General features: G+C 71.6%; 52 protein-coding genes and 1 pseudogene (1 of these 53 cut by a window edge). 28 read left to right on the forward strand and 25 right to left on the reverse strand.

The features are described from left to right. Positions 1–317 precede the first annotated feature (317 nt). The gene (locus ABD901_RS50050) at positions 318–980 is read right to left on the reverse strand and encodes a hypothetical protein (protein WP_345140447.1); all 663 of its coding nucleotides are present in this window, start codon (positions 978–980) and stop codon (positions 318–320) included. A gap of 195 nt (positions 981–1,175) precedes the next feature. On the opposite strand from ABD901_RS50050, the gene ABD901_RS50055 reads away from it, so the two are divergent. From ABD901_RS50055 to ABD901_RS50070, 4 genes are read left to right on the forward strand one after another with little or no spacing between them, the layout of a single operon-like run. After that, entirely contained in the window at positions 1,176–1,913 is a 738-nt protein-coding gene (locus ABD901_RS50055) for a class II aldolase/adducin family protein (protein WP_345140450.1), read from the forward strand. Between the two features lie 15 nt (positions 1,914–1,928). After that, on the forward strand, positions 1,929–3,179 hold the full coding sequence (locus ABD901_RS50060; RefSeq protein WP_345140453.1) for an amidohydrolase family protein: 1,251 nt from the start codon (positions 1,929–1,931) through the stop codon (positions 3,177–3,179). Positions 3,180–3,201: 22 nt separating this feature from the next. Further along, on the forward strand, positions 3,202–3,972 hold the full coding sequence (locus ABD901_RS50065; protein WP_345140456.1) for a FadR/GntR family transcriptional regulator: 771 nt from the start codon (positions 3,202–3,204) through the stop codon (positions 3,970–3,972). Between the two features lie 30 nt (positions 3,973–4,002). Further along, a complete protein-coding gene (locus ABD901_RS50070) occupies positions 4,003–5,493 on the forward strand; it encodes a dolichyl-phosphate-mannose--protein mannosyltransferase (protein WP_345140461.1) in 1,491 nt (496 codons plus the stop codon). Here ABD901_RS50070 and ABD901_RS50075 read toward each other — a convergent pair whose 3' ends face one another. Both ABD901_RS50075 and ABD901_RS50080 read right to left on the reverse strand, forming a co-directional pair. Further along, positions 5,494–5,979 (reverse strand): YbaK/EbsC family protein, encoded by a 486-nt coding sequence (locus ABD901_RS50075; protein WP_345140464.1) that lies wholly within the window; start codon positions 5,977–5,979, stop codon positions 5,494–5,496. Between the two features lie 3 nt (positions 5,980–5,982). Beyond that, positions 5,983–6,285 (reverse strand): ArsR/SmtB family transcription factor, encoded by a 303-nt coding sequence (locus ABD901_RS50080; protein WP_345140475.1) that lies wholly within the window; start codon positions 6,283–6,285, stop codon positions 5,983–5,985. Between the two features lie 122 nt (positions 6,286–6,407). Between ABD901_RS50080 and ABD901_RS50085 the strand changes: the two genes are divergently transcribed. Next, positions 6,408–7,454 (forward strand): hypothetical protein, encoded by a 1,047-nt coding sequence (locus ABD901_RS50085; protein WP_345140478.1) that lies wholly within the window; start codon positions 6,408–6,410, stop codon positions 7,452–7,454. 175 nt (positions 7,455–7,629) lie between these two features. Beyond that, positions 7,630–8,919, forward strand: coding sequence for an NsdA family TPR-like regulatory protein (locus tag ABD901_RS50090; RefSeq protein ID WP_345140481.1), 1,290 nt, complete (start codon positions 7,630–7,632; stop codon positions 8,917–8,919). Here ABD901_RS50090 and ABD901_RS50095 read toward each other — a convergent pair. Then, positions 8,904–9,455, reverse strand: coding sequence for a hypothetical protein (locus ABD901_RS50095; RefSeq protein WP_345140483.1), 552 nt, complete (start codon positions 9,453–9,455; stop codon positions 8,904–8,906). The genes ABD901_RS50090 and ABD901_RS50095 overlap by 16 nt on opposite strands. Positions 9,456–9,542: 87 nt before the next feature. Here ABD901_RS50095 and ABD901_RS50100 point away from each other — a divergent pair, with 87 nt between their 5' ends. From ABD901_RS50100 to ABD901_RS50120, 5 genes are all read left to right on the forward strand, one after another. Then, on the forward strand, positions 9,543–10,445 hold the full coding sequence (locus ABD901_RS50100; RefSeq protein ID WP_345140486.1) for a pyridoxal-phosphate dependent enzyme: 903 nt from the start codon (positions 9,543–9,545) through the stop codon (positions 10,443–10,445). Positions 10,446–10,608: 163 nt separating this feature from the next. After that, positions 10,609–12,072, forward strand: coding sequence for a lipase/acyltransferase domain-containing protein (locus tag ABD901_RS50105; RefSeq protein WP_345140489.1), 1,464 nt, complete (start codon positions 10,609–10,611; stop codon positions 12,070–12,072). Further along, entirely contained in the window at positions 12,065–16,306 is a 4,242-nt protein-coding gene (locus tag ABD901_RS50110) for a hypothetical protein (protein WP_345140494.1), read from the forward strand. The genes ABD901_RS50105 and ABD901_RS50110 overlap by 8 nt, the downstream gene beginning before the upstream one ends. Beyond that, complete coding sequence (locus ABD901_RS50115; protein ID WP_345140496.1) at positions 16,303–17,355, forward strand: hypothetical protein; 1,053 nt, start codon at positions 16,303–16,305, stop codon at positions 17,353–17,355. Before ABD901_RS50110 ends, ABD901_RS50115 begins: the two co-directional genes overlap by 4 nt. Before the next feature lie 11 nt (positions 17,356–17,366). Continuing rightward, positions 17,367–18,953 carry a VWA domain-containing protein gene (locus ABD901_RS50120; protein WP_345140499.1) on the forward strand — a complete coding sequence of 529 codons (1,587 nt, stop codon included), beginning with the start codon at positions 17,367–17,369 and terminating at the stop codon, positions 18,951–18,953. On the opposite strand, the gene ABD901_RS50125 is transcribed toward ABD901_RS50120, so the two are convergent. After that, entirely contained in the window at positions 18,837–19,856 is a 1,020-nt protein-coding gene (locus ABD901_RS50125; protein ID WP_345140502.1) for a helix-turn-helix transcriptional regulator, read from the reverse strand. The genes ABD901_RS50120 and ABD901_RS50125 overlap by 117 nt on opposite strands. A gap of 62 nt (positions 19,857–19,918) precedes the next feature. Here ABD901_RS50125 and ABD901_RS50130 point away from each other — a divergent pair, with 62 nt between their 5' ends. After that, the gene (locus ABD901_RS50130; RefSeq protein WP_345140505.1) at positions 19,919–20,362 is read left to right on the forward strand and encodes a VOC family protein; all 444 of its coding nucleotides are present in this window, start codon (positions 19,919–19,921) and stop codon (positions 20,360–20,362) included. Here the strand turns inward: ABD901_RS50130 and ABD901_RS50135 are convergent, their stop codons facing one another. After that, positions 20,363–21,028: a maleylpyruvate isomerase family mycothiol-dependent enzyme gene (locus ABD901_RS50135; RefSeq protein WP_345140508.1), complete on the reverse strand. Its 666-nt coding sequence runs from the start codon at positions 21,026–21,028 to the stop codon at positions 20,363–20,365. Between the two features lie 140 nt (positions 21,029–21,168). On the opposite strand from ABD901_RS50135, the gene ABD901_RS50140 reads away from it, so the two are divergent. From ABD901_RS50140 to ABD901_RS50150, 3 genes are all read left to right on the forward strand, one after another. Continuing rightward, the gene (locus tag ABD901_RS50140) at positions 21,169–23,235 is read left to right on the forward strand and encodes an Hsp70 family protein (RefSeq protein ID WP_345140510.1); all 2,067 of its coding nucleotides are present in this window, start codon (positions 21,169–21,171) and stop codon (positions 23,233–23,235) included. Positions 23,236–23,343: 108 nt separating this feature from the next. Beyond that, positions 23,344–23,871: a SigE family RNA polymerase sigma factor gene (locus ABD901_RS50145; protein ID WP_380134784.1), complete on the forward strand. Its 528-nt coding sequence runs from the start codon at positions 23,344–23,346 to the stop codon at positions 23,869–23,871. Next, the gene (locus ABD901_RS50150; RefSeq protein ID WP_345140511.1) at positions 23,864–25,126 is read left to right on the forward strand and encodes a hypothetical protein; all 1,263 of its coding nucleotides are present in this window, start codon (positions 23,864–23,866) and stop codon (positions 25,124–25,126) included. Before ABD901_RS50145 ends, ABD901_RS50150 begins: the two co-directional genes overlap by 8 nt. Positions 25,127–25,195: 69 nt before the next feature. On the opposite strand, the gene ABD901_RS50155 is transcribed toward ABD901_RS50150, so the two are convergent. Next, complete coding sequence (locus ABD901_RS50155) at positions 25,196–25,621, reverse strand: hypothetical protein (RefSeq protein WP_345140513.1); 426 nt, start codon at positions 25,619–25,621, stop codon at positions 25,196–25,198. A gap of 107 nt (positions 25,622–25,728) precedes the next feature. Between ABD901_RS50155 and ABD901_RS50160 the strand changes: the two genes are divergently transcribed. Continuing rightward, positions 25,729–26,631 (forward strand): ABC transporter substrate-binding protein, encoded by a 903-nt coding sequence (locus ABD901_RS50160; protein WP_345140515.1) that lies wholly within the window; start codon positions 25,729–25,731, stop codon positions 26,629–26,631. Between the two features lie 5 nt (positions 26,632–26,636). Continuing rightward, positions 26,637–27,710, forward strand: coding sequence for a hypothetical protein (locus tag ABD901_RS50165; protein ID WP_345140518.1), 1,074 nt, complete (start codon positions 26,637–26,639; stop codon positions 27,708–27,710). 61 nt (positions 27,711–27,771) lie between these two features. On the opposite strand, the gene ABD901_RS50170 is transcribed toward ABD901_RS50165, so the two are convergent. The 7 genes from ABD901_RS50170 to ABD901_RS50200 all read right to left on the reverse strand — a co-directional run bounded on the left by ABD901_RS50170 (position 27,772) and on the right by ABD901_RS50200 (position 34,566). Beyond that, the gene (locus ABD901_RS50170) at positions 27,772–28,272 is read right to left on the reverse strand and encodes a hypothetical protein (protein WP_345140521.1); all 501 of its coding nucleotides are present in this window, start codon (positions 28,270–28,272) and stop codon (positions 27,772–27,774) included. A gap of 104 nt (positions 28,273–28,376) precedes the next feature. Then, positions 28,377–29,327, reverse strand: a complete 951-nt coding sequence (locus ABD901_RS50175; RefSeq protein ID WP_345140524.1) for a class I mannose-6-phosphate isomerase — start codon at positions 29,325–29,327, stop codon at positions 28,377–28,379. Continuing rightward, the gene (locus tag ABD901_RS50180; protein ID WP_345140527.1) at positions 29,324–30,520 is read right to left on the reverse strand and encodes an ADP-dependent glucokinase/phosphofructokinase; all 1,197 of its coding nucleotides are present in this window, start codon (positions 30,518–30,520) and stop codon (positions 29,324–29,326) included. The genes ABD901_RS50175 and ABD901_RS50180 overlap by 4 nt, the downstream gene beginning before the upstream one ends. 1 nt (position 30,521) lies before the next feature. Further along, on the reverse strand, positions 30,522–31,385 hold the full coding sequence (locus ABD901_RS50185) for a ketose-bisphosphate aldolase (protein WP_345140532.1): 864 nt from the start codon (positions 31,383–31,385) through the stop codon (positions 30,522–30,524). 43 nt (positions 31,386–31,428) lie between these two features. After that, complete coding sequence (locus ABD901_RS50190; RefSeq protein ID WP_345140535.1) at positions 31,429–32,274, reverse strand: carbohydrate ABC transporter permease; 846 nt, start codon at positions 32,272–32,274, stop codon at positions 31,429–31,431. A 5-nt stretch (positions 32,275–32,279) separates the two neighbouring features. Next, complete coding sequence (locus ABD901_RS50195; RefSeq protein ID WP_345140538.1) at positions 32,280–33,221, reverse strand: carbohydrate ABC transporter permease; 942 nt, start codon at positions 33,219–33,221, stop codon at positions 32,280–32,282. A gap of 55 nt (positions 33,222–33,276) precedes the next feature. After that, positions 33,277–34,566, reverse strand: coding sequence for an ABC transporter substrate-binding protein (locus ABD901_RS50200; RefSeq protein ID WP_345140541.1), 1,290 nt, complete (start codon positions 34,564–34,566; stop codon positions 33,277–33,279). Positions 34,567–34,862: 296 nt separating this feature from the next. On the opposite strand from ABD901_RS50200, the gene ABD901_RS50205 reads away from it, so the two are divergent. The 3 genes from ABD901_RS50205 (at position 34,863) to ABD901_RS50215 (ending at position 38,333) form a co-directional block, all read left to right on the forward strand. Then, on the forward strand, positions 34,863–35,702 hold the full coding sequence (locus ABD901_RS50205) for a DeoR/GlpR family DNA-binding transcription regulator (RefSeq protein ID WP_345140545.1): 840 nt from the start codon (positions 34,863–34,865) through the stop codon (positions 35,700–35,702). Between the two features lie 877 nt (positions 35,703–36,579). After that, on the forward strand, positions 36,580–37,623 hold the full coding sequence (locus ABD901_RS50210) for an LCP family protein (protein ID WP_345140548.1): 1,044 nt from the start codon (positions 36,580–36,582) through the stop codon (positions 37,621–37,623). A gap of 524 nt (positions 37,624–38,147) precedes the next feature. Then, positions 38,148–38,333, forward strand: coding sequence for a hypothetical protein (locus ABD901_RS50215; protein WP_345140551.1), 186 nt, complete (start codon positions 38,148–38,150; stop codon positions 38,331–38,333). A gap of 35 nt (positions 38,334–38,368) precedes the next feature. Here ABD901_RS50215 and ABD901_RS50220 read toward each other — a convergent pair whose 3' ends face one another. The 4 genes from ABD901_RS50220 to ABD901_RS50235 form a co-directional block, all read right to left on the reverse strand. After that, positions 38,369–38,881: a 2'-5' RNA ligase family protein gene (locus ABD901_RS50220; RefSeq protein ID WP_345140554.1), complete on the reverse strand. Its 513-nt coding sequence runs from the start codon at positions 38,879–38,881 to the stop codon at positions 38,369–38,371. Between the two features lie 103 nt (positions 38,882–38,984). Further along, complete coding sequence (locus ABD901_RS50225; RefSeq protein ID WP_345140557.1) at positions 38,985–39,659, reverse strand: cytidylate kinase family protein; 675 nt, start codon at positions 39,657–39,659, stop codon at positions 38,985–38,987. A gap of 255 nt (positions 39,660–39,914) precedes the next feature. Next, positions 39,915–40,508 carry a hypothetical protein gene (locus ABD901_RS50230; RefSeq protein ID WP_345140624.1) on the reverse strand — a complete coding sequence of 198 codons (594 nt, stop codon included), beginning with the start codon at positions 40,506–40,508 and terminating at the stop codon, positions 39,915–39,917. 132 nt (positions 40,509–40,640) lie between these two features. Next, positions 40,641–41,156 carry a GNAT family N-acetyltransferase gene (locus ABD901_RS50235; protein ID WP_345140560.1) on the reverse strand — a complete coding sequence of 172 codons (516 nt, stop codon included), beginning with the start codon at positions 41,154–41,156 and terminating at the stop codon, positions 40,641–40,643. A 251-nt stretch (positions 41,157–41,407) separates the two neighbouring features. Between ABD901_RS50235 and ABD901_RS50240 the strand changes: the two genes are divergently transcribed. Continuing rightward, a complete protein-coding gene (locus ABD901_RS50240) occupies positions 41,408–41,803 on the forward strand; it encodes a hypothetical protein (protein WP_345140563.1) in 396 nt (131 codons plus the stop codon). 57 nt (positions 41,804–41,860) lie between these two features. Here the strand turns inward: ABD901_RS50240 and ABD901_RS50245 are convergent, their stop codons facing one another. The 3 genes from ABD901_RS50245 to ABD901_RS50255 all read right to left on the reverse strand — a co-directional run bounded on the left by ABD901_RS50245 (position 41,861) and on the right by ABD901_RS50255 (position 44,251). Continuing rightward, on the reverse strand, positions 41,861–42,211 hold the full coding sequence (locus tag ABD901_RS50245) for a hypothetical protein (protein WP_345140565.1): 351 nt from the start codon (positions 42,209–42,211) through the stop codon (positions 41,861–41,863). A 335-nt stretch (positions 42,212–42,546) separates the two neighbouring features. Then, entirely contained in the window at positions 42,547–43,431 is an 885-nt protein-coding gene (locus ABD901_RS50250; RefSeq protein ID WP_345140568.1) for an ADP-ribosylglycohydrolase family protein, read from the reverse strand. Continuing rightward, positions 43,397–44,251 (reverse strand): EamA family transporter, encoded by an 855-nt coding sequence (locus tag ABD901_RS50255; RefSeq protein WP_345140570.1) that lies wholly within the window; start codon positions 44,249–44,251, stop codon positions 43,397–43,399. Before ABD901_RS50255 ends, ABD901_RS50250 begins: the two co-directional genes overlap by 35 nt. Positions 44,252–44,313: 62 nt before the next feature. On the opposite strand from ABD901_RS50255, the gene ABD901_RS50260 reads away from it, so the two are divergent. The 3 genes from ABD901_RS50260 to ABD901_RS50270 all read left to right on the forward strand — a co-directional run bounded on the left by ABD901_RS50260 (position 44,314) and on the right by ABD901_RS50270 (position 48,926). Further along, positions 44,314–44,775 (forward strand): Lrp/AsnC family transcriptional regulator, encoded by a 462-nt coding sequence (locus tag ABD901_RS50260; protein WP_345140572.1) that lies wholly within the window; start codon positions 44,314–44,316, stop codon positions 44,773–44,775. Positions 44,776–44,807: 32 nt separating this feature from the next. Further along, entirely contained in the window at positions 44,808–46,142 is a 1,335-nt protein-coding gene (locus tag ABD901_RS50265; protein WP_345140574.1) for an SWIM zinc finger family protein, read from the forward strand. Positions 46,143–46,319: 177 nt separating this feature from the next. Further along, entirely contained in the window at positions 46,320–48,926 is a 2,607-nt protein-coding gene (locus ABD901_RS50270; RefSeq protein ID WP_345140576.1) for a hypothetical protein, read from the forward strand. Positions 48,927–49,112: 186 nt separating this feature from the next. Here ABD901_RS50270 and ABD901_RS50275 read toward each other — a convergent pair whose 3' ends face one another. Together ABD901_RS50275 and ABD901_RS50280 are read right to left on the reverse strand one after the other, a co-directional pair. After that, positions 49,113–49,484: a hypothetical protein gene (locus tag ABD901_RS50275; protein ID WP_345140579.1), complete on the reverse strand. Its 372-nt coding sequence runs from the start codon at positions 49,482–49,484 to the stop codon at positions 49,113–49,115. Between the two features lie 157 nt (positions 49,485–49,641). Next, a complete protein-coding gene (locus ABD901_RS50280) occupies positions 49,642–50,028 on the reverse strand; it encodes a DUF6334 family protein (RefSeq protein WP_345140582.1) in 387 nt (128 codons plus the stop codon). Positions 50,029–50,859: 831 nt separating this feature from the next. Between ABD901_RS50280 and ABD901_RS50285 the strand changes: the two are divergent. After that, positions 50,860–51,024 (forward strand): annotated as a pseudogene (locus ABD901_RS50285) (IS256 family transposase); the annotation flags it as partial. Positions 51,025–51,146: 122 nt separating this feature from the next. Here the strand turns inward: ABD901_RS50285 and ABD901_RS50290 are convergent. After that, positions 51,147–52,247 (reverse strand): FAD-dependent oxidoreductase, encoded by a 1,101-nt coding sequence (locus ABD901_RS50290; protein WP_345140585.1) that lies wholly within the window; start codon positions 52,245–52,247, stop codon positions 51,147–51,149. Positions 52,248–52,631: 384 nt separating this feature from the next. On the opposite strand from ABD901_RS50290, the gene ABD901_RS50295 reads away from it, so the two are divergent. Continuing rightward, positions 52,632–53,135, forward strand: a complete 504-nt coding sequence (locus tag ABD901_RS50295) for an SMI1/KNR4 family protein (RefSeq protein WP_345140588.1) — start codon at positions 52,632–52,634, stop codon at positions 53,133–53,135. Positions 53,136–53,282: 147 nt separating this feature from the next. Next, positions 53,283–54,329 carry a Clp protease N-terminal domain-containing protein gene (locus ABD901_RS50300; RefSeq protein WP_345140591.1) on the forward strand — a complete coding sequence of 349 codons (1,047 nt, stop codon included), beginning with the start codon at positions 53,283–53,285 and terminating at the stop codon, positions 54,327–54,329. A gap of 195 nt (positions 54,330–54,524) precedes the next feature. Here ABD901_RS50300 and ABD901_RS50305 read toward each other — a convergent pair whose 3' ends face one another. After that, entirely contained in the window at positions 54,525–55,931 is a 1,407-nt protein-coding gene (locus ABD901_RS50305) for an amidase (protein ID WP_345140594.1), read from the reverse strand. 384 nt (positions 55,932–56,315) lie between these two features. On the opposite strand from ABD901_RS50305, the gene ABD901_RS50310 reads away from it, so the two are divergent. Continuing rightward, positions 56,316–56,410: the beginning of a hypothetical protein gene (locus ABD901_RS50310; RefSeq protein WP_345140597.1), read on the forward strand. Its footprint extends 397 nt past the window's final position; only the first 95 of its 492 coding nucleotides appear in the window; the start codon lies at positions 56,316–56,318; its stop codon lies off the right edge, out of view.

The raw sequence follows: 56,410 nt of genomic DNA on the forward strand, positions 1-56,410 counted from the left end.
TTCGCCGGGGCGGCCGTCGCGCTGCTGACGGCGAGCTACGCCGTCTGGGTCCTGCTCGACACCATCCGCACCGCCGGCACCCTTTGGTGAGATCCTAGGCCGCGCTGATCCACGAGACAGGCCCTAGGCCCTGTCCTGCCGATCATGTCGAGCCGAGACGAGGTCCAGATTTCGTCTGCGTGCGGCCCGCGGAAGCCAGGCTACCGGTGTTGTAACCGGGCTTTCGCGGGACGTGCGCAGGCGGAATCTGGGCCCGGCGCAGGCAGGCATGATCGGCAGGACAGGGCCTAGGGCGAACCCGTGCGGCGGCCCGGGCCTCAGAGCTCGAGCCGCCGCCACAGGTGCCGGCGCTTCCAGGTCTCGTCGCCGGCCAGGAACTCCTGCAGGAACCGGACGGCCATCGCCACGTCGGTGGTCTTCGCCTGGTGCTGATCGTCGCCCTCGCGGTACTCCAGCGCGTACGTACCGGGCGGCACGCTGACGAAGTCGCCGTAGCCGACCTGCGCGAACCGCCCGTCCGCCCGCTCCAGGATCGTGAACTCGTTGCCGCGCCCGACCCGCGTGACCTGCCGCCGCACCTCGTCCGCGTCGGGGTCGTACACCTTGCGCAGCGCCGCCGACGTCATCGTGAAGCGCGGCGCGAACCCCGGGCCGTCGGGCTGCAGCCGGCGGGGGAAGACCACGTAGCAGACGACGCCGTGCTCGGCGGCGAGATCGCGCAGCACGTCGGCGATCTCGGGCCCGCGATGGGACACGCAGAACAGCTCCAGCAGGGTTTCGGACCGGGCGGGCGGCACGCTCCACGCCGAGTCGTCGCCCTCCAGCGGGAAGCGCTCGACGAGCGCGTCGAAGCACCGGCCGACCGCCGGATCCGCCGCGAACACTGCCGGCTCGCCGTCGTGATGGCGCTCCAGCTTCGTCTCGGCGTCGCCGACGGTGATCGAGTCGGGTTCGTGCCAGACGTACAGGTCAAAACTCACACCGGACATGATCCACCCGAGGACGCCGACGCTGACAGAGCCGGTAGTCGCCCTCGGCACCCCCCGGACCGCCGAAGCCAACCAAGCGATTGCTTGCTTTTCGCGGTGCTGCTTGGTAAATCTTTTAAATGATTTGGTCTTCGGGAGTGGAGGGCGAGTGACGTGACGGCTGCGGTTCGGCAAGGGGGTGCGGCCGTGTGGTCGCCCCGCATCACGCCGCCGATCGGGGTGGAGCTCAGCGATGCGCAGGCCCTCGCCTGTGCGTTTCGCATCCTGGCCCGCGACGGGTTCAGCGAGAACATCGCTGGGCACATCACCATGGTCAAGAACGACGACGGGGACATGTGGATCAACCCGTGGGGGTTGTGGTGGAACGAGGTGCGCGCCTCGGACCTCTGCGTCGTCAACCGGGACGGGGCCGTCGTGGACGGGCAGTGGGACGTCACGCCGGCCTTCCACATCCACACCGAGCTGCACCGCATGCGGCCCGACGCGCGGGTCGTGGTGCACAACCATCCGTACTACGTGACCGTGCTCGCCGCCGTCGGGGTGCTGCCCGAGATCGTGCACCAGACCGGGTCCATGTTCGACGGGGACCTGGCGTTCGTGCACGAGTACACGGGTGAGGTCGACGACGCCGAGCTCGGGGCCGACCTCGCGCGGCGCATCGGGGACAAGTCCGTGGTCATCCTCGCCAGCCACGGGATCATCGTCACCGCGCCGACGATCCAGGAGGCGACCTACCGCTCGGCGAGCATCGACCGGGTCTGCCGGCTCGCCTACGACGTCATGCTGCTCGGGCGCGATCCCCTCGCGATCGCACCAGGGCTGCGCCACGGCATGAAGCGCTCCCTGTTGGAGCGCGGGACCGATGTGTTCTGGGCCGGCGCGGTGCGTTCACTGCTGCGCCGCGAGCCCGAAGTACTGGACTGATTGGAGCGACACCCCATGGCTTCCATCGACGAACTGCTGCGCAACACCGCCTTCACCACCGCCGACCGCAACAAGGTCACGTTCCTGCCCGACCCGCCGCGGCAGGAGCGCAAGTACACCTTCATCTCCGTCGACGACCACATCGTCGAGCCGCCCGACGCGTTCGAGGGGCGCATGCCGGCCAAGTACGCCGAGCAGACCCCGCGCGTCGTCGAGCGCGACGGTAGCCACGTCTGGATGTACGACGGCAACGAGTTCCCGAACGTCGGCTTCAACGCCGTCGTCGGGCGGCCCGTCGACGAGTACAGCATGGAACCCAGCCGCTTCGACGACATGCGCCGCGGCTCCTGGGACATCCACGAGCGCATCAAGGACATGGACCTCAGCGGGGTGTACGCCTCGCTGTGCTTCCCATCGTTCCTGCCGGGCTTCGCCGGGCAGCGGCTGCAGCTGTCCACAAAGGACGCCGAGCTCGCGCTGGCCGCCACGCGGGCGTGGAACGACTGGAACATCGAGGCGTGGTCCGGTGCGTACCCGGACCGGATGATCCCCTGCCAGCTGCCCTACTTCCTCGACCCCGAGGTCGGCGCGCAGGAGATCTACCGCAACGCCGAGCGCGGCTTCAAGGCGGTCACGTTCACCGAGGCGCCGCACATGCTCGGGATGCCGTCGCTGCACACCGGGCACTGGGACCCCATCATGCGCGCCTGCGCCGAGACCGGCACCGTCGTGAACCTCCACATCGGGTCGTCGGGCACGTCGCCGTCGACCGCCGAGGACGCGCCGCCGGACGTGGTCGGGGTGCTGTTCTTCGGGTACTCCATGTTCTCCGCCGTCGACTGGCTGTACTCGCGCATCCCGGTCCGCTTCCCGGACATCAAGATCGTGCTCTCGGAGGGCGGGATCGGCTGGGTGCCCGGCCTCGTCGACCGGCTCAACCACATGCTGAGCTACCACGAGATGTACGGCACGTGGAAGGGCATCGAGCTCACCCCGGCCGAGGTGCTGCTGCGCAACTTCTACTTCTGCGCCGTCGAGGACCCGTCGTCGTTCGCGCTGCGCGACGTCATCGGCGTCGACCACATCCTGCTCGAGCAGGACTACCCGCACTGCGACTCGACGTGGCCGCACACCCAGCGGGTCATCGAGGAGGAGATCGGCGGGCTGCCGGCGGCCGACATCCGCAAGATGACGTGGGAGAACGCCGCCAACCTCTACCGGCACCCGGTGCCGGCCGCCGTGCAGGACAATCCCGACGCCTACTAGTCTCGCGGTGGTGGAGCCACAGGTGCGAGTCCATCGGCTCGCCGAGCAGGTGGCCGACCACATCCGGGCGCGGATCATCCGCGGCGAGCTCGCCGACGGCGACCCGCTGCCGAAGTCGGAGGAGCTGATCCGCCGCTACCCGGTCAGCATGCCCACGTTCCGCGAGGCGATGCGCATCCTGGAGGCGGAGGGGCTCATCACGGTGCGCCGGGGACGGCTCGGCGGTGCGATCGTGCACCGGCCGTCCCCGGCGAACCTGGGGTACAACCTCGGGCTGGTCCTGGCCGCGCAGCAGGCCGGCATCGGCGACGTGGCGGCGGCGCTGCGCCACGTCGAGCCGGCCTGCGCCGCGCTGTGCGCCAGCCGCCGGGACCGGGCCCGTGCCGTGGTACCGCGGCTGCGCGAGCTGCACGAGGAGTACCTCGACAGCATCGCCGACCTGCCCAGCGCCGTCGCCGTGTCGCGCCGCTTCCACGAGGCCCTCGTGAGCCTGTGCGGCAACCCGCCCCTCATCGTGCTCGCCGGCGCCCTCGAAGCGCTGTGGTCGAGTCACGAGGAGGGCTGGGCGAGCCGGACCGAGCCTCATGGGGTACCACTGCGGCAAAGAAAGGCGGCGGGCGAGGAGCACGGCCGGATCCTCGCGCACATCGAGGCCGGGGAGGCCGAGGCCGTGCACCGCCTGGTCGCGGCGCACCTGGCCGCGGCGCAGCGCAACCCGAAGCCGGCCGGGGACCCGGCGATCGACCTGGGCCGGCTGCGGGAGCTCATGCAGCCTCCGCAGGATTTCGACTAGCCGTGCGGGTCGGCGTCTAGGATCGTCCGAATGGACACGGGGGTGGTGCCGGCCGTCGTGCGGCGGCGGCTCGCGGGGCCCGGGCGGTATCCGGCGGCGTTCTGGTGGGCCGCGCTCCTCGTGACGGGCGTGGCGCTGGTGCTGCGGCTGCTCAACCTGGGCCGGCCGCGCGAGGTCATGTTCGACGAGGTCTACTACGCCAACGAGGCGCAGGACCTGTTGCAGCGCGGCGTCGAGTGGGTGCCGGAGCAGGGCACGCCGGAGTACGTCGTGCACCCGCCGCTGGGCAAGTGGATGATCGCCGTGGGCGAGCAGGTGTTCGGGTACAACGCCTTCGGCTGGCGCATCATGGCCGTCCTCGCCGGCACCGCCTCGATCCTGCTGATCATGATGGCGACGTGGCGGCTGCTGCGCTCCCCGATCCTCGCCGCCGCCGCGGGCCTGCTGATGGCGATGGACGGCATGCACCTGGTGCTGTCGCGGGCCGCGCTGCTCGACGTGTTCCTCATGTTCTGGATCGTCGTGGCGTTCCTGCTGCTGGTCCTCGACCGGGAGCAGCGCCGCGCGCGCTGGCTGGCACTGCTGGAGGCGGGCGGGAAGCCGAACCGGCGGGCGCGGCTGGGCGTGCCGTGGTACCGCATCGCGTGCGCGGTCGCGCTCGGTTGCGCCTGCGCGGTCAAGTGGAGCGGCCTGTGGTACCTCGTGCTGTTCGCGACCCTCGTCGCCGTCTTCGACATGAGCGCGCGCCGCAGCGCCGGCGCCCGGCACTGGATCGCCGACAGCCTCGCCCCGGCGGCGGGCTGGGCCCTCGCCATCGCCGGCATCGCCCTCGTCACCTATGTGAGCGCCTGGACCGGCTGGTTCGCCTCCGACGACGGCTATTTCCGGCATTGGTACGCCCAGTCGCACGGCCTGCCGCACGACCGCCTCGTCGACCCGCTGGTGAACCTGCTGCACTACCACCAGGAGGCGTACCACTTCCACAGCACCCTCGACACACCGCACCGCTACCAGTCGTGGCCCTGGCAGTGGCTCCTGCTGGGCCGCCCGGTCCTGTTCGCATACGAAAGCAACGTCGCGTGCGACGGGAGCAGCTGCGCCTCGACGGTCCTGCTGCTCGGCACGCCGCTGCTGTGGTGGTCGTTCCTGCCCGCGCTGGCGGCACTCGGCTGGCTGGCGATCGCCCGCCGCGACGGCCGCGCCTGGCTGTTCATGGCGTGCGCGCTGGCCGGCATCCTGCCGTGGTTCGAGTCGATGCCGGCGCACCGCACGATGTACTACTTCTACGCCCTACCCGCCGAGCCGTTCCTGGTCCTCGCGGTCGTCTACGTGCTCGGCGCGATCATCGGCCCGCCGCGGCGCCCCGGCAGCGACCGCCGCCTGGTCGGCTCGTGGATCGCCGGCATCTACATGCTGCTCGTCGCCGCCTGCTTCGCCTACTTCTACCCCATCTACACGGGCGGCCACATCACGTACGCCCAGTGGCTCGGCCGCATGTGGCTCGGCGGCCGCTGGATCTGACTACGCGGTGATGGGGTGCAGCAGCGGCTCGGCCAGCCGCGTGTAGTCCTCCGTGGACAGTGCCAGGGAGCGGTCGAGGCGGGCGGCGTTGAAGTAGATCTCCGGGTGCTTCAGCAGGGCCGGGTCGGCGACGAGCGTCAGGTCGGGGTGGAAGCTGAACGGCAGGATGGTGCCGCTGACGCTGCCCGCCAGGGTCTCGGCCTTGTCGGTGGAGGCGAAGGCGACGTACGTGCCGCCGGCGAGCGACTTGAGCGCCTGCAGGTCGACGCGGGCGTCGCCGGGCACGACGGCGAGGTAGTAGCGGCTGGTGCGCTTGTCCAGCTTCACCATCACCACGAGGCACTTGGCGGCGCTGGCCGTCGCGTGGCCGCGCAGCGCGCTCACCTCGTCGGTGCGGCCCTCGGGGGCGTGGTCGATGACGCGGTACCGCGCCCCGGCCTCGTCCAGCACGCCCATCAACCGCTCATATGCGTTACCGGCGTCCACCGGTCACCACCCTCCGCCGAGCATTCGCTGGACCGCCGCGATGCGCTGCTCGTCGCGGCGGTAGAACGTCCACTGCTTGATCCGTTTCGCGCGCAGCAGCCCGGTCGCGGTGAGCAGCCGCAGGTGCTCGCTGGCCGTCGGCGCGCTCACCCCGAGCTTCTCGGCGATGTACACCGAGCAGACCCCGTCCTCGACCAGGTCCCCGTCCCGCTGCGCCGGGAAGTGAGCGACCGGGTCCCGCAGCCACCCGAGGATGGCCAGCCGCCGGTCGTTGCCCAGGGCCTTGAGCACCTCGACGTCGAGCACATTAGGGAGTTTGCCAAGTCCCTAATTGCCCTGTCAAGGCGGGGTGAGATGCGGCCCGCCCCCGTGGGAACTCGGGTGTTAGCCCCACTGGCGGCCCTTCTCACCCCCGGCAGCCTGGAGAGATGCTGCGCGGGCGACTGCTCAAGTCGGTGTTCGTGGGTGCCCTGCTGGCCGGGACCGGCGTCGTGGCGCCGACCCTCCCGACACCGGCGGCGGGGGTCGACGGGGGCCCGGCCGGCGACGAGTCGCTCGCCGAGCGCTGGGCACCGATCCACCACCAGTCCGTCGACCCGCACGGCCCGCACTCGGCCGGCGGCCGCGCCGACGAGATCACCCGGGTGGACTTCGACGGCAACTGGGACGCTCGCGACAACTGGGAGCACGCGGAGCGTTACCCGGCCGCGGCGTACGCCTACGCCTCCGTGGTGGAGACGCCGACGCACTGGTTCGTGGTGTACATGTTCTTCCACGCCCGCGACTGGACGAACCGCCCCTTCTTCGACTCCGAGCACGAGAACGACGCCGAAGGCCTGCTGCTGGCCGTGGAGAAGGACGGCACCCCGTACGGCCGAGTGCGCGCCGCGATCACCGTCGCGCACGGCGACTTCTACTCCTACGTCCCGCTCGGCAGCCCCTGGTCCACCGGCGGTGAGACCGTGGACGGCACCCTGCCCATGCAGGTCTCGCCCCGCGACGGCCGCGCCCACCCGGTCACCGCGCAGGAGGCGCACGGCCACGCCCTGAAGGCGTACTCGGGCGGCTCCCGCGGTGTCGTGTACTACCCGGCGGCCGAGGCCGGCGTGCCGCGGGGCCCGGGCGATCGCGACGTCGGGTACCGAATCGTCGATCTTTTCGGCCCGGACGGCCTGTGGACCCGCCGCGCGGACCCTGACCTGTTAGCCGCCCCCGGCACCTTCGCCAGCGACGCGCCGCAAGGTGTTCGTGATGGTTGCGGAAACGGCACCTTCCGCTGCAAGCTCGACGCCGCGCACGCCCCCTGGGCCTGGGACGACCACGACGACCGCCCCGGCCGCGGCGAGCTCGCCACCGACCCGGCGTCCGTGGTCGCCGCCTACTTCACGATCCCGGAGCCGCTGTCGCGCACCTATGTGTCCAACGGCTACCGGCCCCCGTCACGACCGATCCCGGCCGGGGGCGGCGAGGAGTAGGCGGGTGTGACGCGGCGCTGCTGTTCTCCGTCTGGCACCACGTCGCCGACGCTAACTGGCCTTCGTCGATGGCTGGACCGGGTGTGGACCGCCGTAGGACCATGTGAGGACCGGGGCTTTCCAGCGGCCCCGAGGGTTCGCATCATGGGATTCGTGGTCGACGTCGGAGGTTCGGATGGCAGGTAACAGCGCCCAGGGACCGCGGACGGTGCTCGAACACCTGCTGCGACAGCAGGACCGGACCTACGAGGAGGTCGCCGCCGAGTTCGAGCGGCTGGCCCGCGGCCTCGGGGAGCGCGGGGTCACCATCAGCCCGCGCCACCTGCGCAGGCTCGCGTCCGGGGAACGGTCGGGCACGACTCCCTCGACCCGTCGCGTGCTCAACGCGATGTTCGCGATTCCGGTCGACGAGCTGCTGCGCCCGTGGGAAGGCGGGGGCGGGCGGAGCGCGACCTCCAAGTCAGAGACGGAGATGCTGGAAATGGCTGCCGAGCAGTCACACGAGTTCGCATTCAATCGTGACCTGCCGATGAGCGGCGAGGCGATCGAACGGCTGCACGACGAGGTGGTCGAGCTCGCATCGCTGTACCCGGTCCGGCCGCTGCCGACGATCCTCGGGCGCCTCGTGAACACCCAGGCGACGATCCTGTCGCTGCTCGACCGGCGGCAGACCCCGGCCAACGCGCGGCGGCTGTACTTCATGGCCGCCGTCACGGCCGGGCTGCTCGCGTACGCGGGCAACGACATCGCCAAGCCGGAGCTGGCGCTGACACACGCCCGGGCGGCGTTGCTGTGGGCCGAGTACACCGACCACCCGGGCCTGCGCGCCTGGATCCGGGCGCTGCAGTCGTTCATCTGCTACTGGGCGGACCGGCCCCGCGAGGCGCTGCGCTACGCCGAGCTCGGCACCCAGTCGGCCGTCTCGGCGTCCAGCTCGGCCTCGACCTGGCTGTACGCCGGGCATGCCCGCGCGTGGGCGGCGCTCGGCAACGCCGAGCAGGCGAAGGAGCTGCTGCACGAGGCCGACGCGGCGGCCGAGCGCGCCCGCCCGGACGACCTCGACGCCCTCGGCGGCCTGTGCACGTTCGGCCGGCCCCGCCAGCTGTACTACGCCGGGCGCACGCTGGCGAGCCTGCCGGAGGAGTCGGCGGACGCCGAGCGGTTCGCGGTCGAGGCCATCGAGGCGTACCGCGACCCGCAGGACCCGACGTTCGACTTCACCTGTGAGGCCGACTCGCGGATCGCCCTGGCCCTGGCCCGGGCCTCGCGCGGCGAGCTCGATGGGGTGGCGGACTCGCTGGCGCCCGTGTTCGCGCTGCCGCCGGAGAGCCGGATCCACGACCTCGTGCAAACCATGCATCTGGTACACCGGGGTCTGAACCGGTTCGACACCTCCGCCGCGCGCGACCTGCAGGAGGAGATCGAGGACTTCTCGCAGGCCTCGCTGCCTCAGTTCCCGCGCTGAGCCGGTGCGCGCGTGGCGGCGGCGGTCTCGATAGCGGGCTCGGCGATGGTCTCGGCCACGATGGAGTCCACATAGGACCGGAAGTCGCCGACGTAGTGCAGGGAAGCCGCCCGCCAGACCGCGCGGAACTCCGCCGTCGCGGCGTCGGCCAGCAGCACCTGCCGCCACGCCTCCCAGGCCGAGTCCTCGAGGAAGTCCTCCTTGTGCGACAGGTAGACCGACTCGTGGACGTCCATCCTCACGAACATGAACATGTGGCGCAGGTTCTGCTCGTGCGTGCCGGTCGGAATGCCCCTGGACGCCAGGAACCAGTGCAGCAGGTCGTCGCCGGACTGAAAGAGGATCGCGTTGAAGTTGGCACCGTAGTTGGTCATCTGCCGATAGGCGTCCTGGCGCATCATCGTGGTGGAGACCGTCACCTGCTTCGACGCCTCGGTGGCCTGCTTGGCCGTTTCCCGCGCCTGCCGGTAGTTGAGAAGGAGGGCGACGACAACGGCCAGAAGTGAAATAATCTGCAGCCAGTCGGCGAGCTTCAAGGCTTCCCCTCCACCAGATCGACGTCTCGGTACGTTACTGTTCGCCGTCAATGCGGAGCAAGCGTCCGTTGCCGGCGAGGTGAGACGATGCCGCGCACCAAAGGCGACCATGTCGCGGCAATCAGGCACGCCTGGCGCCGAGTGGCCGGCACCATTGTCCGAACCCCGGTCGTCGCGGCCGGCGGCGCCCTCGTCAAGCGCGAGGACCTCCAGGTGTGCGGCTCGTTCAAGACCCGCGGCGCGGCGAACTTCCTGTTCGCCGCGCCGCCGTCGCAGCAATGCCGCGGAGTCGTCTGCGCATCGTCGGGCAACACCGGCCGCGCGCTGGCGACGCTGAACACGACCCCGACCTACGTATTCGTGCCGGCCGACGCGGACGAATCCAAGATCCGCCGACTGCTGGACTGCGGCGCCCGGGTCGTGCCGGCCGGCGGCGACTTCGCCACCGTCAGCGCCGCGGCCAGAGAGTTCGCCGCAGCCCACGAACTGCTCTACTGCTCGTCCGCCACCATCTGGGACTTCATCTACGGCAACGCCACCCTCGGCCTCGAGCTCCTGCAGCAGTGCGGCCGCCTCGACGAGATCTTCGTCCCGATCGGCGGCGGCGGTCTCGCGGCCGGCGTGGGCCTCGCGCTGTCGCTGCTGCCGAAGGTCCGCCGCCCGGCACTGATCGGCGTGGAACTGACCGTCTCCTGCCCGGTGCGGGAGCACCTGGCGCCGTCAGCGGGCGAGCGGGCGACCGGTGAGTCCATCGCCGACTGCATGGTCGGCGGCCTCGAGGCGGGCGCCATCATTCTCGACCTCGCCGCGCACGCCCTGGACGACGTGGTCCTGGTGTCCGACGCCCAGCTGCTGCAGGCACAGGAGGAGCTCGCGCACCTCGGCGTCGCGGTCGGCCCGGGACCGGCGGCGGCCTTCGCCGGCTACCGCTCGCGGTCCGCCCGCGCCCCATCGGTGCGCTCCGGCATCGTCGTCTCCGGAATCAGGTGAAAGCCCAGCCGTGCGCGGGCCCGCCCCGGTGATCACCGCGCCGCCGCACGAGTATCCGCGGCGGCATCCACATGCGTCATTGCGGTATCCGGCGACAAAGGGACGAGACATCCCGGCTGATCAGCTGCCCCCTCGGCGATCACCGGGCAGATAGTCTCCCGGCATGCCCATCGACGGCGCCCCCGGTGATCAATGGGTCAACCAGGACGCGATCATCGTTGTCCCGGGCATCCTGGGTAGCGAGCTCGTCGACACCGCCACCGGTGACGTGCTGTGGGGTCTGCACCCGAGCGTGTTCGCCCGGGGCTGGCTCACCGCTTCGAACCTGCGCCGCCTGCACCTCGACGACGACGAGCGGGCGGGTCGCTACGGCCGGATCGCCGCCACGCGGCTGCTGCGGGCGCCGGTGTGGCTGCCGGTGCTGCGCGGGCAGGAGCCCTACACCGACCTCCTCGACGCGCTGCACAAGGTGGTACCCCACCCGGCGGCACTCGCCGAGTTCCCCTACGACTGGCGCCTGCCCGTCGAGCACAACGCGGCCCGCCTGGCGGAGGCCGCGATGGCGCATCTGGAGCGGTGGCGGCGCCATCCCGTCCACGACGCGGCGCGCCGGCTCGATCCGGCCGGCCGGCCGGCGCGGCTGGTCCTCATCGCGCACTCGATGGGCGGGCTGCTGGTGCGCTGCCTGTCGCTCATCGCCGGCGTGGCCGACGAGATCCGAGCCGGCATCACGCTCGGCACCCCCTTCTACGGCGCCGTGCGCGCCGTGGCGATGCTCGCCTCCGGCGACTCCCCGGTGCCGCTGCCGGCCACCCGGCCGGCCTCGGCGCTGCTGCGCCGGCGCCCGGACCGGGGCATGCGCGCCCTGAGCCGCACGTTGCCCGGCGTGTACGACCTCCTGCCGACCTACCAGTGCGTCGACGAGGGCACCGGCGTGCGGGGTCTCACCGCCGACGACGTCGCGGCGATCGGCGGCGATCCCGAGCTCGCGGCGGCGGCCGCGGCGTTCCACAGGCGCCTGGCCCGGGTCACGCCCGCCGGCCACCGGCCGGTGATCGGCTCGGACCAGCCGACGGCGACGAACCTGCGGATCGCCGGCGGCACCGTCGAGCTGTCGCCGCTGGAGTGCTACCACGACGCCGACGGGCGGATGCGCCGGCGCGACCGCCAGGGCGACGGCACCGTGCCCCTCGGCGCCGCGCAGCTGCCCGGCGCCGAGGCGACCTACCTGCCCCAGCAGCACGGCGGCCTGGCCCGGGCCTCCGACGTCGTCCGGCACGCCGTCCACATCGCGCGCGAGCCCGACCGCGATCACCTCGGGCCAACGCTCGCGGCCGGGCGCATCGGCCTGGACGCGCCGGACCATCCCGTCGTCGCCGGCGAGCCGTGGTCGGCCGTCGTGACGGGGCTGGAGCATCCCGCCGACGCCACGTGCACCATCGTCGACCCCGTCACGAAGCAGCCGGTCGCGTCGGCGAAGCTGGAGCGGCGCGACGGGGTCGTGCATGCGCTGGCGCGGCTGCCCGAGCCGGGCATCTTCCGGCTGCAGGTGGCGGGCTCCGGGTACTCGCCGGTCAGCCAGCTGGTCGTGGGCATCTCCGCCGACGCCGACGGCGCCGATGACTGAGGCCGCCGCCTCGCCGCCGGTCCGGTTCGTGCCGATCGCGATCGGCCACTACGACGACGCCGGCTACGAGTCGCTGCCGGTCGAGCGGGAGGTGGGCCGGGTGGCGCGTGCGCTGTCCGCGTTCGGCGCGGTCCGGGACCATTGGGACACGCCGATGCCCGAGCGCGGCGCCGACGCGATCAACAAGAGGCTGCACGCCTGGTCGAGCGGCGAGGAGATCCACCACAGCGTGCTGTACTGGGTCGGCCACGGGTGGTCCAACGGCAGGGAGGCCGCCCTCGCCACGGCGCGAACCCCGCGGAACATGCAGATCCTGGGCATCAGCCCGGACCAGCTCGCCGCCGCGCTGAACCGGCGCAACGCCGGGTCCGAACAGGGCTGGACGCTCGTCGTGATCGACGCCTGCCAGTCGAAACGCTATGCCGAACTGCTCGCGGGGGCGATGTTCTTCGATCAGTTCGGCGGTCGGCGTGCGCTGCTCGTCAGCGCCTCCGGCGAGGGCGCCGCGTGGATCGGTGACTTCTCCACCAACCTCGAGCACTGCCTCGACCATACGTTCGCGGCCGTCGACGAGATCCCGCTGCCGGCGTTGGGCCGCGAGCTGCAGCGGACGCTGCTCGACGGCCAGGCGATCGACCTCGGCATCGGCGACGCGGCGCTCGTGCGCCGGCGCCCCGCGCTGCGCACGCTCACCCCGTTCGACATCGCCGACGAGATGCGGCGGGTGCTCGCCCGGCTGACGCCCGAGGAGCGCACGCACTTCATCCCCAAGGCGCGCAGCGACGACAACACCGAGTACCCATGGTTCTTCGAGGGGCGCGAGGCGGAGCAGCGCGCGATCATCCGCTGGCTGCGCGAGCGCGGCGCGGGCATGCTGGTCGTGACCGGCCCCCCGGGCTGCGGCAAGTCGGCGATCCTCGGTCACCTGCTGGTCCAGTCCCGCCCGGCGCTGCGGGCGACGCTGTCGCGGCTGGGGCTGCTCACCGTGCTGCCGGACGAGTTCCGGCCGGACGACGAGGTCTTCGACGCCGCGCTGCTGCTGACCGGCTCGACGCCGGCCGACGCCATCGCGGCGATCGCCACCGCCGCCGCGCTCGGGCCGGTGCCGGCCGTCGACAGCGTCAACGAGCTGTCGGCGTGGCTGCTCGAGGCGATGGCCGGCCGGCCGGGAGCGTTCACCGTCATCGTGGACGCGCTCGACGAGGCCCGGCAGCCGCTCGTGATCGCGGACCTGGTGCTGCGCCGCCTCGCGGGCCTGCCCCGGGTGCGCCTGGTCGTCGGCACGCGCCGGTCCACGGCCGACGGGCTCGGCCTTCCGCAGCCGTCCGAGCAGGACATCCTCGACGCGTTCGACGTCGCACCGGCCGATCTGGTCGACGTCGGCGGCGACCCCGCCGCGGTGTCGCGGTACGTGACTCGCCGGCTGGCGTACGCGTACGACCGGGGCGAGCTCGCGGGCGTCGACCCGGCGACCTTCGACGACGTCGCGCTGCTCGTCGGCGCCGACCGGGACTTCCTCTTCGCCCGGCTCGCCGTCCACGAGGTCATCGAGCGCCCCGCCCTGCTCGCCGCGGACCGGCTGCGCACCCTGCTGGAGGGCGACCACCGCTCGCTGTTCGCCACGGCGGCCCGGCGCATCGAGGAGGCCGACCCCCGCTTCCACGCCCTCATACACGCCCTGGCCTACGCCCGCGGGCGCGGGGCGCCGATCGCGGACGGCGTCTGGACGACGATCGCGCGGGCGCTGTCGCCGGGCACCGCTCCCGGCCCGTTGAACGGCGACGCGATCGCCTTGTTGCGGGCGAGGGCCATGCCGTACCTCATGGTGGACCTGCAGGACGGCCAGACGGTCTACCGCCTCGCCCACCGCACATTCCAGGAGGAGGTGACCGCGGCCGACGACGAGGCGACCATCGCCCGCCGGCACGCCCGGATCCTCGCGGCGCTGCTCACCGACGCCGCGGACGGCGCTCAGCTCAACCCGTACGTGGTCCGGCACCTGTCGGAGCACGCGGCGCTGGCCGGCCCGGTCGGCTGGGCCATGCTGGCCGAGCGCCCGGCGGTCCTCGACGCGCTGGACCAGCAGGCGCTCGGCGCCGACGCCGTTCGCTACGCGTTCGGCCGGCCGAAGGTACCCGCCGAGATCGCCGGCGTGATCGGCGCCCGGCACCGCCTCGTCGGCGCCGCCGTCCACGACCGGCGCGGCCTGCGCCGGCTCGCCGTCGCGCGGCACACCGGCCGGAGCCGGTTCGACGATCCGCCGCATCCCGGCGAGAACGGCCACTGGACGCTGCAGGCGGCCTGGCTGGTCCGGCAGGCACTGCACCACACCCTGAGCGGCGCGGCGAGCGCCGCGTGCTCGCTGGCCGCGTTGCGCGGCGCGGACGGGTCGGCGCTGCTGGCCGTGGGCGGGGCGGACGGCTCGGTGCAGATCTGGGACCCGCTCGTCGGACGCCCGATCGGGGCGCCCATCGCCGGCCATCGCGACGCCGTGCGCGCCATGGCGACCGTCGCCCACGACGACGGTCGCGCAACGCTGCTCACCGGGAGCCTCGACGGCACGATCCGCATCGTCGACCCGACGACCGGCGAGTCGGCGGCTGCGCCGTTCATCGGCAACACCCGGCCGGTCTGGTCGATCGCCGCGCTGCGCGGCCGGGCGGGGGACACCCTGGTCGCGGCGGGCACGGATGGCGGCACCGTCTGGGTGTGGAGCCTGGACACCGGCGACCCCGTCGGCCCGCCGCTGACCGGCCTGCCGGGGCCGGTGTCGGCGATGGCGACGTTCACCGCCCCCGACGGCGCCGACGTGATCGTCGCCGGCGACAGCGAAGGCGGGCTGCGCGCCTGGGATCCGTACACCGGCGCCACCGCCGGCGCCGCGATCGCCGGCCACGGCCGCGCGGTGACCGCCCTCGCCGGCTTCACCGACGGCCCGACCGGCCGGGCGCTGCTCGCGGCCGGGACCGACGACGGTGTGGTACAGCTGTGGGATCCGGTGACCGGCGCGCCCGCCGGCGCGCCTCTGGTGGGGCACACGCGGAGGATCTGGGCCGTCGTCGCCGCCCACGCCGACGGGGCGACGCGCCTGGCGACGGCCGGCGACGACCGCACTGTGCTCGTGTGGGAGCCGCTGGGACCGGGGCGGCCGCTCGCGGTCCTCGCCGGCCACACCGACGGCGTGCTCGCGGCGGCCGTCGTGCCCGGGCCGCACGGCTCGCCGCTGCTGGCCACCGGGGGACACGATCGCACCGTGCGGATCTGGGATCCGTTCGACGAGGACGGCGACACCGCCGGGCGGCCGGAAGCGGGCGTGGTCAGCCTCGCGCCGGTCGTCGACCGCGCCGGCGCGGTCCGGCTGGCCGGCGGGGGCAGCGACGGCCGGGTGCGGCTGTGGGATCCGTCCGGGCCGGCGCCGGTCGAGCTCGCCGGCCGGTACGGCCGGATCAACGCGCTCGCGACCGTCGCCGACGCGGCGGGCAACGCGCTGCTGGCGACCGGCGGCGAGGACGGCGCCGTGCGGCTGTGGGAACCGGATACCGGCGACGCGGCCGGCGAGGAACTGCTCGGCCACGCCGGACCGGTGATCGCGCTCGCGCCGGTGCCGGACCGGCGCGGCCGGCGGCTGCTCGCGGCCGGCGCGGCCAACGGCGCGGTTCACGTCTGGGACCTCGACACCGGGCGGCGGGTGGAGCGGCGCCCGGCCGCGGACCTCGGCGGTCTGCTCGCGCTCACCGCACTGCCCGGCCGCCGCTCGCGGCTGGCCATCGGCGGCTGGGACGGCGCCGTCCGCCTGTGGGACCCCCTGCGGCGCTGGCCGGCGGAGGTCACGCTGCGGTGCGGCACCCGGTTCGTCACCGCGCTGGCCCCGCTGGCCGGAGCCCGCGCCCACCCACTGCTCGCGGTCGGCGGCGCCGGCGGCACGGTCGAGCTGTGGGACCTCGCCGCGCGGCGGCCCGTCGGCGCCGCGCTCGGCGGGCACGAAGGCCGGGTCTGGGCGATGACCGCGATCGGCGCCGGGCCGGGGCGATGGCTGCTGGCGACCGGCGACGAGGCCGGGACGCTGCGCATCTGGGACCCCGCCGCCGGCGCCGTGCGGCACAGCGTCCCGATCGGCACCCCCATCTACGGCATCAGCGCCGGATCGTCGAGCATCGCCCTCGGCACCGCGGACGGCCTGATCCTGCTCGGCCGCGACGCCCTGCTCCCGCCATATCCGGAAGGTGGACCGTGAACAGCCCCGACCCGCGCGAGACCGACGCGCCGCACGAACCGGCTGGCGGGCCGACTCCCGTGCCCATACCGGCACCGGTCATGCCGCCGTCGGCCGGTGCCCGGCTCCCGTCGGTGCGTATCGGGATCTGGGGCGGCACCGCCTCGGGCAAGACGACGTTCCTGGCGGCGTTGCCGATCGCGGTGGCCAACGATCCCGCGACCTACGGCACGTGGCGGGTGTCGGGGACCACCGAGGAGGCGACCCGCTTCCTGCTCGACGGCGTCGACACGCTGACGCGCCAGCGGCAGTTCCCGAACGCGACGCTCGCTCCCGCGCGGTTGGCGTGGTCGTTCCACGGCGAGACGATCGAGCCGGGTCGCGGGCCGTCGTTATTGCGCCGCCGACCGCGCCGGCGCGAGTCCGAGTTCGTCCTGGAGATCCAGGACGCCCCCGGCGTCGCCTACTCCCAGAACCGCGTCGCACCGGACGTCGTCGACTTTCTGGCCGAGGCCAACGGGATTCTCTACCTGTTCGACCCGCTCGCGGGCGACGCGGCGACGGACAACTTCCAGTATTTCTATGGGGTACTGCAGATGCTGGTGGCAAGAACCGCCGCCGTCGGGAAGCTCGAGCGGGGCCGGCTGCCCCAGCACGTCGCGGTCTGCGTGACGAAGTTCGACGATCCCGTGATCTTCAACAACGCGGTGCGGGCGGGCTTCGTGACGCAGGACGCCGACGGCGGCCGGCTGCCGAAGGTTCCCGACACGCACGCGCAGGCGTACTTCGACTGGACCTGCCAGAACCACCGCCACAGCGGTGCGCCGCTGGTGCGCGAGGCCCTGCGCACGTTCTTCCTGGCGGAGCGGGTGTCCTACTTCGCGACTTCGGCGATCGGCTTCCACCTGAACTGGTCGGATACCTTCGACTTCCGCGACTTCATCAACATCGAGCACGTCGAGGGCCGGCCGAGGGTCCGTGGCCTGGCGCGCCCGATCAACGTCATCGAACCACTCGTCACTCTCGAACGCGGCATCCGCGGCCGCCTCGGCCGCGACGCCAGGAACTGAGGAGCCGGCGCGTGATCACCTCCCCGCCCAACCGGTCCCGGCGCGGTCGCCGGCGCCTGACCGCCCGGCTGGCGGCGTGCGTCGCGGCCGCCGCCCTGAGCGTGCTCGCACCGGCCGCGCCCGCGGCGCACGCCGAACCGCCGACGCCGACGGACATCCTGCGGTCGCTCGGTCTCGACGACGTCCCGGCCGACTACGTGATCCTGGTCGACACGTCGGCGTCGATGAACGCCGCCGGCTACGAGGCGGCCCGCGCCGACGTCCGGGCCCTGATCGCCGACCTCTCGCCCCGCGACTACGTGGCGCTCTACACGTTCGACTCGGCGGTCACCCCGCGGTACCTGGGTCCCGCGAAATCCCCCGAGGCCATCGTCGGCGCGCTGCCCGCTGTGCCGGCCGGCGGCGCCACCGACTTCGGCGCGGCCATCGAGGCCGCGTTGCGCGAGTTCGGACGGGCGGGAGCCGCGCCCGTCGCCGCGGCGGTGCTGGTGACCGACGGCACGAACGCGCCGCCGGCCGGTTCGCCGTACGTCGACCCGTCCGGGCCCGCGTGGCTCGGCCTGCGCAGCCGGGCCGCCGCGCTGCAGAAGTCCTGGATCGGCGGATACGCGGTACCGCTGGTCGCGAACGGTCGCGGCGGCGAGCAGGCCCTGCGGTCGGTGCTGCCGAACACGGTCGTCATCAACCCGGCGCAGCTGCCGGACCTGCCGGGCTACCTCGACCGGAGCAAGACCGACGCGCGGCTGGACGCGGCCGGGGCGGCGCTGGCCGGGGACACCTTCGGCGGTGTGTCCGCCGACTGGGAGAGCATCGGCACCGACCGGCTGCGGCTCACCCTTCGATCCGACACGACACACGTGCCGCTCACCGTTACGGGACTCGCGGTGCACACCGACCCAGCGGCGTCGGTGGAGGCCGACCTGCCGGCGACCATCGAACTCGCACCGGGCGCGCGACGGCAGTTCGACATCACGCTGCACGGCCTGTCGGGCGGCCGGCCGTTTCTGCCGTTCACGCGCGCCGTCCGCGAAGACGTCCGGCTCGGGCTGAGCGGCACCGTGACCTCGCCGTGGCAGGACGCCCTCCGGCCCCGGCTCGACCTCAAGGTCAGGCCGGCGGTGCGGTCGTTCGACGAACCGGTGTCGGTCGAGGTGCTCGCGCGCGGAGCCACGGTGACGCTCGTCATCTGGTTGTCGTTGGTGGCCGTCCTGGCGGCGACGCTCCTCGCCGTGCGCTGGAGGGCACGGAATCCGCGCATGCCGGCCGGCGACATCACGATCAGCGCGCTGGACGACACCCGGAGGTTCCCGCTGCCGCTCTCCGGCCGCCGCATGCGCATGGAGTTGCCGAGCTTCGACGCGAAGATCGACCTGCGGGGCCGGCGCACGCGCGGGCGCGAACGGATCGACGGCCCGGTGCGGATCGTCATCCGATGCACCCGGCACGGTCGCGACTCGACCAGCGAGGTGTCGCAGGGCGGCTCAGTCCTCATCTCCGGCCTGGTGTTCGAACACATCCCCGAGCTGCGGGCGCCGGCGTACGGGAGCGGTCGCGATGACGGACAGGCGGGCCGCGAGGCGAGCGACGGCTTCTTGTAGCTCCGGGGGCTCCACGATGCGGACCTCGGCGCCCAGGCGGGCCACGTACACCGCCAGCCAGTCCAGGTGGTCGGCGCCCAGGACGAGCAGGCACCAGCCGTCGGTGCCGGCGCTCTCGACCCGGCCCACCTGCGGGGGGACCATCTCGCGGACCCACTGTTCGGTGGCGTGGACCTGGAGGCGGGCGATGTGGCGGTACGGCGCCTCGGCGACCGAGCGCTGCACGTAACCGGCCGGGTCCGGGTGCTCGCGCGGGCGGAAGTGCCAGTCGGTCGCCGTCACCTCGTGCATGCGGTCCAGGCGGAACGTGCGCCAGTCGTCCCGGTCGACGTCCCAGGCCATGAGGTACCAGCGGCGGCCCGTGGTGACCATCCGGACCGGCTCGGTGGTGCGCTCGCGCTCGCCGCCGTCGCGGGTGGCGTAGCGGAAGCGGACCCGGACCGCGTCGCGGCAGGCGCGGGCCAGAGTGACGAGCAGGTCGGCGTCGATCTCGGCGCCCGGGTCGACGAGCGTGTCGGTGGCGCCGTGCACGGCGCGGACCTCGGCGCGCAGGCGCGGCGGCATCACCTGGTCGAGCTTCGCCAGGGCGCGCAGCGCGGCCTCGCCGGCGCCGGCGACCGTGCCGGCCGAGGCCAGGCGCAGCGAGACCGCGGTCGCGATCGCCTCCTCGTCGTCGAGCAGCAGGGGCGGCAGGCGGGTGCCGGCGCCCAGGCGGTAGCCGCCGCCGACGCCCGCCGTCGCGTGCACCGGGTAGCCGAGCGCGCGCAGCCGCTCCACGTCGCGGCGCACCGAGCGGTCGGTGACGCGCAGCTCGGCGGCGAGCTCGGTGGCGGTCCAGGACGAGCGGCGCTGCAGCAGGCCGAGCAGCCGCAGCACCCGTTCGGTGGTCCCCTCGACGGTCACGGGATCGATCCTGCCATCCAATACGGAAGGAATCTGTCCGCTATCCCCGGCAGACTGGGGGCATGACGGATCGCCGCGAAGTTCAGTTCACGTTCGACTGTGCCGACCCGGGGGCGCTGGCCGAGTTCTGGGCGCAGGTGCTCGGCTACCGGGTGCAGGACCCGCCCGCGGGGTTCTCGACCTGGGAGGAGGCCCTCGAGGCCTGGAACGTGCCGCGCGAACGCTGGAACGATGCATCGGCGGTGGTCGACCCCGGCGGCGTCGGGCCGCGGCTGTTCTTCCAGCGGGTGCCGGAGGGCAAGCAGGTCAAGAACCGCCTGCACCCGGACGTGCGGGCCGCTCCCGGCCTCGCGGGGGACGCGCGGATGGCGGCCCTCGAAGCGGAGGCGGAGCGGCTCGGTGCGCTCGGCGCCACCCGCCTTGCGCGCTACGAGCCGGCGCCGCCGTTCGCGGCCGGGCACATCGTGATGGCCGACCCCGAGGGCAATGAGTTCTGCCTGGACTAGTTACCGGCCGACGGCGGAGCTCAGCGAGGGCAGGCCGGGGCCGGACAGGCGGTCGAGTGCGATGAGCCGGCCGGTGCTGAGCATCAGCAGCGCCGACATCGGGCCCTCGACCGCCGGGCCCTCGCCGGCCCGCCACTCGGCGTCGGCGGCGCGCAGGCCGAAGCCCGACAGCGTGCGCTTGATCGGGAACGGGCGCGGCCAGCGCATCGTCCACATCCGGGTGGCGGCGGCCGCGGCGGCGTCGGGCGGCATCGGCAGGTCGCGGCCGAGCGGGATGGCGATGTCCTGGGCGTGCACCATGGTGTCGGTGAGCGACTCCATCGCGGTGACGCTGGGGTTGGTCCGGCGCGAGTCGATCGAGGCGCGCAGCAGCTCGAGCAGCTGCGCGTCGGTCGACCTCGCCGCGCGCCGGGCGGCCAGGTCGCGGATGCCACGGTCGAGGTCGCGGCCGGCGCGCAGCATCGTGGGCAGGCCGTCGAGGAGTTCGCCGAGGCGCATCTGTTGCAGCGTCAGGTGGGCGACGACCTCGCGCACCGTCCACTGTGTACACAGCGTCGGGCCGCGCCACTCGTCGGGGGTGAGCGTGGCGAGCAGGTCCGCAACGGCGGTGCGCTGCTCGGCGACGACCGGCCAGAGCCGGTCGGGCGACAGAAGCGTGGTCGGCATGCCTCTGAGACTACATTCGTAGTGAGATCGACTACAAGCGTAGTGCCTCCTGTGGTACCGGAGGTGTTGCTCCGATTCGGCGCGAACGGGCGCCGATTCCTGGCATAACGGCAGGTGGCTGCCTGTTATCCTCGCCGACCATGACAGCTGCGCGCCTGCGCCTCGGGATCGACTTCGGCACCTCCACGACCATCGCGATGCTCCAGCGGCCCGACGCGCGCGTGCAGCCGCTGCTCTTCGACGGCTCGCCGCTGCTGTCCTCCGCCGTCCTGCTCGGCCCCGACGGGCAGCTGCACACCGGCCGCGACGCCGCGCACCTGGCCCGCAGCGCACCCGAGCGGCTCGAACCGAACCCGAAGCGGCGCATCGACGACACCGCGGTGCTGCTCGGCGACGGCGAGGTCGGCGTGCGCGAGCTCGTCGCCGCCGTCCTCGGCCGGGTCGCCCGCGAGGCCGGCCGGGTCGCCGGGCCGGTCCGCGACGTCGCGCTCACCCACCCCGCCAACTGGGGCCAGGGCCGCCGCGCCGTGCTCGTCGAGGCGGCCCGCCAGGCCGGGTTCGTCAACATCGAGCTCGTCGGCGAGCCCACCGCCGCGGCCACCTACTTCGCGCACACCCGCGGCGGCGCGCTGCCGGCCGGGTCGTGCGTGCTCGTGTACGACCTGGGCGCCGGCACCTGCGACGTGACGCTGCTGCGGCGCACGCCGACCGGCTTCGAGCAGGTCGCCTCCGACGGGCTCAACGACGTCGGCGGCCTCGACGTCGACGCCGCCGTCATCGCCTTCCTGCAGGCCACCTACGGCGAGCTGTGGACGTCGCCGGCGACCCGCCGCCAGCTGTGGGACGACGTTCGCTCGGCCAAGGAGATGCTCTCGCGCGCCAGCGGCACCGTCGTCATGGTCCCGGCGCTGGGCAAGGAGGTGCCGCTGGGCCGCGAGCAGCTCGAGGGCCTCGCCCGCCCGGTGCTGCGCTCCACGATCTCGATGACCCGCGCCCTGGTCAACGAGTCCGGCGTCGGCACCGCCGCGATCGCCGGGCTGTTCCTTGTCGGCGGCTCCAGCCGCATCCCCCTCGTCGCCACGCTGCTGCACGAGGCCCTCGGCATCGCGCCGGTCGTCGCCGAGCAGCCGGAGCTGGTCGTCGCCGAGGGCGCGCTCCACGTCAACCGCGTGCCCAACGCCACCGCGCCTGTCGCCGTGCCCGTCTCGGCGGTGCCGGGTCCGGCCGCACCGGTGTCGACCGTGCCGTACCCGTCGACGCAGACCTTCGCCGCGACGTCCACACCCGCCTACGCGCCCGCGCCGGTGTCCACCCCCGCTTACGCGCCGGCGCCGGTGTCCACGCCCGCTTACGCGCCGGCGCCGGTGTCCACGCCCGCTTACGCGCCCGCGCCGGTGTCCACGCCCGCCTACGCGCCCGCGCCCGTGTCGCCGGCCGTTCCGGCGGTCGCGCCGCCGATGTTCCCCCGCCCGCCCGCCGCGACGCCGCCCGCGGCGCCTCGCAGGGGCCTCGCACCGGCGCTGATCGTCGTGCTCGCCCTCGTCGGCGTGCTGGTGCTCGGCGGCGGCGTGGCCGGGGCCGTCCTGCTGTTCGGCGACCGGCCGGACACGAGTCCGACGGCCACCGGCGGCAGCGGCGCACGCGCCTCGGCCGGGGGACAGGCGCCGGGCAACGCGAAGTACGACCTGGACAAGGTGCCGGAGAACCAGTGCAACGCGTCCGACCCGACGCCGCTGTACGACCTCTTCGAGGGCGAGCTCGCCAAGGAGTACCCGGTCCGCTCGCCCGGCGCGGTCGTCAACAACAGCAGCTGCTCGTACAGCCGCGCGCACAACGTCGGCAAGCCCGAGGCGCAGACGATGAGCCTGATGGTCCAGGTGCTCGCCTACAAGGACGTCTCCACGGCGGTCACCGGCCAGGCGCAGGAGACCGAGACCGCGAAGCTCGCCGGCCCCAACAGCCCCGTGCCCGGCCTCGGCGAGGAGGCCATCGTCTACGAGACGCCGAGCGATAACGACCAGCAGAAGGGCACGCTGAAGCTCGACCTGTCGGTGCGCGACAGCAACCTGCAGCTGCGGCTGTACTTCCTCGCCCAGCGCAACGACGGCGTGCAGTGGACGCAGAAGCAGAAGAACGACGCGCGCGACCGTCTCATCACGGCCGCCAAGAACACCTTCGCGAAGACGGCGCCCGGCATGGCCCGCTGACTGTCGTGATTCCGGCAGAAACTCGCCTGTAACTCCCCGGCCCGGCGAAGCGTGTCGTTGGCATCGGGCCGGACGGATGCCGGCCGTGTCACGAGGGGGAGGAACGGTGTGAACCCATTGCACACCGAGGCCTTGGACGCGTCGCCTCCGGCGAGCCAGGACATCGACGAGTTCTACGCCGCGCACGCGCGCGGCCTGGTGCTACAGCTCTACGCCTACACCGGCGACCTGGGCGCCGCCCAGGACCTGGTCCAGGAGGCGTTCTGCCGGGCGCTGCCGCGCTGGGAGCGGCTGCGCACGTACGACGACCCGGCGGCGTGGGTGCGCCGGGTCGCCTGGAACCTTGCCACCAGCCGCTGGCGGCGCAGCCGGGCGGCGCTGGACTTCGCCCGCCGCCAGCGCGAGGAGCACGTCGCCGGGCCGAGCCCGGACCGCGTCGCCCTCGCCGCGGCGCTGGCCAAGCTGCCGCCCAACCAGCGCACGGCGGTGGTCCTGCGCCACCTCGCCGACCTGTCGGTCGCGGAGATCGCCCAGCAGCTCGCCGCCGCGGAGGGCACGGTGCGCGTCTGGCTGCACCGCGGGCGCGCCGCCCTCGCCGCCGAGCTCGCCGACGTACGGGAGGACAACCATGGCTGACGACTACGACAACCTGCTCGACGCGGCGTTCGCCGGCTTCAGCGCCGCCGCCGCGCCCCACGTCAAGCTCGCCGGGATGGACCCGGTGCGCCGCACGGTGCGCCACCGCCGGACCGTGCGCGTCACCGTCGCATCGGCGGTGGCGGTGATCGCCGTCATCGCGCCGGTCGCCGCCTTCGCCGCCCGCGACCGCGGCGCCGACGGCCCGCCACTGCCCGGCGGCTCGGCGTCGGTCCAGCTCAGCCCGCCGCCCGGGTCGCCGTCGCCGTCGGTGGTGATCCAGCAGTCGCCGCCGGAGTCACCGCGCAACACCGACACCACGCCGCCCTCGGCGGCCGGCGGCCCGCCGATCGCCTCGACGGCCGTCGACTGCGCCCACCCGGCCACGGGCGGCCTGGTCAGCGCCGCCGACCTGTGCAACCTGACATTCACGTTGCCCGCCGAAGACCAGATCGGCCCCTGTCCCACCGGAAACCTGACCTTCAAGGACGGCAGGAGCGGCAACGTGCAGCTGCTCCGGACCCTGCAGGCCGACCTCGGCAGCATCGGCGACGGACGGCCCGAGACGGTCGGGCTGTACTACTGCGGCGGCAGCAACCCGGGCACCGCCGCGCTGGTCGTGTTCGACCGCGTCGGCGCGGACATCCGGGCGGTCGACGGCTTCCCGTCGTACTCCGAAGCGCCCGGCGCGATCCAGTGGGTGGAGGACCTCGGCGCCGACGGCTCGGGCGAGCTGTGGCTGCGCGTGAGCGACCGGGTCGGCGGCGGGATGCACCCGATCACCGTCACGATGCAGTGGCGCATCTACCAGTGGGGCGGCGACAAGTTCAAGCAGGTCGGCGGCTCGACGTCGTTCACGTCACCGGACCGCGGCGTCACGGTGGCCAGCACCCTCCGGGCCCTGCCGGCCTCCGGCTCGTCCCACCACGGCGCGCTGACGGTGACCGTCCGCAACACCGGCAGCGCCCCGGTCGCCGACGTCTCCGTGCGGGTCCTGCTGAGTTGGATGACGGCGCCGCAGGGCGACTGCCCGGTCGTGCGCACCGAGACGGGCGGCGGCGACCGGATGAACCTGTGCTCGGCCGGCACGCTCGCGCCGGGGGCGTCGAAGACGTTCACGCTGCGGTACGACTGGACGCAGGAGCAGGCGGACGCGTACGCCGCCGGCGGGCAGGACCCGACCGGCCTCGCGATGATGCTGTTCGGCGACCAGCGGGTCGGCACGTACGACCTGCCACCGATGTCGAAGAACTGACGGCGCGAACGGCGACGGCCGGCCACCCCGCGATGGGTGGCCGGCCGCAGTCCAAGGGCCGTTTGAGGCTCAGTTCGACGCGACACCCAGCTCGGCGCCGCCGCCGTGGTACTCGGTGCCCTCGGCGAAGGTGGTGTCGAAGCGCTGCTGCAGCGCGTCGAGCTCACCGAACTCCGCCTGGTGCGCGTGCTCGCTGCCCTCGGCGGCGAAGACGTGGTCGTCCTCGGTCGCGTCGTGCGAGTAGTTGGTGTAGTCGTCCGACTCGTAGTGCACGGCCGGCGCCTGGTCGTACTCGACGTGGTGGCCCTGCGAGAAGTCGGTGGACTCGGCGGCGTGGTGGTCGTTCTCGTACACGCCGTACTGGTTGTTGTAGTCGGCCTCCGAGCCGTGGGCCTGGTGCAGCTGGTCGAGGCCGTCGTGCTCCTGGCCGGCCTCGTAGTGGCCGTAGTCCACGTCGTGGCCGCCGTCGTAGGAGCCGGTGTCGATGTCGCTCATCTTCGGTATCCCCTTGGTGTTTGGTATGTCGTTGCTGTTGACATGAACGTTAGGGGCGCCCCGGCCGGTTCAAATCCCGGAAACGTGCCACGCGCTACGGTCGCAGGATGCGCCTGGTGTCACTGCTGCCGTCGGCCACCGAGATCGTCTACGCCCTCGGCCTCGGCGAGCATCTCGTCGGGGTCACCTTCGAGTGCGACGAGCCGCCGTCGGCCCGCGCCGAGAAGACCGTCGTCGTCGGCGGGCGCGACACCAAGGGGATGACGCCGGCCGAGATCGACGCCTACGTGCGCTCGCAGTTCGCGGCCGGCGCGGACCTGTACACCCTGCACGCCGGCGCCCTCGCCGCCCTCGCGCCCGACCTCATCCTGACGCAGGACCTGTGCCGGGTGTGCGCGCTGCCGTCCGGGCACGTCGAGGACGCCCTCGAGCACCTCGGGTGCCGCGCCGACGTGCTGTCGCTGGACCCGCACACCCTCGACGAGGTGCTCGCCACGATCGTGACCGTGGGGGAGCGGGCCGGCGTCGGGGAGCAGGCCGCCGGCCTCGTCGGGCGGCTGCGCGCCCGGCTCGACGCTGTCGCCGCGCGGGTCGCCGGCCGGCCGCGGCCCCGGGTGCTCGTCGTCGAGTGGGTCGACCCGCCGTTCACCGCCGGGCACTGGGTCCCGGACCTCGTCGCCGCGGCCGGCGGGGAGGCCGTCGCCGCGCACCCCGGCGCGCGCTCCGTCGAGGCGGCGTGGCCGGACCTCGTCGCCGCCGGGCCCGACGTCGTCGTGGTCTCCCCGTGCGGCTACCACCTCGACGGCGCCGCCGAGCAGGCCGCGCCCGTCGCGCGGATGTTTCCCGGGGCGCAGGTGTGGGCGATCGACGCCGACGGGCTCGTCGTGCGCCCCGGCCCGCGCCTGGTCGACGGGGTCGAGGCGCTCGCCGCCGTCCTGCACCCGGGCGCCGCCGCCGAGCCGCCGGAGGGCGCCGTCCGGCGTGTCGCCGCAGGCGCGGCCGTATCGTGACCCCCATGGCTTCGCCCTGGGAGTCGTTCCGGTCCGTACGAGGCGTGCGCCGCACCGAGGACGAGTACGTCGAGATCGACCTCGGCGCCGGCCCGCGACGCCTGTCCCGCTGGCAGCGCCACCTGGACCTCCGCCCGGTGGCCGATGCCGTGCCGGTGCCCGCCGAAGGGCCGGTGGACTGGTCGCAGCTGGACCGGCTGCCGTCCTGCGCTTCCGTGCACTGGTCCGGCCCGGACCGCGGCCTCGGCGACGCCCTCGCCGCGCACCCCGGGATCACGTTCCTGAGCTGGGACGACGCCGCCGGCGAGGCGCACCTTCCGGCGACCGTTCGCCAGCTGCGGCTCTTCTGTCCGCTGCCGGAGCTTCGGGTCGAGGCACCGGAGCTGGGGTACCAGATAGACCTCCGGATGCGCGACGCGCCGGAAGCGGCGGTCCCACCCGGCCTGCGGCGCGTGCGCCGGCTCTGGCTCACCACCGGCGGCGCGGTGTCCGCCGCGGCCCTGGCCCACCTCAGCGACCTGGAGCGGCTGCGCCTCACGTTCGCGGCCGCGCCCGGCTCCCTGGCCGACGTGCCCGCCCTCGCCCGCCACGACCGCCTGGTCAGCCTGTGGCTCGACGGCGCGTACAACCTCGACCCGGCGGCGCTGCCCGACCTGCCGGCGCTGCGCCACCTCGTGCTCGCCGGCACCCGCCGCACGACCGAGGCGGCGGTGCGCGAACGGTTCGCCGGCGGCCCGGTCGCCCTCGAGATCAGCGGCGCCAAGTCCGCCGTGTGGCTCTCGGCGAACCTCGACAACCCGTTCCGGGACTGGGTCGACGTGTCCCGGCCGTTCGCGGAGGAGGCGTGCGCCGCGTACCGGCGGGCGGCACGCTCGGCCGCCGCCGCGACGGACCCGGAGGCCGCCGAGCGCGCGCTGCGCCGCCTGGTTGCCGACCTCAGCGCGATCAACGACGCCTATGACCTGATCGACACCGTGCTGCGCGAGCAGGCGTGGGCGGCGTACCACGGCCTGGCCGCCCGCCTGGGCGTGCCCGCGCAGCCGGCCGGGGCCTGGTTCGAGGAAGAGCGGCGATTCTGAGGTCGTTCGCCTTCGCTCGTCTTCGCTCGTCTTCGCTCGCCTTCGCTCGGCGAGCGGGGCGTCAGGCGGACGCGGCGACGATCGTCTTGACGCCGTTGCGGATGCTTTCGGGCGAGGACGCGTCGACGACCGTGATCGGCTTGCCCTGGACGTCGCCGCCGACGGCCGCCTGCTTGATGTCGGGGAACCCGGCGTACCCCTGCGTCATGGCGGCGACGGGCACGTCACCGGCGGCGATGATGACGGTGCAGTGCTGGACGCCGAGGCTGTTGTAGAACGTCAGCGCGTTGGCTGGGGTCTGCGGCCCGGTGATCGCCAGGTGCTGCACCTTGATGAGCGTGGCGAGCGAGGCGTCCTGCATGCCGGCCCACGCCGCCTTCGCGAGGTCGCCCGCGAGGTCCTTGTCGTCGGTGAGCAGGCACGCGGTCGTCGATTTGTACTGCCGTTCGCGCGGCGCCGGTTTGTCGTCGGGCCAGGCCAGCCAGGTGACGAGCAGCGCGACCACGACGACGAGCACCCCGGCACCGGCAAGCACCTGCCAGCGCGTCAGGTTCCGCAGCATCGCCGACCTCCCCCGAAATGATCAGGCACGCGGATCGGACATTAGCGCCTTGCCGGACCGCCCGAAACCCCCAAATCGAGAAGGGCCTCTTCGCGCTGTAGCGGTCAGGCGGACGCCGAGAGGCGGATCACCTCCACCTGGCCGTCCAGGAGGACCGGACCGGCGGCGTACGGAACCAGCAGCGTGTCCCCGCGCCGGAGCGACAGGTCGTCCTTCTCGCCGAACAGCCTGCCCTCTCCGGCCACCACGACCAGCACGCTGCAGCCACGCTCCACACGGTCGCCGCCGTACAGGCGGCGGGCGGCGAAGAACTCGTCCGCGGCCTCGGGCAGCAGTCGCGCCGGAGTGCCGCGGAGTTCGTCGAGGCGCGATGGCGTCCAGGCGCTGCGGTCGACGCACTGCAGGGCCAGGTCGTAGCCGAGGCCAAGGTGGCCGTCGGTGAGGTCGAAGCCCTCGTACTCCAGCAGCACCGAGAAGTCGGTCGGCTCCTGGACCTCGACCAGCAGGATGCCGTCGCCGATCGCGTGCGGCAGGCCGGCCGGGCAGAGGATCGCGTCGCCGGCCGCGACCGGGATCTTGTTGGTGGCGGCGAGCATCGCCTCAGTCTTCTGCCCGTCCACCCAGCCGGCCAGCTCGGCGGCCTCCACGTCACGGGCAAAACCCAGATGGACGTACGCGTCCGGGCGTGCGGAGACGATCACCCAGGCCTCGGTCTTGCCGTACGGCGAGGCCAGGTGCGCGGTGGCGAAGCGGCGGTCCGGGTGCACGTGCAACGGCAGCCGTTGACCGGCGTCGAGCAGCTTCACCAGTACGCCGGTGTCGGCGCGCTCCGGGCCGAGCCACCAGTGCGGGTCGGCGGCGATCGCCTCGGCCAGCACGCGGCCGTCGGCGAGGGTCGACAGCCCGGCCGGGGCCAGCCCGAACCGGCTGGTCACCGAGCCGACCCAGTCCTCGGGGCGGTCGGGCAGCGCCGGCACGTTGCGGAACTCGGCGATCCGGCCGGCGCCGCGGTAGAACGTCTCGGGCTGGTTGGCGTACAAGGTCTCGACGGTCATCGGTGTCCCTTCAGAGCCAGCTCGGCGAGGAAGCCGCCGACGAACGTGTCGCCGAGCCCGACGGTGGTTGGGTTCTGGACGTCGAGCTCGAAGCCGGGGACACAGTCGACGGTCTCGCCCATGCGCGCGCGCAGCGCCGCCGCGAAGGCGACGGACTCGGGCCGCCGCGGCTGCCGGCGCAGGCGCTCGACGTCCTCGTCGGTGAAGTCGTCGCCGTGGCAGTAGCGGGTGGCGGCCATGACGGTGCCGGTGTCCAGGGCGTCGGCGAAACCGCCGGCGCCGAGCGCCAGGGCCCAGTATTTCGTGTGCAGCACCAGCGTCGGCACCGGGATGAGCGCGTGCACGACCGTGAGCGCCTCCGCGACGTCTCCGGCCGACAGCAGGTCGACCCGGCGGCCAAGGTACGACTGCAGCTCGTCCTCGTTCAGCCCGTACACGTCGATTTCGTCGAGCAGCGCGTCGCGGACCCGGCGGCTGAAGGCGGGCTCGTGGTAGGCCGCGTCCTCGAAGTACGTCACCGCCCCGGCCGGCAGCTGCCGCATGTGCGCCTTCAGTGAGGCGAGCCGCTCGTCGAGCTCCGCCTCGTCGCGCATGGCGTTGAATCCGGAGATCAGGAAGACCTCCGCCTTGCCCAGCCGGTCGCCGAGATCGCCGGTGAGCAGCATGGCACCGTTCGCCGGGTCGTTGACGTAGATCAGGCGGTTCGGGAACGGCGCGTCGATGTCGATGTCGTTCGCCCGGACCCGCAGGCCCTTGTCGTACTGCACGATCAGGTGCGGATAGAAGGTGTCCCCGGTACCGCTGTTGATGTAGTCGCCTTCCGCCGGCAGCAGCCGGCGGAAGGTGTCGTTGACGCTGACCAGGTGCAGCGTGGACGGCACGCCGAGCCGGCTCATCAGGATCCCGGCCCGCACCGAGGTGCCGCCCAGGGTCTCCCGATGCGGGAACCGGTTCGCGAAGGTCGACAACGCCGGGGCGGAGGCGACGAAGTGCTCGCCACCCGCGCCCCGGGCCACGTAGCCGAGGATCGACACCACGAGGTCCCGCTCACTGGTCACGGCGGCCGGCGACGTCAGTTCCGCGGCGACGATGCCGTAGTCGGCGACAAGCTGTTCCAGGACGCCGGCGGTCAGCTTCAACTCGTAGTCGACGCAACCGCCGAGGCCCAGCAGTACACGGGACGCGTCGGCCATGTCAGTAGAGCGATGCCTTGCCGGCGGCGCCGAACAGCTCGATCTTCTGGGCGGCGACCACCTTCATGGCCTCGATGCAGGCGGGCTGGATGGCGTTCGGCTCGCGCACCTTCTTGTCGTTGCCCAGCACCTCGCGCATCTTGTCGTGGTAGGCGACCTTGATGTCGGTGGAGATGTTGATCTTGTTGATGCCGATCCGCGCGGCCTCGCGGATCTCGTCGTCCGGGTTGCCGGAGCCACCGTGCAGTACCAGCGGGATCTGGATCTTGCTTTTGATCTCCTTGAGCAGGTCGAGCTTCAGCTCCGGCTTGAGGTGGGCCGGGTAGAGACCGTGGAACGTGCCGATCGCCACGGCGAGGCTGTCCACGCCGGTCTGCTCGACGAACGTGACCGCGTCGTCGGGGTCGGTGTAGATGATCTCGGCGGCACCCCCTTCGGCATACGTGTCGTTGCCGCCGATCGTGCCGAGCTCGCCCTCCACCGACACGCCGAGAACGTGCGCGGAGTCGGTGACCTTCTTGGTGATCGCGATGTTCTCCTCGAACGGCTTCAGCGAGCCGTCGATCATCACGGAGGTGAAGCCGTACTGGACCGCCTGCAGGATCTGCTCGTAGGTGGCGCCGTGGTCCCAGTGGATCGCGATCGGGACGCTCGAGTTGTGCGACCGTTCGATGATGCCGGCGATCATCTCGCGGCCGATGTGCCGAACCTCGTCCGGGTGGATCCCGACGATCAGGGGGGCGTTCGTCTCCTCGCTGATCTCCACGATTCCCTTGAACATCGCCCAGTCGCTGATGTTGAAGGCGGGCACGGCGAAGCTGTGCTCGTTGGCGACGTCCAGGATCGCCTTGCCGGTCGTCAGCATTTCTGTGTTTCTCCTTTGGGTGACTGCCTTTTGCGGCCGGGGTTCAGGCCTTGACGGCGCCGGCGGTGAGCCCGCCGATGAAGCGGCGCTGGAACAGCAAGAAGAGGACGAGGACCGGAATGGACCCGAGGATGCTCATCGCCATCATCTGGTTCCATTCGTACGAGTGCTGGCCCATGAGCAGCTGAATGCCGATCGGCACGGTGCGCATGTCGTCGGTACGGGTCAGCGTGAGCGCGAACAGGTACTCGTTCCACGAGATCATGAACGTGTAGACCCCGACCGCGATCAGACCGGGCACCGAGATCGGCACCAGGATCCGCCACAGCGCGGTCCAGCTGGTGCCGCCGTCGACCTTGACGGACTCGTCCAGCGCTCGGGGCATGGTGTTGAAGTACGCGGTGATCATGATGATCGCGTAGGGCAGAGTGAACACCATGTGCGTGAGGATCAGGCCGGGATAGGTGTTGTACAGCCCGAGCCCGACGACGAGCCCGAAGTACGGAATGACGAGCGTGATCGGCGGAACGGCCTGGACGCTGACGATCACGGCGTTGATGGTCTTGGACAACGGGAACGAGTAGCGGCTGAACGCGAACCCGGCCAGGACGGCCACCAGCAGCGTCAGGATGGTCACCGCGAAGGCGACGATGTAGCTGTTGAGGAAGAACCGCAGCTGCGCACCGTTACCCAGGATCTCCCGGTAGGCGTCGAGCGAGAAGGTCTTGGTGATGAGCTTCGGCGGGTTGCCGAAGACGTCTCCGTTGCCCTTGAACGAGGTGGAGAGCATCCACAGGACCGGCAGGCCGGCGAACAGCCCGCCGATGACGAGCCCGGTGATGACGCCGGCCTTGGCGAGGGTGCGGCGGGTCTTGATGGAGGTGGCCATGTGTCTCACCGCTCCCTTTGCTGGCGTACGTAGAAGAACGCCAGGACCATCGTCAGCAGCAGCACGATCACGGCGGCGGCGGACGCGGTTGCGAACTCGTACTCGCTGAATGCCTGCTTGTAGGTGTAGGTGCTGAGCATCTCGGTGGCGTGCAGCGGCCCGCCGCCGGTCATCATCCAGATCAGCGCGAACTGCTGGGACGTCCAGATCAGGTCGAGCACCGCCATGCTGATGATCACCGGCCGCAGCTGGGGCAGCGTCACGTGCACGAACCGCTGCCACCAGTTCGTACCGTCCACGGCGGCCGCTTCGTACAGGTCGCCGGGGATGCCCTGCAGCCCGGCCAGCAGGCTGATCATGAAGAACGGGTAGCCGGACCAGATGTTGACGAACGTGACCGCCCAGAGCGCCTTGCCCGGGTCGCCGAGCCAGTCGACGCCCTGCTGGACGACGCCCAGCGTGTGCAGCATGTAGTTGATCACGCCGGACGGGTCGAGCAGCAGCCGCCAGATGACGGCGATCACCGCGATCGTGAACAGCCAGGGCAGGATGTAGACGATCCGGAAGATGGCCTTGGTGACCCCGCCCAGCAGCTGGGTGTTGAGCATCATCGCGAAGGCCAGGCCGAGGACCAGGTGGGCCACGGTGCTGACCGAGATGAAGATGGCCGTGTTCTTCAGTGCGACCAGGAAGTCCGGGTCGGTGAGCACCTTGGTGTAGTTGGCGAACCCGGCGAAGACCGAGTTCTCCTGGACGATCACGTTGTCCCGGAACGAGTAGCTGATCACCATGACGATGGGGACCACCATCAGGACCACGATCAAGAGCACCGTCGGGGACAGATAGCCGTACGGGACCAGGCGCCGGGCCACAATGGAGCGCTTCCGGCCGGGCGTGACCTGCCTCTCGCTGGGCGCCGCGGTTTTCGGTGCCGTCATGGATGTCATCGCTGTCTCCTTGATCGGGCGCCGTGCCGGCGGACCGGCACGGCGCCCGGGCGGGCTACTCGATCACCGAGGACCAGGACTGCTGCGACTTGGCGAGGGCGTCGTCGACAGTCGTCTTGCCGGTCAGCACGAGCTGGAGTTGCTCGTCGAAGCTGCGCATCAGGTCCTCGGACTTGGGCAGCCCGACGAACTCGTTGGCGGGGTAACCCTGCTGGTAGATGTCGAAGGCGGTCTTGAACATCGGGTCGCTGTTGCCGAAATCGGGCTTGGCGTTCTTGTTGCCCGGGAAGCCGTTCGCGATCGTGCTGAGCTTCGCGTTGGTCTCCTGGCTCATCAGGTAGGAGACGAACTTGAACGCCTCGGCCTTGTGCTTGGTGGAGTTGGAGATGCCGATACCCCACGACGCGTACGGGATGCCGCGCTTGCCGCTGTAGCCGTCCTCGGACGGCAGGGCCGCCACCTCGAACTTCAGGTCCGGCTTGTTCTTCTTGATCAGGTTGATGTGCGCGAGCGAGTCGATCATCATGCCGACCTGGCCGTTGGTGAACTTCTCGACCTTGTCCTGCTCTTTCATGGTGAGCGAACCGGGGGCGATGACGCCGGCGTCGTTCAGGCTCTTGACGTACTCGACCGTGCTCTTGACCTGCGGGCTGGTGAGGTCGGGCTTGCCGTCCTTCAGCATGCTGCCGCCGGACGCCCAGAGCCAGGACATGACGTCGTTCTGGATGCCGTTGGGCACGGCGGTGTCGAGCGGGAGCGCCCAGCCCTTCACGTCACTGCCGGTCGCGCTGATCTTCTTGGCGGCGTCGAGGAACTGGGTGCGCGTGGCGGGCACGTCGGCGACGCCGGCCTTGGCCAGCAGGTCCTTGTTGACGAAGAGCGGGTAGACGAAGTTGACCACCGGGATCATGTAGGTCTTGCCCTTGACCTGCACCTGGCTGGCGAGCTGGCCGGCGTCGTAGTTCGCGTCCGTCATCAGCTTGGACAGGTCGGTGATCGCACCCTGCTTGGCGAAGTCGTTGACCCAGGCGCCGTCGAGGCCCACCACGTCGGGCAGAGTCTTCGACGCGGCGCCGGTGATGAGCTGCTGCTTGGTCGAGGCGTACGGCGCGCTCAGCAGCTTGATCTTGATGTTCGGGTTCTGCGCGGTGAAATCGTTGACGATCTTGTCGAACTCCCCGGCCGGAAGCTCGGCCCCCCACCACTGGGCGAACTCGAGCGTCACGTTGCCGCCCGAGGCGGTGTCGCTCGAGCCGCTCGAGCCGCACGCCGCCACGAACGCGACCAGCGCGGTCGCGGTCACCGCCCCTAACACTCGCTTCAGCCGGGATGCACGTACCGCCATGGCATGCTCCTTCTATATCGAGATCTTTCTGTTCTCCGCCGCGTTGGCGTCACGTTAGCAGCGTGTTACAGATCAGGACAAGAGAAGAGCTGCATAAAACTGCGGACTATGGCAAACTGTTGCGCCATGAGGCAGAACCAGGCGCCCAGCCACCCCGATCCGAGCTGCAGTTTGGCTGACCAACACCGATCTTCGGCCAGCCATGCCCATCTCTGCCGGTCTTCGCGGCTCTACGCCGCGATGTCCTCAGTGGACACGCAGGTGTGGCATACTGCCGCACTGACAAGGGGGGAACAGTGAGCGTTGGCAGGGACGAGCGGCAGCGTCATCTACCTGCGGGGCGCAAGGCTCAGCTGGCCGCGTACGTTGCCGAGTCCGGCCAAGTCACGGTGGGTGAGCTGGCCGAGCGCTTCGGCGTCTCCATCGACACCGTGCGCCGCGACCTCGATCAGCTGGCCGCCGAGGGCATCCTCGTGCGCACGTACGGCGGCGCCGTCAGCCTGTCCACGGTCTCCCGCGCCACCGACCGCGCCGTCGACCAGCGGCTCGCGGTGCAGGAGCAGGAGAAGGAGAAGATCGCGGCGCTGGCCGCGTCCCTGGTCCAGGACGGGTCGACCATCATGATCAATGGCGGGACGACCACCCTCGCGCTCGCCCGTAGCCTCGGCCAGCACCGCGACCTCACGGTCGCGACGAACAACCTGCTGGTGCCGGGCGCGCTCCCGCCCACGGCCGTCCGCGACATCTACATCTTCGGCGGCGCGGTGCGCGCGCTCACCCTCGCCACGATCGGGCCGGTCAGCTTCCGCGCCAATACCGGCGCCGAGCTGGACATCAGCTGCGATCTGGCGCTGATCGGCGTCGGCGCGGTCGCCGCCGACGCCGGCTACACGACGAGCAACCTCGCCGAGGCCGCGATGATGCAGGAGATGATCTCCCGTGCGGCCCGCGTGGCGATCCTCGCCGACTCCTCCAAGTTCGGCCGCCGCCTCTTCGCCCAGGTGTCGGAGCTCGGCGCCGCCGACTACCTGATCACCGACACCGCACCGCCACCCGACCTGCGGGACGCCCTGAAGGCGAGCGGCGTGGAGCTGCTCACCCCCACGGCCAAGGCCCTGACTCCACGGCAGGCGTGACCGTTCCTGCCGGTAACGAGCGGCGGGCATCGCCAGGTCTTTGCACCAGGCGCGGTCGACGGTGAGCTCCTCCGCTCGCAGGTTCGAGGCCAGCTGGTCACCGGTCGCGGCCCGGCCAGCGCTCATGCCGCCGTCCGTGCGATGGCTATGGTCCGGAAGGAATCCGCGGGCCATGAGACGAACGCCAACCTCATCGCCTACGGTCTGGACCACCGACCGATGACCCGCACGGACGCGGCGGCGGCAGCCGGCCTGGAGGCATCACCGTGAGCGACGGCGGACCCGGACCACGCCGACCCGCTGGACAGGGCAGGCCGAAGGCGCCCGCCACCATCGGCCGAGCGTCGTTCGTCAGCCCCTCGCCCAAGTGCATCTGCGCTCGTTCCACAACGGGCCCGCCACGGCCACGCGGGTGCGTGCTGACGACTACAGGTATCCGATGCCCGCCTTGGCGATTTGAGCCGTCGCACGACCGTGCGGGCTGTAGTTATCGCAGACGATCGCTATCGGGGTTGTCGCCCCGGCGCCGTCAGCCCGCAGCTCGGGCTGCTTTACGAGCCGGGCGTCGTAGAGCAGCCCAAACTGCGGGGACGGGCCACGTACTACCTGTGCCCGAGCCTGGGCCTGGCGCTGCTGGACGGCGAATCCTGAGAATCGGCCAAACTGCAACCGATCGCTGTGCTGAATCCGTCTTTCAGGGAGGAAAAGCGTTCACACGGTCCGGGGCGATATTGTCGCGCGCCGAGGGACAGGCGTTGTCGGGAGTGGTATGGCAAAGAAGCGTGGGAAGAAAGACCCGTTGTGGGCGCGGTTGTCCCTGATACTCGGGGCCTTACTGCTGCTCGCCAGCGGAGGCACACTCGTCGGTGGCAATCTGTTGCTGCAGCATTACAGCGACCAGATCACCCACGAGGGTGGCCTCGGCGAGGCGGCGGCGACCGGCGCGACCATCGACGGGCCGATCAACCTGCTCCTCGTCGGCATCGACGAGCGCATCAACAACGAGGCGATGGGCGCGCGCTCGGACTCGATCATCGTCGCGCACGTGCCGGCGACGCACGACGCCGTCTACCTCATGTCGATCCCGCGTGACACGCGGGTGCGTATCCCGGCGAGCAAGAGCACCAAGTACAACGGCGGCACCGACAAGATCAACGCGGCCTTCCAGTTCGGCTACCAGAACGGCGGCGGCCGCGACAACGGCCTCCAGCTGCTCGCCGAGACCGTCAGCGGCCTGGCCGGCGGCATGAAGTTCAACGGCGCCGCGATCGTCAACTTCGACGGCTTCAGCGGCCTGGTGACGGCGCTCGGCGGCGTGCACATGTGCGTCGACGAGAAGACGACGTCGATCCACGTCGGCTGGAACACGAAGACCGGCAAGGAGGGCGTGCCGTTCAACTTCAACGCCGACGGCATCCCGGTGTCGGCCAAGCAGAACATGAAGCCGCAGGTGTACGAGGTCGGCTGCCGCGACTTCCAGCCATGGGAGGCCCTGGACTACGTCCGCCAGCGCGACATGCTGGCGAACGGCGACGGTGACTACGGCCGCCAGCGCCACCAGCAGCAGTTCATCAAGGCCATGGCCAAGAAGGCCACCAGCGCCGGCGTGATCAGCAACCCGCTCAAGGTCAACGAGGTCCTGAGCTCGGTGGGCAAGGCGGTGTCCTTCTACCGCGGCAACGTCAAGCTCATCGATTGGATCTTCACGCTCAAGGGCATCGACCCCGACAAGATGGTCACGTTGCGCACGAATAACGGCACGTTCAGTAGCAAGGAAATCAACGGCCAGTCGTTCGAGATCCTCGACCAGAACGCCCTGGACCTGCTCAAGGCATTCAACACCGACACCGTCGACACCTTCGTCGCCGGCCACCCGGACATGATCGCCAACGACGCCGCGACGCCGGCGACGAAGAAATAGGCCTCGTGCCGTCCTGTCGCGCGAAGCGGCCCCGCCCCATCAGGGCGGGGCCGCTTCGCGTTGCGGCCACGGGTGGTCGCACCTGGACGACTCGAGCCACGGCATGAGCACCACGATGTCCCGCTGCCAGAGGCCGAGCAGGTGGCGCCCAGGGCGCGGCAGGCCGCTTACCGGCGGTGGGCCGTGCCAGGCCCGAATGCGCCGCTCGGCGGTCCCTGTCACTAGGCGACTTCTCTAGCCTGGCCAGCCAAGAGCTGTGGCCCCGGCGCAGAACCGGGGCCACAGCGGAAGTTCTATGCCAGCCGACGAGCACGCCGTTGGCCGGCGGACGGCGGGGCCACCGGCCAGAGCAACACACACATCTGCCGCGAGTATTGCGCGGCGGCGGGACCGTCGTCGTCACAGTGAGTTACAGGCAGAGGCGGCGCCGAGGCTTCCTGTCCTGCCGATGAGCGCGCACCTAGCGGAGCTGCCGACGGCCTACAATCCTCGGGCACATGTAGTGTGCTCGAGCCTGGGGCGAAATGTACCAGCGTGTGACCGCTGAGCGGCTGATCCTGGTTGACGTGGTGGATCGGTGGTTCCACCTGCAAGCGCCGACCTTCATCGGCGCTGGGCAGACCTTCTGGATCGACCACAAGAACAATGAGCTATGCGTGGATCGCGGACACGGCCGCGTGACCCGGCACGCCGGATGGATGAACCGTTAGCCGAGACTTGCCTGCCGCCAAGGTCGAGATTCCTCTCACGAAGCCGCGCCGAGAGGAATGTCCAGCTCGCGGATCCGCCTTCCGTCATTGTCCCGGCGGTAGATGGTCAGGGACAGCGCCCTGCCGAGAAGCGGCAGGTTGATCTCAGCCGCTTCGCTGATGCCGACTCGTAATGCCGCCTTGTCGGCGTGGCGACCGACGGTCATGTGGGGAATGAAACGTGACGGGCGCCGCGCTCCGCGAAGCACCTGGCCGTAGATGGACTCGTGTAGCCGCCATACCTGCTCTCGGCCCTCGTTGACCAGCAGGAACAGGTATTCGTCCGCCCAGACCGTCGGGGTTGAGAGCTCGAGCGCGAAGGACGTGAACGCTGTGAGCACAGGCTGCAAGTCCTTCGCCAGCCGGGACACCGGCCCGGGCCACTCAAACGGAAACGCGACGGTGATGTGGGCCGGCACGGCGGCGGCGAGGGGATCCCACTTATTGCGGAATCGCTCGACCGCTGCCGTGTTCATCTCGGGAAAGATGGCAAGAACACGCGTAGCCACGGCGGCGATCCTTCCATGTCTACGCCGGACGTATGGATTGCCGCAAAACTCGCGCGTCGGCCGGCTCGAAGATCGTCACGCTCGTGGCAGCGTGGCTGCTGCGTCAGTGTGTTTGAGCCTCCCAGGCCGGCAGCTGGGGTTCGTCGTTGTGCACGATGATGTTGGCGTGATGGGCCGGGCGGACCGTAGCGAAGTAGAGCTGTTGGGAGGGGATGTAACGCTCGCGCCAGCGCCGTTCGACTTCGGCCCGAGATGACACCCGGCGCTCTCGGATGACGGCACGATCCACGGTCTTCTCGAGTGCCGTCGACACGAAGATGCGCAGGTCCCACCGATCAATCAGTTCCGGGCGCATGAGGAAGACGCCGTCGAAGACCAGCACGGCGTCGGCTGGGGCAGTCGTGACCGGCGGGGACATTGCAGTATCCGCGGTACGGTCGTAGACCGCGTGTTGGAAGCGTCGATCTCCGCCCGGGCCGAGCGGATCGAGCAGAACCCGGTTCAGCGCATCGTAGTTGTGGGTGTCGAAGTAGCAGCCTTCGGCCGAGTACTCGCCGCGCGGATAGCGCTGTGCCCGGGGGAAGACGAAATCGTCGATCGTCGCGCGGATGACGTCGCGGCCCTGCTCGCGCAGGACGACGGCCAGCTCGTCGGCGAGGGTGGTCTTGCCGGCGGCAGGCGGCCCGTCGATGGCAACCCGCATCGGGTGCGCGACTGTGACGGACCCGACTGCCTCCGCTAGGCGGCCGAGCATCTCGTCGCGAGTGCCTTGCTCCATATTCTGCCCCGTCCTGGTCTCGCGAAGGTCGCCGTGTCGGGCCGACCCTATGCTCGCCGGCCCTTTCGCGCCTACCAACGCCCGAGTGAGCGAGATCGCCGAATGCGGAAGTGGCTGCGGTGGTGGCGCAAACGCACTGTCATGCCGGCGCTGGTCGCTCGGTCTTGCGTGACCATTCTGCCGCGCTCCGCGCGGCCATCCTGTTCTGCCGCTGGTCGCGCACGGTTTGCCCGCTCGCATGGGGTTGCTGGGGGCTTACGCGGTCTCGTCGTGATCGCTGCGACAAGGCTGCAGTGCCACCTGGACGCCTTCGGCAGTCAGTTGTTCCGCCAAGACCGACATCTCTGCGGGAGTCCCGGTAAGTCCGTGGCCGGTGAGGGCCGCGTATGCGTCGGCCACCTCGGTGATCGTTGCTCCTCGACTGCGGAACACGGCGAGGGACCGCAGCCGTAGGTCCCGGTTCTTGTCCGGATCAACGTGCAACCGCGTGAGCCCGACCCGGGCGACGAGGGTCTGCCTGACGATGCCGTCAACGTCGTCGAACACAGCCGGCGAGGCACGACTCTCGTCGACGTAGCCGCAGCCGGCGCAGCGCGACGTGGCGGTCCACATGACCCGACCGGCGTCGACAGCCTCCGCGACGTGGAACGCGACCGCTCCGCCGCAGCTCGGACACGGCCCGTCAAAATCGCCGCAGATCAGCATCGCCACGTCCACAGCACGCATACGTTCGTCACGACCATGCTGGATGCCGGCGTCAGTCTCCGCGACGTCCAGATCGCCGCCCGCCACGCCGACCCGCGGACCACCGTGCGCTACGACCGCGCCCGCAACAACCTCGACCGGCACCCGAACTACCTCCTTGCCGCGTACATGACCTCCGGAACCTGACCAAGGCTCGCGACTTTGCCGATGAGCGATAGACGGTTCCGAAGGACACCGATCGCGCGGGAGCTAGGGCTGCCCTAACGGGCGATCGGGCTACTGCGTCTGAGCCGGTCGCGGAGGGGCGTCGAGGCGTACCTCGTATAGGTAGAGGTCACCGTTGGTGCCTATTTGGCGGAACCCGGCACGTTCGAGGGTCCGCTGGGAAGCGACGTTGTCCCCGGTGGTGTCGGCGACAACTCGGGACAATCCGTGATCGGCCGCGACGTTCAGCAGGGCGACGAGTGCTTCCGCTGCATAGCCGTGACCACGGGCTGATGGGGCAAGGCCGTAACCGACCTCGACACATCCGTCGTCCGGCTGACCCTTGAACCCGATCCCGCCGATGGCCTTCCCGTCGGCGGTCCGGGTGATCCGGTAGTGCCCGAAAGGGCGCTGGTCCCCGTGGGCGGCCGTTGCTGTGAGAAAGGCCGTGACGCCGATGACGTCGCCGTCGAAAGGATAATCCTCAGCCCAGGCATCCCCGGCTCCAGCGCGCCGCCCGACGATGCGTTCGCCCTCTGCTGTGTCGATGGCGTGCAAGCACAGTCGCGGCGTTTGAAGCTCGGTCACGGGCAACAGCGAAGCAGCCCTCGACACTCCGCACAAGCCGATTAGGCCATGCCGGAAAGGCCGGTCGCGGAACCCGTTGGGACACGTGCACATGCCGCCGTCCGTGCGCGCTGGCATGACCGCATAGGGTCACTCCGCGCAGGTGCCAGCCCTAGGTTGAGCACCCGCGCGGCGCCCGGAGATGCCGATGAGCGCGACGCTCCGGCTGTCGACGTGGCCGGCAATGTGCCCCTCGACAGGAGGGGTCGCGGATGGACGTGCTCATCGGACGCAGGCTCGTGAAGGTCGTGCGGCTGGCCTGGCATTGGGCGGACGAACCCGACGATCTCAGTGTTGGGCCGGTGCAGCTTGTGTTCGATGACGGTCGAGGCGTCTTATTCGCCGGCCGGAGCGACTGGACCCTCAAGCTCGTGGAGACCTACCCGAGCGACAACAGATGGCTCGACCCCTACGATTACGACTACGACGGTGGGCGTTGGTTGTCGCGGGACGCCTCGACGGAACCGCCGTTCGCCTCAGTCATCGCGAGGCCTCTCAACGAAGTGAGACCGATCCGCAACGAGGTCAACGAGGTGATCGGCCTCCGGCTGGACTTCGATGGCCGAATACTGACGCTCAAAACGTGGCAGGGAGAGATCAAAACCTAATTGGCCGCAATCAGCTTGTCACCGAAGGTCGCGGCCGGAGGCCTGCAGCCCCACGTGTCAGGCATCGTCCCAACGGTCGGCGTCGGCTCCCCATCCCGACGGCGCTGCCTGACGTGCCTCTTCCGGGCTCACCATCGCTACGTCGGCCGCTCGGACCTTCACGACTGAGACGCCGAGCGGGAACTCCACGTTCGAGCCGTCCGCGAACGACACCATCACGTGAGTGTCGGGACCGGCTGGGTGGTTGTCCATCCATTGCACATGGACGACCTCGACCGTCAAGGATCCGTCCGGACGCACCAAGGCGAATCCCTCCAGGTCGCCTCGGGCGACATCCGGATGCAGCCGCTTGCGCCGCTCCGCGAGCTGCTGCTCTCGCCAGCGACGTCGCGCCTCGGTGTTCGCCACGCTGTCCATTCTTCAACAGGTCACGTGTGCCGCGTACGGTCGCGACTCCCGCACCGGATGGCTCGCCGTGTCACGGGTGCGTGGGAGTTCTTCGTGGCCGGCCGAGAGCGAGGCCAGACGTCGCGATGCACGACGGCGCCGCTGCGGCATCGCTGCCGATCGCCAGGCCGTGCGGTGGACAGCCGTAGAACAGAGTCGCCGCGAAAGGCGGTACGACAGATCGGGCCAAGATCACGTGCTATGCCGCGATCCGCGCGCTCAGCAGCGGCCCACGGCACGCACCCATCGAAGCGTTCGACCCGTCAAAACGGGGTTATTTTGGTGTGGGACGATCGTCAAACCATCACGGCCAATGGCTCGCGCTGGGAGAGCCATTCGGGCGGAATGGCGGCGCGGCCGGTGTACGCCGCAACGATCCCGCCGACGATCGCCGCCATGGTGTCGACGTCGCCGCCGGCCTCGATGCACACGCGGATCGCGCCCGGGTAGTCGTCCAGGCGCGTCGCGGCGACCCACAGCGCGAACGGCACGGTGTCCTGCGCGAGGACCTGGGCGCCGTTGCCGAGCTCGTACGCGGCCTCCGCCGCGCTCACGCCCAGCAGGCGACGGGCCTGGCGCACGCCGTCGCGGACGCGGCCGTCGATGAGGTACCCGAGGACGGCGTCGAGCAGCTCGGCCGGCGACGGGGGGTTGCGCACCCGGCGCGCCCAGCCGGCCTCGGCGGCGGCGACCGCCACGGCGACCGCGCCCAGGATGCCCTCGGCGTGCGCGTGCGTGACCTCGGCGGAGCGCATCGCCTCCAGGGCCGCGGTCCGCGGGTCGCCGGCGTGCAGGGCGCCGAGCGGAGCGACCCGCATCGCGGCGCCGTTGCCCATCGAGCCCTGCCCGTCGAAGGCCTCGCGCGCCACGTCCCGCCACGGTTCGCCGTTGCGGATGCGGCGCAGCACGACCACGGCGCCGCCGCCGTAGCCGCGGTAGGGCTCGAAATGCTCGGCGAACGCCTGCGCGAGCCGGTCCTGGTCGACGACGCCGTGCGGGCGCAGGTGGGCGGCGAGGGTGCACGCCATCTCGGTGTCGTCGGTCCACGGCCACGATCCGGGCGGGGCGGTGCCGTCGAGCAGGGTCGAGAACGTGGTGCCGGGCACGAAGAACTGCGCGCCGAGCGCGTCTCCTACGCTGAGCCCGTCAAGGCTGTCCGCGCAAAGCTCGAAGTCGGTCATCTCTGTCCGGAAGCCTACCCCGCTCCTGGTGCAGAGCCAGCCCCGCGACGACGAGGCCGATGCCCAGCAGGTCGCGCGTGTTGGGCAGCTGGCCGAGCACCACCAGGCCGATCACAGTGGCGGAGGCCGGCAGCGCGCTGAGCAGCAGCGCGAACGTCGGGCGGCTGACCCGGGCCATGACGAGCTGGTCGGCGACGTACGGCACCACCGACGAGCACACGCCGACCCCGATCCCGGCGGCGAGCCAGACCGGGTGCGCGAACGCGGGCGCGGCGGCCGGCGCGCAGAACGGGGCGGTGACGACGGCGGCGACCAGCATCGCGCCGGCCAGCCGGTCGATGCCGCCGCCCTCGCCGGCGATGCGATGACCCAGCCAGATGTACACCATGAAGAGCGCGCAGTTGGCGAAGGCGAACGCGAACCCGAGCGGCTGCCCGGCCAGGCGCACCTCGGTCAGCACGGCGACGCCCGCGGCGGCGAGCCCGAGCGCGGCGGCGTTGCGGCGGGTCCGCACCCCGGCGGCGGCGAGCGCGATCACGCCGAGGAACTCGATCGCGCCGACCGTCGACAGCGGCAGCCGCGCGATCGCGAGGTAGAACACGGTGTTCATCGCCGCGAGCACCACGCCCAGCGCCACCGTGGCGCCGCTGCGCACCCATGCGCGGCGCCACAAGGCGAACACGAGCGCGGCCGAGGCGATCCGCAGCCACAGCACGCCGGGCGCCGGGACGTGCGCGAACAGCAGCACCGCGAGCGCTGGCCCCAGGTAGTGGAACACGGCGCTGACGACGATGGGCACGAGGACCGGGATCCGGTTCACGGGGCTATCCTCGGTACCATATCCGCGGTTTTGAAGGGCTCTTCGAAGGCGGGTGGCGCCGAATGCCTGCAGATTCCAGGAATCCGATCCTCGACGCCGTGAACCTCCGGCTGCTGGAGGAGCTCGGCGAGAATCCGCGGCTGTCGATGTCGGAGCTTGGGCGCCGGGTGAGCATGTCGGCACCGGCGGTGACCGAACGGGTGCAGCGCCTCGAGCAGGCCGGGGTCATCAAGGGGTACCGCCTGGAGCTGGACCCCGCGGCCCTCGGGCTCCCGGTCACGGCGCTGGTGCGCGTGCGCCCCGGCCCCGGGCAGCTCGCCGCGGTCGCCGACACGGCGCGCGACACGCCGCTGGTGGTGGAGTGCCACCGGATCACCGGCGAGGACTGTTACCTGCTCACGGTGCATGCGGCCGGCCTGGCGGAGCTGGAGGAGGTGCTCGACCGGTTCGCGCTGTATGGCCAGACCACGACGTCGATCGTCGTGTCGACGCCGGTGCCGCACCGCCAGCCGCCGCTGGCCTGAAATTGTCGTACCCCCGGTCTAACCTCACCGGCGTGAACGTTGTCCAGGAGTACAGGTATCTCGCCCCCTCCACCGCAGGCGCGGGCGGCGTCGACCTCCAGACGTGCGGCGGCCCCGCCGCCAACCCGCGGTTCTTCTCGGGTTTCCTGACGACGCCCGCGGCCGCCGCGGCCGGCCTGCTCGCCGTCGCCGACGTGGCCCGCACCCGCTACTTCCAGCCCGTCAACCCGGCCAGCCTCGACCCGGTCGTCACCGGCAGCGCCGACCGGCTGCGGTTCGAGTCCTTCTCCGGCTGCTGCGGGGCGTATGCGCGCCTCGACGCGCTGCCCGCCGGCCTCGACGGCGACGTCCTCGAGCACGGCACCACCAACGTCGACGTCAACGCGCCGCTGCGCGAGGCCCTGGCCCGCATCTCCGGCCTCGACCCGCTGCACCTGTCCGTCGGCCCCGACGCGCTCATCGCCTCCACCCTCGACGGCACCGTCGTGGAGAAGAAGGTCCCGCTGCCGGCCCGCTGGCTGCGCGGGTTCGCCGAGGTCCACGTGCTCTCGGCCGGCTTCGACCTGCGCGCCGAATTACCCGCGGCGGAGGCGGTCGCGTTCCTGCGCCGGCTGCCGGGCGCCAACGACCGCTCGGTGCTGTGGGCGGTCCCCGCGGGACGCAGCCTGCGGCTGACGTCCAGGCCCGTCCCGGGCGCGGTCTGTCTCGCCGGTGCGGGCCGTCTGGCGTCATTGCGCGGCCTTCTTCGGTACTCCAAGACCCTCCGCGTCTACGGCCCGCCCATCAAGGCGGGGTCACAACCGGTGGCGAGCGCCTGGGAGCTGGACACCGGCGCGCTGCGCTTGACCCTGACCCTCTCTCCCGAGCCGCACCGGGGCTTCTCCGGCGAGGGCGCCGCCCTGACGTCCCTGGCCGGCGACGAGGTGGCCGACGACGCCGACCTGGTGGGCGCCCTGCTGTCGTGGGACCCCACGATCGACGTGTCCACGCTCGCCGACGGCGCCGCCATCGACACCGCCCGCGTCCGCGCCGCCCTGGCGCAGCTCGGCACCGCCGGCCGCGTCGGCTACGACGTGAGCGAGAGCGCCTACTTCCACCGCGTCCTGCCCTACGACGCGGCACGGGCCGAGCGGGACAACCCGCGGCTGGTCGGCGCCCGCACCCTGGCCGAGTCCGGCTCCGTCGCCCTCGACGGCGAGTCGGCGGCCACGGTGCGCAGCGGCGATCAGACGTACCGGGTCCGGCGGCATCCGGACGGCGCGATGAGCTGCACCTGCCCGTGGTGGGCCAAGCACCGGGGCGGGCGCGGGCCGTGCAAGCACGCCCTGGCCGTGACCATCGTGACGAACGCTCCGGTGCGGGCGTGATGGTCGTTGTACAAGCCTCTCCGGGGCGGGGGGCCCGCATGCTTCCCGCGCAGGGTGGACTGCCTCAAGGTTTGACCGCTGGCCCAGCCTTGGGCACGGGTTGCTCCGGGCGCAGCTACGACCGTGGTAATGCCGCGCGCGCCGCTTGCGGTTGCCGCCGCCGGCACGGCGGGTGTCATGACGGTGGTTGATCTGGAGCTCGTCCGGCGCGGGCGCGTGGGCGAAGTGAAGGCCGCCGTCGCTGCGCTCGACGATGGTGAGCGGGTCGCGCTCAACGGGGAGCTGCTCGCCTGGGTCAAGAAGCGGTCCGAGAACTTCTGGAACGGCAACGAGCTGACCGCGCTCGTCGTGGCCGTCGGGGGTAGTGCGCCGTCGGCCGCCGCGGCGGCGCGGGTGCTGGCGGCTGCGCGGTGGATGTCGCCCGGGCCGGCCACGGCCGACGCGCTGCTCGAAGTCGCCGCGGCACGCAGTGTGGACTGGGTGCCGGATCTCGCGTACCGGTTGTCCGGCCTCGCGTCGCGGCGCTCCGCCGACCCCAGCGATCAGCTGTGGGCGTTCATCGCTCGGCTGCTCGCGGCCGGGGGGCATGCGCCGCCGGCCGACGACTGGTTCGTGATCGGGTGGCTGCGCGACCTGTATTTCCCCTCGGTCGCGCGGCTGCGGTCGCGGCCCGTCGTCGACCGGCTGCGCGAGGACCCGTTTCTGGAGCCGCTGCTACCGCACGTGTTCACCGTCGACGGGGCCGGCGAGCGGCTGACCGAGCTCGAGGCGCCGGGGACGCGCGGGCGGTTCGCGGTGGTGCTCGCGCTCGCCGGGCTCGCCGCAGAAAGGCGCGTCGACCGCGGGGTGATGCTGCGCGGGTGCCTGAGCCGGCTGCTGCGCGGGGACCGGCCGGGGTCGCTGCGCGGCATCGTCGCGCTGCTGATCGAGCTGGAGCCGACCGAGGCCGAGGTGACCGCCGACGCCGGTGACTACCTGCGGCTGCTCGCCGACGCGCCGTCCTCGGTGGCGACGGCGGCGCAGAAGCTGCTGCGCGGGGCGCCGGGCGTCGAGCTGGACGCGATCCTCGAGGCGTCCGCCGCCGTGCTGCGGCGCACCGACAAGGGCCTCGTCCGCGGGCAGCTCGGGTGGCTGGAGGCGCTCGCGCGCCGGCACCGCGACCGCGCCGGCGACATCGCCGCCGTGCTGGGCGAGGCCGCCGATCACCCGGCGATCGAGCTGCGCGAGCGGGCCGGTGCGCTGGCCGCCAGGCTCGGCGGCACCGCGCCGCTCGTCGCGGCCCCGGCAATGGCGCGCGACGACGACCTCCCGCCGCCGGCGCCGCCCGCGCCCGCACCGCCGCCGATCACCGACCCGGACGAGCTCGCCGAGGAGGTCGCCGCCTTCTACAGCGGCCGGCCGTTCACGGCGCTGCTGCCGCTCGAGCGCATCGTCGACGGCGCGGTGCGGCTCGCCGCCGCCGACCGTCCGCGCCTGCGCGCCGCGCTGCTGCCGGTGCTGGAGCGGCATCGCGAGGGCATGGGCGAGCACGGCTGGGACCCGCGCTGCCTGTGCGGGGCGTTCACCGGTCTCCTGCACGCCGCGGCCGAGCCGGAGCAGGCGAGCGCGCGCCGGGGCGGCTGGGCGGCCGTGCTCGCCGCGGCCCGCCGGTTCCTCGTGCTCGGCGAGCCGATGCCCGACCGTCGCGTGCCGCCGATCCACCGCATCCTGCGCGCCCGCCTCGCCGAGATCGGCGCGCACGCCGGTTCGGCGGCCCTGCCCGGCGGGCTCCTGTCCGCCCCGACGTCGGCCAACGGCGCCCTCGACACCGAGGTGTTGCTCGAGCGCGTCGCCGCGCTCGGCGAGGCCGACGCCTGGCCGTGGGACCTGATCCAGGCCCTGCTGCGCCTGCCGAAGGACCCCGACGAGCCGGCCGCCGCCCGCGCCGAGGCGATCGGCACCCCCGCCGCCACCCGCTTGGCCGCCCGCCTGCGCGCCGGCGGCCTGCCCACGCCGCAGTGGCACGTCGAGCTCGCCCCGCGCCGCCCCCGCGACCGCGGCTTCGACTACGGCTACGACGGCCTGCCCGCCGCCCGCGTGCAGGTCACCGCCGCGTCGCCGCCGATGGACGCCGAGCGCTACGGCCTGCCCGGCACCGAGACCTACGGCCTGCTCAACGCCCGCTCCGGCCCGCCGGGCGAGAGCGAGTTCGGCTGGCACGAGCTCTGGCCCGGCCTGCTGCCCTGGGACCGCGGCCTCGTCGCCGCATACGCGCTGCCGGAGATCGCCTCCAGCGCCGACCTGGACGTCCGCGGCCGGGCGGACGCCCTGTTGCTGCTGGCCGAGACCGCCGGCGACCCGGGCCCGGCACTGCCGATCGGCGTCGCGTACGCGTTGACGGCCCGCCACGAGCAGGACCGCCTCGCCGGCCTGGACACCCTGCTGCTCCTGGCGGCGTCCGGTGCGTTCGACGCGGAGACCGCCGGCACCCACCTCGGCGCGCTGTCCGCCGCTGGCGCCGTCACCATCGGCCGCGCCGCGCAACCCCTGCGCGACGCCGCAACGGCCGGCGCCCCGCGCACGGTGTGGCGCCTGCTCGCCGCCGCCCTGCCGGCCCTGCTGGAGGCGAAGACACCGCCGCGCGGCACACCCGACCTGCTGACCCTGGCCGCCGAGACCGCCACCGCCGCCCCCGGCCCGGCCGAGATCCCGGGCCTGTCGGCGATCGCCGCCAAGCGCGGCACGTCCCGCCTGGCCACGGAGGCCCGCCGCCTCACCGCCGCCCTGCCGCCACACTCAACGTAGCGTGGCGATGGCATCGTGCAGCGCCGCCGAGGGCGGAGTGAAGGGGGTCGAGCATTGGGCGTACCGACAAAGCCAGATCGACGACGTCGGCAGTGAAGAGCGGGAGGGCGAGCGGGGTCACGCCGGCCAGGAGTGCGGCGCGGCGTTCGTAGATCTCGTAGCGCACGTCGAGGGCTCCGGGCGAAACTAATACGGGTCGAAGGTGCGGCGTGAGCCTGGGAACGAGCGCGGGAACACCTCGACGTGGTGTGCGCCGGAGAGCACCGCATGCAGGAATGCCACGATTCCGCCGTCGAAGTGCGGCCACTTGGTGTTGCGGGCGCCGTTGGCGACGATCTTCCAGGCGTCGGGAGAACCCTGCCGCAGCCAGTACACCGTGTCGCCGTTGTCCGTCATCGCGACCGGCAGCAGATCGTCGAGGGCGAACGGCACACCCGGAGCGGTCCGCAGCAGCTCGGCGGATCGGCGGGCCCGCGTCGCCAGGTCGAGCTGCGGCATCGAGTCGGCGGGCTGCAGCACGTCCAGGAACCCGCAGAACTGGCCGCGGCCGTACGCCACTCACGGGCACCGATCCTACTGGCACGGCCTGTATGCACGCCGGGGACTGGGAAGCCAGCCATTACCGTGCGTCACCAGCGGGAACGAACGCCAGCACACCCACAGCGGCATGAGCGAGCATCGGGGCAGGGGCTCGGGCATAGGCGTCAAGGGCCCTCTACGGGATTGGTGCGTCGTTCACGCGGCGGAGGTGGAGGCGCGAGGCCATCGCAAGGTACTGCAGCGTCGTGATTGACGAGGGTGTGCTCAGTTCGATCTGGAAAGCGTCCTCGTACCCCTGCTGATTGCGGAGCACCCACCGCCAGGCGGAGGTCACGCCGAGCAGGCCGGCATAGTGCTGATCCGTTTGGGCTGGCACCGAATCCGACACCCAGTGGCGAAGCGGCGGCCGTCGCCCCGGATCGAAGGAAACCTCGACCGTGTCGTCGTCCGGATCAACCTCCACGTGGAGGTATCCCTCGTCGAAGCGGAACTGGACCGCCACGAGCCAGGAAGGGTCGTCGACGTACGCCAGATGCACGACCTCAGCCAGATCGGTCAACACGGAGGGCACAGAAGAAGGCAAGTTACGCGCCACACGGAGATCATGGCACCGACTGCGTCGGCCGATGGGTCCGCTATTCGGCACCTCCGGGCGCCGCGCGGATGCTCAACCCACGGCTGACACCTGCGCGGAGCGACCGTGTGCGGTCAGGCCGGCGCGCACGGACGGCGATAGATCCGTGCATCCGAGCACGTTCGAAGAGTCGCTAATCAATAGCGCTGACGTTGTGCTCTCGCTACCGTCCTCCCCGTACGGGCGGTCGGAAGCGAGAGGGTACGGATGACTCTGGCCAGTAAGGGCTCCCGGCGGATCGTCGGCGACGGCGTCGCATTCCGCTGGTTGGTGCGTCGCAAGCCGACCTACTGCCAAGCCAATGGGTGGGCGCCACTGACCTTTGTGGTCGAGCGAGCAGAAGGGCGGGGCGCTGTGCTGGCCGTATCGCTGCCGTCTGCCCATCCCGGTAACTGGTTCGGGTTGCCAAGCCAACCGGTGCTGCCTGGAACGGTGGCTGCCTGCGTCAGCCGGGCCTTGGCTGCCGGATGGCGGCCTTCGCGGCCGGGGCCTGCTTTCTTCATGTCGCTCGGCAATTCAGCCCCGCACGGAGGGTGATGGATTTACCTGGAGGCCGCGCACGACTCGCGGACGTCGGCTACCGCAGGTTCAGTTGCGTCTCACCTGGCTGATAAGCGCGCGCTGGAGCAGGGATCGGATGTTCTGACTGAAAGGGCTGTCCTCGTCGCGCGTCACGACGGTAACCAGTGACAGGCCGGCCATGACCACTGTCGCGCTGTACGGCTCGAATCGGGACTCACGGCCGTATAGATCGTCATTGTTGTGCGGGAGGGCGCGCGGCGGATGCTGGCCGCCGCGTTGGAGGCCGAGGTCGACGCCGACCTCGCCGAGCTGGCGCACGAACGTGACGAACGGGGTCGCCGCCTGGTGGTGCGCAACGGCCACGCGCAGCCGCGGCAGGTGATGACCTCGGCCGGGGCGATCGTGCGCTTGGGCGATCATGCCGAGCACTGGCAGTTGCCGCATCGACCACTCGTACCTGGCGCCCACCCTAGCCTCTCGCCCGGCGGCGGCCGTCGCGTCGATGGCTGTGTCCTGCTGCGGGTCTAGTCGATGTCTGGGAAGGAGCCGTCGCCGAAGAGGATCCGAGCCGCCGTTCGACGGCCGACGGGCGAGCGCAATGCCGCGACCGCCGCCTCGGCCGCGGCGGCCGATCGCATACCGGCCAACAGGTGTCGCAGCAGGAGACGGCCGCGGTACCGCGAACGCAGCGCCACGCCGTCGTAACGGCGCAGGGCCCTGACGTCTCCGCCGCGCAGGTACTCGACGATGACGGATGTGGCCAGCTCGGCCATGCGCAGGCACGGATCGAGGCCGCCGGCGGTCAACGGCGATACGGCCCCCGCCGCGTCGCCCACAAGGAGCCCCGCTGGCCCGGCCAGCCGCCGTAGCACGCCGCCGACCGGTATCGGTCCGCCCCGCCGCTCGACCGGCCCCGCGGACGCCACCCGCCCCGGCGCGTCGGCGGCGAACGCGTCGAGCAGGTGCCGCACGCCCGCGCGCATCGCGTGCGGGTATCCGGCCACGCCGAGGTGCGCGTGGTGGCCGTCGTCGATGACCCAGCCGAGGTACCCGGGTGCGATGCGCGGGTCCAGGACGCAGTGGAACGTGGGGTGGGCATCGCCGGCCATGACGGGGTACACCATCTCGGCACCGATGAGGAATCGCCGGTTAGTGTCGAGTCCGAGGTCCCGCGCCACCCGAGACCGGGCGCCGTCCGCGCCGACGACGTATCGCGCCCCCACCGGCTCGGCACCGTCGAACTGCGCCGTCCCGCCGGAGCAACCGGTGTAGCGCACCCCGAGCCGGACCTCGGCGCCGTCTGCCTCCGCTGCTCGACGGGCGTGCTCGTACACCGCCGGCATGTCGGCCACCCGGTACTCGTCGCGGTCGCTGCTGAGCCGAATCGGCGCCCGGCGCGACGGTGGGTAGAGCAGCACGTCGCGCACGCCAGGACCGAGCGCGGCCGGTGGCAGGTCGAAGTCGTCGAGGGTACGCCGGACGAAGATTCCCGTCGTCCGCACGCCGATCGCCAGGTTTCGCCGCCGGTCGACAACGAGCACGTCGAGCCCGCGCCGCGCCAGCAGCCGCCCGGTGTGCAGCCCGGCGAGCCCGGCCCCGACCACCAGAACGTCCACGCTTCGCATTGCTGCGACGGTACGGCGAGATCCGCGCCTTCCCGCCCCCGTGCACGGTACCCGCCCACGACCTCCGCAGCTCCTCCACGATGTCAGCCCGGGGCCTTCCGGGCCACGTTGACCAGGCTCGACATGCTCCCTCGATGTGCCGGACAGGATCGTGTTACGACAACGCCGTCGCCGCGTCGTTGTCCGGCGTCCGCGCTTCGGCACGAGCGCGCACCAACCGGCAGACAGACCGACCGAAGCGGCGTACGGACAGCAACCCGAAGCCGCGCAAATGACCGACCACCCGTCGCGTCAGCAGCGCGGGTCTTCCCGTGCAAGTGCACCGGCGAATGTTTGCGGTCGGGTCATCGGCACGGCAGCAGCCGCGCATAGGGTGCCGTCGTGGTGGATGAGGAGGTTCTGGCGGCGCTACTGGCCCGGCCCGGCAAGGAGTGGGGCGCGCCGGCCACGCCGGAGGCGGTCGCGGCGGCCGAGGAGGCCCTCGGGTTTGCGCTGCCGCCGCTGCTGCGCCGGATCTACCTGGAAGTCGCCAATGGCGGCTTCGGTCCCCACGCCGCGGTGATGGGTGTGCCGGGCGGGTACGTGGACGCCGAGTGGATCGACATCGTGGAGGCGTACAAGTTCTTCGGCAGCGGCGCCGGTCCACTGCCGGAGCGGATGATGCTGCTGCTTGATTGGGGCTGCACCTTCTGGTCGCTGGTCGACTGCCGCCACCCGGACGGGATGATGTGGGGCAACGAGGAGGGTGAGCTGTTCTGCCTGAACCTGACGTTCCCGCAATGGCTCGTCAACTACCTCACCGCGGACGACGATGACGAACTGATGCCGATGGCGCCGCGCGAGCCACGGCCTCGGGAAGTGCTGCGGCGGGAGGACCTCCGCGGTTGACCAGCACCGGGTTCTGCAGTCAAGGCGCAAACGTCCGGCTTCGACGAGGTCAGATGCGCTGTATTCGACATGAGTGCGTACCCCTATGCAGGAGCGCCGACCTGGCCCGGGTTCCGTGGGTCGGCGTGGTCGGGTAGAAAGTGCCTCGTGTTCGAACGGTTCACTGCCGAGGCGCGGCAGGTGGTGGCGCTTGTGCCGTACTACGCCGTCGCCGCCGGCCGGTCGGAGATGACCCCGGCCGATCTCGCCGCCGCGCTGGCTGCCCGGCCGGTCGGCAACACCGCTGGTATCTGGACGTCGCCTCAGCCACCCGAGCCGGCCGAACCCACAAGCACCCAAGGTGGGCGCGTGCTGCCGAAGGCGCCACATCGGTTCGATGAGGTGGCGCGAGCGGTCCTGACGCAGTCATTGCGTGTCGCGGTGGCCGAGGCGGCCGCGCACATCGGCACCGAGCACCTGCTCGCCGCGCTCGTCCGGAGCGGGCCGCCGGACGTCGTGGCGGGGCTCGGCGCGCGGGGTGCGACGGCCGAAACCGTCGATGCGCTGCTCGCCCGGCTGGCCGGAGGGCTGGGCACCGAAGGGCCGCCGGAGGAGCCGCGGGCCGTCGAGGGGGCAGGCTCGGCCCTGAGCTACACGCGCCTGACGGTCGACGCGCGCGCCGTCGTGCGGGAAGGCGCCGCGCTGGGCCGGGCCGCCGGACGCGGCAACGTGACGCCGGTCGACCTGGCCACGGCGCTCGCCTTGTACAACGGAGGCAACGTGGTCCGGGTGTGGACCGCGCCGCCGGTGCCGCCGTCGGAGCCCGCCGCGCCGATCGAGGACGTGGCCTCGCTGGCCGGGCCGACCGAGCGGGTGCTCGCGGCGGCCGCGGTGATCGCGCGGGAGGCGGGCTCCGCGCAGGTGGGCACCGAGCACTTGCTCGTGGCGCTGATCCGGCACGGCCACCCCGAGGTCGTGACGCTGCTGGCCGAGCGGGGCGGCACCGCCGAGGCCGCCGACGCCCTGCTCGCCGAGCTGGCCGGCGATCCCGGTGTCGAGACGCCGCCGGAGCCCGTCCTGGGCCCACCGCTCGCAGCCCGGCGGCCCGCGTTGCGCCCGGTATCGGGACCGCGGGCGATCGTCGGGCTGACCGTCCTGCTCACGCTCCTCGTGATCGTGGTGGTGTGCATCCTGGGCCCCATCTTCGGTCCGTAAATGGCGCGCGCGTGCCCCCGCCGTCGAAGCTGCTCGCGCTTTCCGATGCCCGTGGCTCCCACTGGGCCGGCGTCAAACGCACTCGGTCCCTGGGCGCCGGCCGCGCGTCAAAACTGATGAGCGGATGGTGGCCGTGCACGCCGACAGTTGTGCCACCCGATTCGGGCTGGGTCCGGGACGGATTCCGACCGGCCGTCAGAGAGTGGGGTGCTGGTCGCGGACCGGACTCAAGGATTCCAGCAGCGTGGCGATGTACAGGATGGTCGACTCTGCGTGCCAGCTGGCGGCCAGTTGCACACCGATTGGCATGCCGTCGCTGCTCGTACCGAATCGCATGGACAGGGCCGGGAGTCCCGTCAGGTTGAACGGGACGGTCGTCGAGCTCACGTGGAAGGCCTCCATCGTCCGGCCGTCGAGGGTGAACTGCGTGAGCCCGTGCGCGTGCGCGAAGATCGTCGTGACCGGGAGCAGGAGCGCGTCGTACTGCTGAAAGTACTCCGCGAAACCGTCCCGAAGCCGCTCGATGCCTTGTTCGGCCAGCACGTAGTCCTTCACGGATGTGTCAGGTGCGGCGAGCATGGTCCTCGAGTACATGAACATCTGGTCCTCGTGACCCGCGGTGACCTCCTGCATCACCGGTTTCATCTCCATGACGTGCTGCCGGGTGAAGAGTTCGAGGGGGTTGTCCCGCTCGAGAGCCGGGATGCTCACGGCATCAACTCGGATCCCCGGTCCTTGCAGGGCATCGGCGGCCTGCTGAACAGTTGCCACGACCTCGGCGTCGATCGGACCGAGGCCCGAGTCGACCAGCCAGCCGACGCGGACGGGCCGGTCCGGCGAGGCACCCACGCCGGCGTCGAACTCGCGCGGGACGGTCGAGAAGCCGTCAGCGCCGTCAGGACCGGCCAGCAACGAGTACGCCAGTGCGAGGTCGCGGATGGTGCGGGCCATGGGACCGGCGTGCCAGTCACGACGCGGCTCCCGCGGCCAGGCCCCCGTCATCGGTATGCGCCCGTGCGTTGGTTTGAGGGCCACGATCCCGGTGTCGGCCGCCGGCCCGCGCAACGAGATGGACAGGTCACTTCCGATTCCGAGCGGCGACATCCCAGCCGCGATCGCCGCGGATTCCCCGCCGCTCGAACCGCCGGCGCTGCGCTCGAGGTCCCACGGGTTGTTCGTCCTGCCCGTCAGGAGGTTGTCGGACTCGATCCAATACGCGAACTCCGGGAGATTGGTCTTCGCCAGGAGGATCGCACCCGCGTGCTTCATGCGCGCCACGCTGGTGGCGTCCGTATCCGGAATACGTCCGGCGAAGATCGGCGAACCGCGCTGGGTGAGCACGCCGGCAGTGTCGAACGAGTCCTTGACCGTGAACGGCACACCGTGCAGCGGCCCCACCTCTGCACCCGCCGCGAGCTCCTCGTCTGCCGCCCTCGCGGCGTCCAGCGCACCGTCCGCGACCGTTACGACAGCGTTGATCTTCGAATTCACGGCCTTGATACGGTGGAGGTGCGCCTGAACCACCTCGACAGAGGAAGCCCTCCTGGTGCGGATCAGCTCGGCGAGTTCGGTCGCATCGAAACGGGTGAGGTCTGTGGTCACAATGGATTCCTCTCGTATTCCGGCCTCACTAAGAACAGACAGCATTGCCTGGGCCCGGTGCGCCGCAGGCAGCTGCGGATCGTCAGACGTGGAGGATCCGGCGATGGGTTGAGGAATCCTTAAACATTTTGCGGCGGACCCGAGCCCGGGCATGAAGGTTTAGCCCGGATTCTCCTGTCCGGGTGAATGCGGTCGCTGCCCTGGCCCTGCTGGCGCTTTGCCCGCCGCCGGTGCGCCGTATCCTGCTCACGCTGGCGTCGGCGGTCATCGCCACCAACCTGTACGTTCTCCTACCGCACCGTGCTCGCAACCCTGGGCGCAGCGGACTGACCCGCGCGGCCCGGCGGCCGGTGAGTGGCGGGCGAGCGCCGGTACCCTCACGGGGTGGCCTCCAACGATGATCCGACCGGCGGGAACGCCCGGTTTCAACAGCTCAGCGCCGCCGTGCAGGAGAGCGGGCACGGTGACGACGCGGCCCT

Origin of the sequence: Dactylosporangium darangshiense, assembly GCF_039537565.1 — a bacterium.
Lineage (GTDB): Bacteria > Actinomycetota > Actinomycetes > Mycobacteriales > Micromonosporaceae > Dactylosporangium > Dactylosporangium darangshiense.

Excerpts from the sequence above, each read along its gene's own strand:
- ABD901_RS50060 (WP_345140453.1), top strand. The coding sequence starts at position 1,929 with ATGGCTTCCATCGACGAACTGCTGCGCAACACCGCCTTCACCACCGCC.
- ABD901_RS50070 (WP_345140461.1), top strand. The coding sequence starts at position 4,003 with ATGGACACGGGGGTGGTGCCGGCCGTCGTGCGGCGGCGGCTCGCGGGG.
- ABD901_RS50085 (WP_345140478.1), top strand. The coding sequence starts at position 6,408 with ATGCTGCGCGGGCGACTGCTCAAGTCGGTGTTCGTGGGTGCCCTGCTG.
- ABD901_RS50090 (WP_345140481.1), top strand. The coding sequence starts at position 7,630 with ATGGCAGGTAACAGCGCCCAGGGACCGCGGACGGTGCTCGAACACCTG.
- ABD901_RS50100 (WP_345140486.1), top strand. The coding sequence starts at position 9,543 with ATGCCGCGCACCAAAGGCGACCATGTCGCGGCAATCAGGCACGCCTGG.
- ABD901_RS50105 (WP_345140489.1), top strand. The coding sequence starts at position 10,609 with ATGCCCATCGACGGCGCCCCCGGTGATCAATGGGTCAACCAGGACGCG.
- ABD901_RS50110 (WP_345140494.1), top strand. The coding sequence starts at position 12,065 with ATGACTGAGGCCGCCGCCTCGCCGCCGGTCCGGTTCGTGCCGATCGCG.
- ABD901_RS50130 (WP_345140505.1), top strand. The coding sequence starts at position 19,919 with ATGACGGATCGCCGCGAAGTTCAGTTCACGTTCGACTGTGCCGACCCG.
- ABD901_RS50135 (WP_345140508.1), bottom strand. The coding sequence starts at position 21,028 with ATGCCGACCACGCTTCTGTCGCCCGACCGGCTCTGGCCGGTCGTCGCC.
- ABD901_RS50140 (WP_345140510.1), top strand. The coding sequence starts at position 21,169 with ATGACAGCTGCGCGCCTGCGCCTCGGGATCGACTTCGGCACCTCCACG.
- ABD901_RS50150 (WP_345140511.1), top strand. The coding sequence starts at position 23,864 with ATGGCTGACGACTACGACAACCTGCTCGACGCGGCGTTCGCCGGCTTC.
- ABD901_RS50155 (WP_345140513.1), bottom strand. The coding sequence starts at position 25,621 with ATGAGCGACATCGACACCGGCTCCTACGACGGCGGCCACGACGTGGAC.
- ABD901_RS50160 (WP_345140515.1), top strand. The coding sequence starts at position 25,729 with ATGCGCCTGGTGTCACTGCTGCCGTCGGCCACCGAGATCGTCTACGCC.
- ABD901_RS50165 (WP_345140518.1), top strand. The coding sequence starts at position 26,637 with ATGGCTTCGCCCTGGGAGTCGTTCCGGTCCGTACGAGGCGTGCGCCGC.
- ABD901_RS50170 (WP_345140521.1), bottom strand. The coding sequence starts at position 28,272 with ATGCTGCGGAACCTGACGCGCTGGCAGGTGCTTGCCGGTGCCGGGGTG.
- ABD901_RS50175 (WP_345140524.1), bottom strand. The coding sequence starts at position 29,327 with ATGACCGTCGAGACCTTGTACGCCAACCAGCCCGAGACGTTCTACCGC.
- ABD901_RS50180 (WP_345140527.1), bottom strand. The coding sequence starts at position 30,520 with ATGGCCGACGCGTCCCGTGTACTGCTGGGCCTCGGCGGTTGCGTCGAC.
- ABD901_RS50185 (WP_345140532.1), bottom strand. The coding sequence starts at position 31,385 with ATGCTGACGACCGGCAAGGCGATCCTGGACGTCGCCAACGAGCACAGC.
- ABD901_RS50190 (WP_345140535.1), bottom strand. The coding sequence starts at position 32,274 with ATGGCCACCTCCATCAAGACCCGCCGCACCCTCGCCAAGGCCGGCGTC.
- ABD901_RS50195 (WP_345140538.1), bottom strand. The coding sequence starts at position 33,221 with ATGACATCCATGACGGCACCGAAAACCGCGGCGCCCAGCGAGAGGCAG.
- ABD901_RS50200 (WP_345140541.1), bottom strand. The coding sequence starts at position 34,566 with ATGGCGGTACGTGCATCCCGGCTGAAGCGAGTGTTAGGGGCGGTGACC.
- ABD901_RS50215 (WP_345140551.1), top strand. The coding sequence starts at position 38,148 with ATGTACCAGCGTGTGACCGCTGAGCGGCTGATCCTGGTTGACGTGGTG.
- ABD901_RS50225 (WP_345140557.1), bottom strand. The coding sequence starts at position 39,659 with ATGGAGCAAGGCACTCGCGACGAGATGCTCGGCCGCCTAGCGGAGGCA.
- ABD901_RS50240 (WP_345140563.1), top strand. The coding sequence starts at position 41,408 with ATGGACGTGCTCATCGGACGCAGGCTCGTGAAGGTCGTGCGGCTGGCC.
- ABD901_RS50250 (WP_345140568.1), bottom strand. The coding sequence starts at position 43,431 with ATGACCGACTTCGAGCTTTGCGCGGACAGCCTTGACGGGCTCAGCGTA.
- ABD901_RS50260 (WP_345140572.1), top strand. The coding sequence starts at position 44,314 with ATGCCTGCAGATTCCAGGAATCCGATCCTCGACGCCGTGAACCTCCGG.
- ABD901_RS50270 (WP_345140576.1), top strand. The coding sequence starts at position 46,320 with ATGACGGTGGTTGATCTGGAGCTCGTCCGGCGCGGGCGCGTGGGCGAA.
- ABD901_RS50290 (WP_345140585.1), bottom strand. The coding sequence starts at position 52,247 with ATGCGAAGCGTGGACGTTCTGGTGGTCGGGGCCGGGCTCGCCGGGCTG.